This window comes from Pirellulales bacterium (assembly GCA_035533075.1).
In the GTDB taxonomy this organism is placed as follows: domain Bacteria; phylum Planctomycetota; class Planctomycetia; order Pirellulales; family JAICIG01; genus DASSFG01.
Window position 1 is genome coordinate 1 of sequence record DATLUO010000174.1, and the last position, 57671, is coordinate 57671.

Genomic DNA, 57671 nt, shown 5'->3' on the forward strand with positions numbered 1-57671 from the left:
CGCGAACGGCGCCGGCAATTACACGATCGTCGAGACCGACAACTCCACGACCACGGTCACGGGCACGGAAAACACTATCACCGGCGATTCTTCGACGACGACCACCTCCAACGACCTGACCAGCGTGACGGAGAACAGCGAACAGCCGCGACGGCTTTTGCATTTTGGTACACAACGAAAGCGCGGAGGATCCACGTTACAAGCCGGGTGCCGAGCCAGCGCCGCCGCAAATCTATGGCCCGCCCGCGCCCGGAGGCGGAGGCGCGTCCCCCGCCGACGAAGCGTTTCGACTTCAACAAGAGCAAGAGCAGGCGCAGCAGAAGGAGCTCGACCAACAGAAAGCCGCGGTTCTGGGGGAGCTCGATCAAATGTGGGGGATCATGGTGCGATCCTATACGGGCCCGTTCGATCCCGCCCTCGATTATGCCGCTCAGCACCTTGACGTGGGCCGAATGCTGGAGCTTGAGAAGCAACTACCTAACCTTTTGAGCGACGAGGAACTGAAAGCCTACAACGAGAAGAAGGCGGGCTATATCGATGCGCTGAAGCGCGAAGCGGCATCTCGCCAGGCGACGAATAACGGCACGCAACTTGGCGTACCGGCCACGCCGTATCAAGGGACGTTCTGGGAGAACACCTTTAGGCCCGGCGGCTACATGGAGCAGGTCCTTCCGGCATTTGCGGGAGCGGGCGGCGCGGCGCCGCGCGGGCTGGAACCGATGGTGCCTCCGACGGTGAACCCCGGGCCGCGATTGTCAACGCCGAAACCGCCGAGGGGCGGCGCCGGCCCGGGCCCAACGGCCAAGGGCGCACCAGCGCGCCCCAGTTGGCGGGAGTCTGAGGTCGACGCAGGCAAGGGTCTGAATAAAGACTACAAACCTCAAAAATCATTCAAGGACGGGGAAGAGGTGCCCTACGGCACGAAAGGTAGCTCCCGGCCTGAGTACTTTAAACCTGGAGCGAGTTTGGAAGTAAAGAATTATGATGTAACGACCGCCCAGGGGAGGCGAAACGTCGCCAACAACGTGAGTGAACAGGCAATCGAGCGGAGTAAGAATTTGCCCGCCGGGACACGGCAAACTGTTCTTATCGACGTGCGGGGTCAGAAGGTCAGCAAGAAAACGCTGGATCAGCTTGCGGAGGATATAGTGGTAAAGTCTGGTGGCACGCTGACGCGCGGTGATATAAAGTTCAGAACGAGATAGGTGATAGAATGACGATCGCCATTCGATCCGCGGGAGAGATTAAGGAGCTTGGTGGAAGTGATTTCGTACATTCTTTTTTCTCTACCATCAGTTATCATTTAGAGCCCGATGGGTGGGGGACAAGATATCCAGTTCTCATGAACGCACTATATCAGGGACAACTCAGCGCTGAGGATGCCGGCGCAGCCCTAGAAGAGCTTGCGGACGTTCAAATGCGTCTCAATCAGTTCCCTCCCTCGGACGTCGTCTGGGATATAGACGACTTAGCCGCTACCCCCCCTTGGGGAAGAAATATCAGCAGCGACATTACTAGCTTAGGTAACTACTTCGTCACAAGTTCTGGATCCGACCTTATAGACGTGCTTAGAGAGTCGATCAGCCGACTAAGGTCTAGCGGTGGTATCGCGAGGCTAGAATCCTTTTGATAGATGAGAAAAGGGGCCGCAGCTGGATTCCATGAGGCGCCCACGGGGGCCAGTAGCGTCGGGACGAGCTCGCGGCGCATCGTGATCTTTGGCAACCTACATTCAGCCAACCAGCCGTTTGGGATTTGATCGGCTGCGTCGGCACCGGTCGCGAACAACGATCGGCGCCGACGCGCCGGTCGAGACCGACAAAAGCCGGAAGAGTAGCAACGAGATCACCGACAGCACCAGCGCCACCGAAACCAACCAGACCTTCACGGCCGTCAGCAGCGGCACCACGCTCGGCACCGACACGACGCAGCGGAGCGGCAACTCGGTGCTGGGCACGTATTCGCTGACCGAGACGAACTCGACCACGACGAGCACCGCGCAGACGGACACCAACCAGACCGACACCAGCAACAGCACCGCCAGCGAGTTCGACAGCGGCACGACCACGGAAATCGGCGACGAAATCTACGGCAGCCTGAACAGCGTCGAGACGGGCGCGGCGGCGGCGACGCTCGTCAGCATCGACTACAACCAGAGCCAGACGATCAGCATCTCGCAGATCGACGACGGCACGACCAGCACGACCGTGCTGGGCAACAGCATCAGCCAGGGCAGCAGCGGCACGAGCTACGACACGGACACCACCAGCGTGTTTCCGGGGGAAGAGAACCTGGGGAACCTGGTGGGTCCGCCCGTGTTGGCCGTCACGGCCACGGAAACCGACACTTCGACCGACAGCACCACCTTTTCGGCCAACGACGTCACGGGCTTGTCGTTTACCAGCACGCACGAGGTCGACACCGTCAATCGCCCCGAGACGATCTCGCACGTCTCGTCGGAGAGCAACGGCGGCAAGTATTCCTGGACCACGATCGACAGCTACGAGAGCACGAACGCGATCACCGGCGGCTTCAGCCTGAACGAAACGAGCAGCGGCTCGCTCTCCAACTACGAGACCGACACGAACTCCGGCCTGGCGAACAGCAACACCGAGACCGGCACGACCAGCGGTTACACGGCGGAGACCGGCAGCCAGATCTTGGGCAGCTTCACGCTCTCGGAGACCAGCGACACTACCACCACCGTCGTCGAAACCGACTCCGTCGGCGCGATCACGACCAGCGCCACGACCACGGCCTACGATTACACGAGCGCCAGCGCCGCCGGCAACGACGTGACGGGGGCCGAGAGCACGGCCGAGCAGGGCCTTTCCAGCGCCACGCTGGCCAAGACCGACAATTACGGCTCGGGCGACACCGACAACGTGACGATCGCCACCAACGGCTCCAGCTCGTCCATCGGCAGCGACAACACGATCACGGGCAGCTTCACGCTCTCCGATTCGAGCGACACGACGGTCACCACCGCCGACAGCGGCACGCGGGCCGGCAACAGTTACAGCGCCTATTCCAGCGATGTGACGACGGCCAGCGGAACGGAGATCGGCGATTCCATCACCGGCGCGGTGGCGACGGGCGAAACGACGACCGAGAGCGACAGCCTGACCGACGGCGGCACGAACAGCACCGGCAATTACACGATCGTCGAGACCGACAACTCGACGACCACGGTGACGGGCACGGAGAACACGATCACCGGCGACTCGTCCACGACGACCACCGCCAACGACCTGACCAGCGTGACGAAGACGAGCGAGCATCTGTCGGGCACGATGCTGCAGGTGTCGAGCGACGTGACCAGCCTCAGCAGCAGCGGCAACGAGACGGCCAACACGATCACGGGCGCCTACGTCAGCACGGCCTACGAGTTGGAGACGAGCTCGCTCACCGAGAGCGGCCTGAATTCCGGCGGCAGTTTTTCGCTCACCTCCACGACCCGTTCCTCGCCGACGATCACGGAGAGCGGCAACACGTTGTCGGGCGACTACACCTTCAGCGAGGCCCAGACGCAGGGCTACACCTTCAACGAGAGCGACGCCAGCGCCTCGGGCGGCACGACGACCAGTTTCCAGATCACCGAAACCGGCGGCAAGCACGACGTGCTGACGCAGACCGGCAGCCACGTGACGGGCGGGTACACCTTGGCCGACCCCGGCACCGACAGTTACACGATCGCCGAGACCGGCGGCACCAGCGGCGGTGGTGGTGGCGGCGGCAGCATGAGCGGCAGCGGCTCCAGCTCCAGTTCCTCTTCTTGGGGCCTGACGCTGACGGGCGTCGACAACTACACGACGACCGAATCGGGCAACGAGTTGAGCGGGGCGTTCAATCGAACGACCAGCGGCGGCGGCAGCGACACTTTGAGCGAGAGCGGTTTGGGCAGCTACAACCCGCACCCCACCACCGGCTACACGCTTTCGGAAAGCGGCAATTACCTTTCGGGCCAGCTTTCGCTGACCGAGACGGGCACCGACCGTTACTCGTTGATCGAGGCTTTCAACAACGCCTCGAACGCGGCGCTTGCCAACGGCAACGGCCCCGGCGACCTGGATTTTTCGCCCGTCGGCGCCCCGATCGTCGTGGGCGGGGTGTCTTACTGGGGCACCGGCCCCGCCGCCAACCTCGACGCCAACGCGGCCGACTCGGCCTTCAACGAGCTTGGGCTGCAATTGCTGCACGAATACTGCTGGGCGGGCGATCAGGCGACCATGGCGAACTTCGAGGACGATCGCCGAATCGACTCCTCGCGCCGGGGCCAGTCGGTTTTGACGGCCAGCGAGCACGATCCCGAAGGGCCGCGCTACTTGGGCGAGGTCGGGGAGTTCTTCGAAAACGGGCGGAAGCACGTCGTCAACCTCTACGTCGAAGGGCGGCTCTTCCGGCCCACGCCGAACCACGGGATTTACGTCCGCCAGCGCGGCTTTGTTCCGGCGGGCGAATTGAAACCGGGCGATCAACTGCTGACGAGCGACCACCGCTGGGTGAAGGTTTCGAACATCGTCGACAAAGGCGAGGTCGTCCCAGTGTTCAACCTGATGGTCCCCAACGGCCACACCTATTTCGTCGGCAGCAACAACCGCGACGGCTTTTGCATCCTCGTGCATAACCAGAGTGCGCCCGCGGTCCGCTCAGCGCCTGCCTATCGCCCTGCGCCCGCGCAGCCCCCTGCGCAACCAGGACGGCAAGCGCCACGGCCGGGGCAATCGCGCCCGGGCCAAGGTGCGTCACCCGGCGCCGGCACCGGCGCCGTACCGCCCGGCGGGGTGAACACGATTTCGGTTCCTCGGCGCGACATGCACAAGTACGAAGGCGCGCAACCGATGGGTTTTCCATCATGGGAAGCATGGCAAGAAGCCAGGAACGCATACGTTGCAGATCGCGCCAAATATGGCCAATCGCTCAACCACGAGCCGACTGGGGGTGAAGTGCTCGGATGGATGGCCGGTCAGATCCGCAACCGAACGAACTCTCAGGAGCGCCTTGACAAGGCGAAAGAGTTCGCGCGCGCCAGCGGCATGTCGGAGGCTCAGATCGATGACGTCCTCAGTGGGCCCCATGTTTCGGTGCCCGGACAAGAACCGGATCCGGTAAACGAATTGCTGAATGCGGCCAGGCGCAAGGCGGCGGAGCAGGAGGCGGCGAAGGCAAAATCCGGGGATCCGGGGGCCACGGCAGCAAAGAATCCCGCATTGGGCGGCGCTCCGTCGCGCGCGCAAATGCTTACCGCGGGAGGCAAGAAACCGCCCACGGGTGGAGGCAGCGCTGTGGCGACGGGAGGAATGGACCCAGGGGACGAAGGCGAGAATGCGCCGCGCCCGAACATCAAGACAAATCTTCCCGATCGTGTTACAAAGGAGCTTCCGGAAGGTGAGACGCGGACGCCGGAGGAGAATTCCAAAGCGCGGAACTTTTTTGAGCGTAACCGCGACGCCGCGAGGAAGTGGTGGTCGGACCGGAACGGCGGACGAGAGTGGCCTGAAGATTCGACGCACGACTCGCATCCTCGCGCCCTTAAGGATGGAGGCGACCCTCTTTTTGTTGAACCTGGTTATGGCGGTCCTAATAGCGATCATAGCATTCCGAGGCCCCCTGATGGCCAGACTGATGCGCAGCGTTGGGGTAAGCAGGGCGGTCGCCCGAGGAACGAATGAGGTGGAATATGTTCGAGTGGCTTGACGAGGAATTGCGGGCGGTTAGGACGCCCCACTTTCATGAGGTTGATGGTCCCGCGCCCCGTGAACTTCGGCGCGCAGTTAAGGAGTCGGACAGACCTTTGCCGCCATCCTATAAGGAATTTGTGATTCGGTTCGGAAACGCGCGCCTATACCGCTGTTCAAATTGGTATAAGATCGAGATTTATGCGTCACCTCGCGATGCAACAAGTGAAAGCGCGGAGACTTTGACGAATTTCGGTCGGATACCAGGCGCGTTGGCGTATTTCAAGGATGACTTGTTGGTTGAGGGCACCGAGTCCGCGGTATTCGAATGGCACGGTCCAGAATTTGGGTTTAGGCAAGCGGCTAATGGGTTTGAGCAGTGGTTGGAGAAAAAACACCGCGCCGCTCGACGATCGTTTTCAAAGAGCAAATGGCAATCAATCCTAGCAGGGCCGGCGCCATTTTCAAAAGAGGAAAAGGCAGTTGTTGAGGCGCGCAGGCATTTTCACTGGCGCGTCATCGGTATCGCTGAGAATGGCGACCTCCAATTCGAGGTGAAGAATCGCTCAAATATGGCATTGCCGTACCTCACGATTGGTATTCGGCGCAAGGGGGGAGAACCGTTTGGCGGTGTGAAGCTACCTGTGTCAGGAATTCAGCCCGGCTCAGGCGCGGTTGTGGAGGTTGACTGCTACAAGCAGTCGCATGCCCCAGAGGACGTCGAACCGTTCGAGAAGCCTGACCCGGAGCCGGCGCTACGTGACCTATATTGGGAATTCAAGCAAATGCCGCGCACGGAAAACAGCTCAGAGTGATTGTTTGAGGGGCGGGCGTTTGGCCGGGGGCAGCAAACGCGCACGGTCCAATTTGCGAATCTACAGAGGCAGCCATGAGGGGCCAGTAGCGTCGTGGGAGCGGAAAACGGGTCAAAACGATTTGTTTCGAGCGGGGCCAGTAGCGCCGCGAGGAGGCTCGCGCCGCGTCGTGTTCTTTGGCAATCCATTCATCAGCCAACCAGTCGTGAATTGACCGACCGGCTGCGTCGGCACCCGCCGCTCATCGCGGTCGGCACCGACGCGCCGGCCGGCCGTGCGCCTGCGTGTTTCGCGCTCCTTCGCATTCTTCGTGCTCTCGGAAAACGACAGCACCAGCGTGTCGTCGATCGAGAGCGACGTGAACCAGACCGACACCACCAGCGTGGCCAGCAACGGCAGCCAGTACATGACGGCCACCGAGACGGGCAACGAAATCACCGGCGACTACAGCCGCGGCGAACAAAACAGCGGCACGCTCACGCTGTTGACCAACGAGACCAACCAGACCCTGTCGGTCTCGGCCAGCGAGGTCGATGTCAGCAGCGACAACCCCTCGACGAGCGGCAACTCGCTGTACGGCGATTACACGCTCAGCGAGAACAGCGGCGACTATAGCTCGGCCAACGAGGTCGACAACAACAGCTTCGGCGGAGGAAGCGACGTCAGCAGCCAGACCGCGCTCGACCAGAGCAACTCCAGCACCAGCGAAGCCGGCAACGAAAACTGGGGCGCCTATAACCGCAGCGTGACCAGCAGCGAACAATCGACCACCTACCTGCTCGAAGGCAACCAGACCGACACCACCAACAGCACGGCTTCGCAGAGCTCCACCGACAACCAGACGCAAAGCGGCAACTCGATCGTGGGCGACTATACGCTCAACGAGTCGGGGACCGACGACGGCACGACCTATGGAACCGATACCAACCAGACCGACACCACCAACAGCACGGCTTTCGACGGCTCCAGCGATAGCCGGACGAAAACCGGCAACGAGATCTTGGGCAACTATACGCTCAGCGATCGCGGCACCGACGGCGGAACGACCCACGAACTCGACGTCAATCAGACCGATTCCACCAGCTCGGTCGATTACCCCTCGACCAGCACCACCAGTTACGAAACCGGCAACGAAATCACCGGCGCGGACGACACGAGTCAAAGCGCCTCCGGCACCGACAGCTCCAGCGGTACGGAAACCAACCAGAGCCTGACGATCGTCACCAGCGCGTCGGCCATTTCCAGCGACGACAGCCAGACGAGCTCCAACGACATCACCGGGAGTTACACGCTGGCCGATACGAGCCAAAGCACGACCACGACGTCGGAAACCGACACGAATATCGCCGACTTGCCCGGCACCGCCGCCCCGGTCGACACCACCACCAGCCTCGACGTCTCGAAGACCTCGACCACTTCCTACGAAACCGGCAACCAGATCGTGGCCAGCGCCTCGACCAGCGAAACCGACCAGAACACCGACAGCAGCACCAGCAGCGAGACCAACCAGAGCCAGACCGTCCATCAGACCATCACCTCGAGCGAGACCGACACGAGCCAGAAGAGCTCCAACGAGATCACCGGCAGTTACACGCTGGCCGATTCGGGCCAAAGCACGAGCACCACCTGGGAAACCGACAGCAACCAGACCGACACGACCAGCTCGTTCGACTTCTCGACCGCCTCCACCACTTCCCAGGAAACCGGCAACACGGTCAGCGGCTTCAGCTCCGCCAGCGAAACCGACAACACCACCGACAGCACGAGCAGCGCGGAGACGAACCAGACGCTGACCCGATTGACGAGCGCCACGACGATCGGCAGCGACAGCAGCCAACAATCGACGAACGACGTCACCGGCAGCTTCACGCTGAGCGATTCGAGCCAAAGCACGACCAGCAGTTGGGAAACCGACGCCAATCAGACCGACACGAGCAGCAGCTTCGAATTCTCGACCGCCTCCACCACTTCCCAGGAAACCGGCAATCAGGTCACCGGGTTCAACTCCAGCGGCGAGACCGACAACAGCACCGACAGCACGAGCGGCGGCGAGACCAACCAGACGCTGGCCACGCTGAGCAGCGCCACGTCGCAGGAAACCGACTCCAGCCAAGAAAGCAGCAACGACATTACGGGCAGTTTCACCTTGGCCGAGTCGAGCGACACTTCGACGACGACCTGGGAAAGCGGTGCGAATACGCCGCTGGTGGGCGGAGTGCCCGACCCGGCCCTGGCCGACGCCACGAGCAGCAGCGAGTCTGCCAGCGAATCCACCACCACCAGCCAAAGCGGCAACGAGATCACCGGGCAGTACGTGACCAGCACCTCCAACTACACCACCGACAGCACGAGCGGCGGCGAAACGGACCAGACCGACGCCGTCACCACCACCGCCACGGCCAGCCTCAGCGAAACCGATCAGCAAAGCGGCAACTCGCTGGTGGGCAGCTATACGCTGAGCGGTTCCAGCGGCGGCACCACCTACACGCGGGAAACGGAGAGCAACCAGTCGCTGTCGAGCACCAGCAACGACACCACGACCACCTCGAACGCAAAACGGGTCAGAACGATTTGTTCGGAGGGTGCCAGTAGCGTCGTGAGGGGCTCGCGGCGCACCGTGTTCTTTGACAATCCATTCATCAGCCAAGCAGTCGTGAATTGACCGATCGGCTGCGCCGGCGCCGGCCGCTCATCGCGGTCGGCGCCGACGCGCCGATGGCCCTTGGTGCGATTCGGGCCAGACCAACGGCTGGGTGAGCGCCGAAGACATCAAGTACATTGAAGACGTGCTGGCCAAGCAGAACAGCGTGGCACACGACGAGTCGATCAGCGGCGCCTTTTCGGGCAATTCGGCCGACGACACCACCGACGCCAGCGACTGGAGCTCGACCCGCCAGCACAAACAGGGCGAACGGGTCAAATCGGGAAGCGCGGTCAGCGACGGCGGAACCTATACGCTGCTGCGGTTGGCCGGCGACTCGGAATCGGAGACGATCGGCACGAACTTCAACAGCGGATACGGCGCCGGCACGCGCAGCCAGGCGGCCAGCGGGAACACCTTCGGCACGTATTTCGAGAACGGAACCTACAGCCTCACCAACGGCGTCTCGGCTTCTTCGGCCGCTTACTTCTCGGCGACGTTTTCCAACCGCCAGGAGAACGACAAGGAAATCGCCTCGGCGGCGAACGACCCAGCCACGAGCTGGACCTCGATCTTCAACGCCAGCCAGAGCACGAGCGACTGGCGAATCGGCTCGAAGAATGTCTCGGCCGGCGTCGTCACCAGCGGCGCGGAGGGCTTCCTGACGCTTCAAGGCACGTCGGCCACGCGGACCTTCGACGAGTCGGCCGACCAGTGGGCACCCAGCATGTCAGGCTCGGTGTGGAACGACTGGAGCAGCGTCGCCTGGTACCTGACCTTGATGACGATCGACCAAGTGGCCACGCCGCACGGCTCCCTGGTGAACTGGCCTGGCCCGCCGAACAACGTCGACCCCTCATCGACGGCCCAGGTGAGCGAAACCACCACGGCCAGCAGCACCGTCACCGGCGTCACGACGACCAGCAACGGCGCCGGCACCACGAACTCGAATTTCAGCACCACCAACACCTTCAACGACTCGGCCTATCTCAGCAGCCAGTCGCGCTCGATGAACTCCAGAAACTGCGGGCCCCGCTCGTCGGCCGCGGCGCGCGGGTGCGCGGCCTTCTGCCGCCAAAACTCCTGCTCGTTGGCCGCGACTCGTTGGCCGCCAAATGAAACGCTTCACGCGGCGTCGGCCGTCCGTTCGGACCGCGATCGACGATCACGAAGCTTCGCAGGTTGGTGACCAGCACGATGCCGTAGGTCTTAAGGTATCCGGCCACTTGCCGGCTGTCGGCGATGGCCATCACGTCGGGCTTCATTCCCTTGACCTCGATGGCGCCGCGTTCAAGCCGAACACGCCCAAAATCGAGGGCGCCACGTCGATTGGTGCTCGACCATCCTCAGGCGATCGTTGCTCCGGGTGCCGGCCCCGGCGTCTCCTCGGCCACGGAATAGGTCTCGCTGTCACGGCCCGTATAGGCCAGGATCAACTCGGCCAGAAAGCCGATGGAGATCAGTTGTCCGCCGAGCAACAACGACGCGACGGAATAAATCAGCGCGGGACGCTGGTGCAGCGGAAGCTGATCGTCGGCGGGCCACCATTGGCCCTTGATCCAATAGGCGGTCAGATAGGCCAGCCCGATGAGGCCCAAGGCGAAGAAGCCCAGCCCCAGCGCGCCCAGGGCATGCTGCGGCCGCTGGCCGAAACCGGTGAGGAACTTGACCGTCAGCAAATCGAGAAAGCCCCGCAGGAAGCGGCGCACGCCGTACTTGGAATGGCCGAACTTGCGCGGCCGGTGCTGTATGACCACCTCGCCCACGCGAAAGCCGCGGGCGTGCGCCAGCACCGGCACGAAGCGGTGCAACTCGCCGTACAGCCGCACCTCGCGAAACACCTCCCGGCGATAACACTTCATGCCGCAGTTGTGATCGTGCAAATGCACGCCCGTCAGGCTGCTGACCAGCCAGTTGAACACGCGCGAAGGAAACACCTTGTGCCAGGGATCGTGCCGGATTTTCTTCCAGCCGCTGACGACGTCCAGCGGCCGGTTCATCTCTTCCAGAAATCGTGGAATTTCGCGCGGGTCGTCCTGCAGATCGGCGTCGAGGGTCATGATCAGCTCGCCCCGCGCGGCGCGAAAGCCGGCACTCAGCGCCGCCGCCTTGCCGAAGTTGCGGCGAAATCGCACGCCATGCACGCGCGCGTCACGCGCCGCCAGGGCCGCGATGGTCGGCCAGGAGCCGTCGGTCGAACCGTCGTCGACAAACACCAGGTCGAGGTCGTAGCCGTGCTGGCGGGCCACCTCGTCCAGCTCGCGATAGAGGTTCTCCAGGCTTTCGGCTTCGTTGTAGACCGGAATGACCGCGGAGAGCATCGCAGGGCGACAAGTCGGGTGGGAGTCGGCGAAAGGACAGTGCTGATTGTGACTAGGCCGCCCGCGATCGTAAAGCGGTGATGCCAGGCGTCAGGCGTTCAGGGTTCAGGGTTCAGGGTTCAGGGATATTCGAATTGACCTTCGACTGTTGCCTGTTGCCTATTGCCTGTTGGTGGGCCGGCGCTCGCAAGCTCGCTGGTCCCACCCTACGGCCTTCCTGAACCCTGAACCCCGAACCCTGAACCCTACGGCCTTCCTGAACCCTGAACCCCGAACCCTGAACCCTGAACCCTTTCACGTCGGCGCTCGCAAGCTCGCTGGTCCCACCCTACGGCCGCTCGTGCGGCATAGCGGGCGTAGAGGCCCATCGAGAGAAAAAGACACAGGTTGCCGGCCATCTCGCAGCCCTCTTCCAGCATCACCTCGGCTTCGCCTTTGTTGGGAACGATCCATTCCAGCTCGGCCAGCACCGCCAACGCATAGAAGCCCGCGGTCGCCAGCAGGGCCAGCACCGCATCGGGCACGCGACGCATTTGCCAGACCAGCCCGCAGCCGACGAAGGACAGCACGAGTCCGTAGCCAATCACCCACCAGACCGTGCCATCGCCGTGCAGTCGATGCCCGGTGCCTTTCGACATCAGCTCCTTGAAGGCTTCGTGCAGGCTGGCGCACTCGTCGACGCTCATCACCAGCCAACAGGCGGCGGCTGCCAGCAGCGCGGTCGGGGCATCGGCGCCGGGCGTGCGGCGTCGTATTAACCAACCCGTCAGGGCGGCCAGCGAGGCCAGTTCGAGCGTGGCGCACGAGAACCAGACCGCCAGGCTCCCTTCGCCTTCGAGATCGAAGGCCGCCACGCGGCCATCGGTGGTCATCGACGCCACGGCCGGCATCCAATTGTGCAGCGATTCGAGTACACCGATGACCGCCAGTCCGGCGCAGGCAAGCAGCGCAAACGTGCGATGTCGTCGCGGCACAAGGTCGGTGAGGCGCAACTGTTGGTCCAAGGGCATGACTCCGAAAACGTGGCCGGGAATGATAACTTGGCACGCCGTTTGGCGTAAGAGAGGTTCGATCGGCCTTGTCGGTTCGCAACGAAACACGTAGGGTGGGACCAGCGAGCTTGCGAGCGCCGGCCCACCATCGCTAGGCGTCAGGCATCAGGCATCAGGTTGTTAGTCCTGACGCCTGAAACCTGACGCCTCAAATCGGTGGGCCTGCGCTCGCAAGCTCGCTGGTCCCACCCTACCTCGGTTGTCCAGTCGTTTCCAAAACGCCAGCGGGCCCACGCCCACGCCACAATTTCGTGCGATTAACACGCCGTTGTTTACTGACGCTCTCGGCGGGCGCCGGCCTGGGTGTTTCTGCCGTCGGGGTGCTGCACGCCGCCACCCGCGATACAGTCCGCCTGGGACTGATCGGCGCCGGCGGCCGCGGCCGGCAACTGGCCAACACCATTCGTTGGACCGAGCTTGCCCGGCGTTGCGGACAGATTGTGGCGGTGTGCGATGTCAACCGAGCACGGGCGGAGCGTGTGCGCGACGAATCGTGCCCGAAAGCCGCGATTTGCGACCATTATCAGGAACTGTTCGACCGCGGCGACGTGGAGGGCGTGATCATCGCCACGCCCGATCATTGGCACACGCCGCTGCTGCTGGCGGCGCTCGACGCGGGCCGAGCGGTCTATTGCGAAAAGCCGCTCACGCTGACGATCGCGGAGGGGCAGCTCCTCGTGGACCGCGTGCGCCGCACCGGCGGCATGGTACAGGTCGGCACTCAGCAGCGAAGCGACTGGCGTTTTCGCACGGCCTGCGAGCTGGTGCGCAATGGGCGGCTGGGGCAAATCAAGCGGGTCGAAGTGACCCTGCCGACCGGCTCGCTACCGGCCACGGCCAAGGGCGGGCCCTTTCCGAATTGCCCGGTGCCCGTCGGGATAAACTGGGATGTTTGGCTCGGCCAGGCGCCGTGGGCTGATTTCTGCAAGCAGCGTTATGACCCGTTTCGCTGGTGGTTCGAGTACAGCGGCGGGTTCATGACCGATTGGGGCGCACACCACCTTGATATCGTGCATCGGGCCTTGGGCGTCGAGCACGGCGGACCGGCAAAGATCGACGCCCGCGGGCGGCTGCCCCAGATTGCCAACGGCTATAACACGCCGCGCGAGTTCGCGGTCGACTATGCTTACCCCGGCGGCGTGGCCGTCCGCGTGAAGGTGAGCGAGGAGGAGAACGGAATTCTTTTCAAGGGCGACGAGGGGCGGATTTTCGTCAACCGCGGCCGGTTGGCCGGTAAGCCCGTGGAGCGGTTGCGACTCGATCCGCTGCCGGCCAGTGCCGTGCGGCTCGACAATGAAACCCGCTACTGGGGCACGGCAACCTATATCCACCTGCGTGAATTCCTGGACTGCATTCGCACGGGCAAGCAGCCCATTTCAGACGTCATCAGTCAACACCGCTCGGCGGCAGCCTGCCATCTGGCCAATATCTCGATGCGTCTGGGCCGCGCGTTGCAATGGGACAGCCGGCGCGAAGAGTTCTTAGGCGACGCCGAGGCCGATTCTTTGGTCAGTCGCGGGCAGCGTGCCGGGTATCGGTTTGGGTGAACCCTACATTGCTTACCGCCGGCACAACCGGTTGTTGGGCGTCGGGAAACCTGCTGTAGCCGTCACTTATGGCGTAAACAGCGGCGAAGCCGTTCAAGCGACGAACCCGGCGGCGACGATGCTCGTAAGGCAGCGCAGGGTGGTGTCCTAATAGTGTGTTGCTCGTGTGCAAAGAGACACTAACCCGAAGCGTCAGCGAGGCAGAATCACCGCATTTCCTCGCTTACGCTTCGGGTTAGTGTGGGCCAGCAACACACTATTTGGACACTACCCAGCGCAGGCTCGCCTTTCTTTAAGCAGCCTTGCGCGGTACAATCCCGGCCCTTGCCCCTGTCCAGGACCCACTCACGTGTCGAAAAACGGTCGCGTTTGGCTGGCTGTCCTGGCGCTGGGCGTGGCGGGCTGCGGCATCGGACAGGGGCAACTGGCCCGCCAGATTTTCCGGCCCGGCCCGTTCGAGTATCAAAAGCAGCAGGCCGTCCGTTTCGATCCCTATGCGGAGCAAGAGACGTTTTCTCACAACCGCGACGACACCATGCGTCCTCGCGATTATTCCCGACCCATTCCCGAACCGGCCCGTGGGCGGTGGCCCCAATGGGGCGCGCCGCGGTATGGATATTGATCGTGGCCGCGCCGTAGCGTAAGCGTGCTCGCTTGCGCGCATCTGGGTTGCTCGGTTTGGGCGGTGGCTGGGGCAGAGCTTGGCCGCTACCGCCGCGATCTTCAGAATGCGCTCTGCGGCCAAGCGATGCCCCGGTTTGACGCGTCGGGGCATCGCTTGGCCGCAGAGCGTATCCTCAAGCCGGGCCGGTTCTGGCCAAGCTCTGCCCCAGCCACCGTTGCTGCCTTCGGGGTCGATCCATCCATCGACGGCTGACGGAGCACTAGCTTGTTCAGCCGGGCCGGGTATGATTGGGCATGCCTCAACCTCGCCGCACCGGCGCACGCCGCTCCGTCGCGCGTGCTCGAAAACCCCATCACGCCGCAGCGCGTGCTGACGCCGCGCCCGCCGTCGGCGAGCGCTTACAGAAGGTCATGGCCGCGGCGGGAATTGGCAGCCGCCGTCACTGCGAAGAGCTGATTCTGGCCGGCCGCGTCGAAGTCGATGGCGAGGTGGTGCCAAAACTGGGCACGCGCGTCGATGCCGAGCGGCAAGAGGTCCGCGTCGATGGCACACCGTTGCGGTCCATGCGGCGGGTCTATTATCTGGTCAACAAGCCCGTGGGCGTGGTTTCGACCAATTTCGATCCGGCGGGCCGGACGCGCGTCATCGACCTGCTGCCGGCCACCAAGGAGCGGCTGTTCACCGTCGGCCGGCTCGACCGGTCGAGCGAGGGCCTGATGCTGGTGACCAACGACGGTGAACTGGCCAACCGCCTGACCCACCCCCGCTATGGCATCGAGAAGACCTATCATGCGTTGGTGGCCGGCACGCCGAGTGCCGAAGTGTTCGAGAGCCTGCGCCGCGGCGTCCATCTGGCCGAGGGCGTGGCCCGCGTGGTCGGCATCAAGGCCAAGCGTGAACTCAAGCAAAGCACGCTGTTGGAGATCGTTTTGGCCGAGGGCCGCAACCGCGAGATTCGCCGCATTCTGGCCAAGGTCGGCCACAAGGTCTTGCGGCTCAAACGCGTGGCCGTCGGTCCCTTGCGGCTGAAAGACATCGAGCCCGGCCAGTGGCGTCCCTTGCGCCGAGAGGAAATCGAATCGCTACGGGGCCGCGCCAAGAAAAACCGATGACCTGCGACGTCAGCCAGCCGCATCTCTTTTACGCCGACGGCGCCTGGTTCGGCGCCGTGGCAGTACAAGAAAATGTTCGGCTGGCGCGCGACACCTACCGGCTGCGCGCCGAGTGCCCGGAGGTCGCTCAGCGGGTGGTGCCCGGCCAGTTCGTCATGCTGCGGCTGGCCGGTTACGACGACCCGTTGCTGGGCCGGCCATTGGCCCTGTACGATACGGTGCTCGACGGCCGTGGCGAAGCGGTCGGCATCGACCTGGTCTATTTGCTGACGGGCAAACTCACCGCGAAGCTGGCGCGCGTTTTGCCCGGCCAAAAACTGGAACTCTGGGGACCGTTGGGCAACGGTTTTGCGCCGGCACCGGCGGATCATCTCATCATGGTGGCGGGCGGCATCGGTCAGACGCCGTTCGTGGCACTGGCCCGCGAGGCGCTGGGCCGCAAAGCGTATGGTATGCCGGCCCGCTCCGCTATTTCCGTTGGAAAAGTGACGCTCTGCTACGGCGCAAGAACCTGCGACTACCTGGCGGGCATCGACGATTTTCGCGATGCGGGCGCCGCCGTTCGCTTGAGCACTGACGACGGCACGGCGGGACATCACGGCTTGGTCACCGACCTGTTGGAGCAGTTGTTGGTGGAAGAGCGCGACGTGGCCCGATGCCGCGTGGTTTGCTGCGGGCCGGAGCCGATGATGGCGGCGGTGGCCGAAATGACGGCCCGCTTCGGCGTTCGTTGCCAGGTTTCACTGGAAACGCCGATGGCCTGCGGCATCGGTATCTGTTTCAGTTGCGTGGCCCGTGTGCGCGACGACGACGGTGGTTGGGACTATCGTCGCACCTGCGTCGAAGGCCCGGTGTTCGACGCCCAGAAGATTAGCTGGTAGCTCCGCCAAGACTAAACTCGCCTTCGTCGCCCGCGTAGGTCGCGAAGCAATTCGGCGTCTCCCACAGCCGGGCTTCGACGATCGGGAACCCGTGCTCGGCGGTAAAATCGTAAATCAGCTTGGCGATGTTCTCGGCCGTGGGGTTCGCATCCATCAAGAACATCGGCTCGCCCAGTTGTTCGAGCAGCTTGACCGCCGGGTCGTCGCGGTGCAGCAGCATGCGGTGATCGAGATTGTCGTCGATCCAGCCGCTTACCACCCGCTTGATGTCGCTGAAGTCGAGCACCATTCCGCGATGGTCGAGCCGTTCGGCCTCGATCACAATCACGGCCCGGCCGTTATGGCCGTGCAGATAGCGGCACTTCCCCTCGTAGTCGAGCAGCCGGTGGCCGTAGCAGAAATCGATTTGTCGCGTGACGCGGAACATACTCGCCTAACCGCCCAACACGTCGTTGAGCACATCTTCGCTGACGTAGATCGGCAAGGGCGGGTCGCAGGTCACCGCCACCGCGATCGCGTCCGACGGCCGGGCATCGATCTCGATCAGCTCGCCTTCGTGCTTGATCCGCAAGCGAGCGAAATAAGTGTGCTCTTTAAGCTCGCTGATCACGACGCTTTGAAACTCGCCGCCCAAGTTGTCGGCCACGCTCACCAACAGGTCGTGCGTCAGCGGGCGCGGCGACATGAACCCCTTCACACGGCGGTCGATGCTCGTCGCCTCGAAAATGCCGATCAAAATCGGAAACGAACGATCGCCATCGACCTCTTTGAGATAAATGACTTGCTGATCGTTGATCTCGCTGATGATGATCCGCGACAACTCCATCTGCACGGGCATGATGCCGACCTTGCACGGTGTTTTCGTTCGTTGGTAAAGCCTGATTATAGGTTGCCGCGTCCGCCAGCGGCTAGTGGCAGGGAGCGTAGGGTGGGACCAGCGAGCTTGCGAGCGCCGGCCCACCGATTTGAGGCGTCAGGTTTCAGGCGTCAGGACAAAGAACCTGATGCCTGACGCCTGATGCCTGACGATGGTGGGCCGGCGCTCGCAAGCTCGCTGGTCCCACCCTACGGGCCAAACTGCAATTCGAGCAGCAATCGCTTGACGTCCGTCATGGCCACGGCGTCGCGCTCGATGACTCGGTTGGACGAAATGAATACCGGGGCTTCCGCGGTCTCGCGGCCCGCACTGGGCAGCCGCCCGTGACTTCCTTTGACGACACCGGCGTCGAGACCGATCACGTCCATGTAATAGCGAAAGCCGAGGGCCTTGCGGGCCAGCCGCCGGGCCACTCGCAGCTTCGGAAAACGAAGCTTGGGATCAACGACGAGCTCGGCCGGATCGTAGCCGGGCTTGCGATGAATGTCGACCGTGCGGGCATAGTCGGGCGCGAGCGCGTCATCCAGCCAGAAATAATAGGTACACCACGCGCCCGGCGCCGCCACCGCCAGCAGCTCGCCGCTACGCGGGTGATCGGTCCCGAACTCGGCCTGCTGCCGGCGGTCGAGAACCTGCTCGATGCCCTCGGTCCGCCGCAGCAGATCGGCGACGTGGTTCACGTCACGCTGCTCGCGGACGTAGACGTGGGCCACCTGGTGATCGGCCACGGCGAATGCCCGTGAGGCGCCGCAATCGAGCGTCTCCCAACCCAGCGACTCGCGCCGCACTTCGACGAAGCCGTGCTCCCGCAGCACGCGGTTGATGTGGACCGGCCGATCGACCGCCGCGATCGCATATTCGGAAAGCACGACGACGTCCGCCCCGTGGTTGCGGGCGGCGTCGATCAGCTTGCCGGCCTCGGCATCGACCGCACGCAGGTCGTCGGCGATGCGCGGATCGTTCGGCCCCAGCCGCTGCAAGTTGTAATCGAGGTGCGGCAGGTAGACGAGCGTGAGCGTGGGTTGATAATCGGCCATGACGGCCAGCGAGGCATCGGCAATCCAGCGCGTGCTGCGAAGATCGGCGCCCGGCCCCCAGAAGTGAAACAGCGGAAACGTGCCCAGCCGTTCTTGCAATCGGTCGCGCAGTTCGGGCGGCTGGCTGTAACAGTCGGGCAGCTTGCGGCCGTCGGCCGGATAGCCGGGCCGCGGCGTCACCGACCACTCCACATCGGCATACATGTTGAACCACCAGAACATTTGGGCGGTGGTGTAGGCCGCATCACGTCGCCGGCCGGCCTGATAGATGCGCTCGCCCGCCACGAGATGGTTCGATTGCCGCCAGAACAGCACTTCGGCCAGGTCGCGAAAGTACCAGCCGTTGCCCACGATGCCATGTTCGCGCGGCAAGAGGCCCGTGAGCATCGTGGCCTGTGCCGAGCACGTGACCGCCGGCAGCACGGCACCCATCGGCCGCGCGAAGCCCTCTTGAGCCAGTCGCGAGATGTGCGGCGTATCCGGGCCGAGATGGTCGTGGCTGAGTCCGACGACATCGATGACGACAAGGGGTTTGGTCATTCCGGTCGCGGTCAGGCCCGTTCATTACGCTTTCACAACGAACTATCCTACCTTCCCACCGGCGCGCTGGCGAGCGCCGGCCCGCCCGACCATCCGCCCCAGTTGGTTGACATTCGGCGCTGGCGGGCCTAACGTGTGAGAACCGTTTCCGGACGGGGCGACGGCGCACGGCCCACTGCCAGAAAAGCTCTGGAGTCTACCCGATGGAACGTCCGGCCAACGGTCATTTCCGTTCCTTCAACGACGCGGCGAAACTCGTCGTGGGAGAGAAGTCGTGAGTCGCATTGGGTTGGCTCGAATGGTGATCGCGTCGCCGGCCGCGACGTGGCCGCTGGCGATCGTCATCCAGCCGCGATCGGCTTCCGCCACCGAACCAACGTCCCCGCAGGCCGATGCCGAAGCAGTCGGCACGTCGGCGACTCCGATCACGTTGGCCCAGTTTCAACAGGCGGCGCAGATCGCCAAACTCGCCGCCGAGCATGGCATGCACGAGTTGAGCCAGCGCGCCATGCGCGAATCCCTGGCCAAGCGCCAGGCCGAAGCAAAGCTGGTCGGCGCGGAACAGTTCGAGAATGAGCAACACGAAGAGGAGAAAAAGCAATGAAACGCGGGATGGAACGTTGTGCGGACTGTTTGCCAGGTTCGGCCGCTTCCACTTTGGCGACGAATTCTTGCGGAGTCACGCGAGAGGCCCCATGATGGCGAACGGCCGGACGATGGCGATGGGGCGATTGTAACCGGGCCGGACGCCGCCTTCCAGCAGCGCCCAGGCGCATAAAAAAACCGCCAGCAGGAAGAAGCCCCGTGAGCTCAAGCCCTCGCTCGTGAATGCTTCGCGCTGCTGACGGTCGGCGAATAAGCACAAGCCTCCGTGCCGTTCGCCCGTCCTTGGATGTTCTTTCCATCGGTCGAGAAACGGCGTGCCGTGCAGTACAGCTATGCGGCGGATGCCGAATTGCCCTAGAATGCATAGCTTGCCGTGAAAGGGCGGCGATCGCGGTATAATAGGATGGTTGTGCGGGCAGGTTGAAGGGTTCAGGGATTCAGGATTCAGAAAGATGCGAGTGTGGGTCGTCGCCGCTGCCGTCCTTTACGCCCTCCCGCACGCTGTGGCACAGGATAGCAGCCCGCCAAACTGGCTTGTCGGCCCCGAGTTGCTCCGCCAGCGGCAGCAGCCGGTGACCATCACTTGGGACGGCGTGGCCATGCGCGACGGCCTGGCCGATCTTTCCAAGGCCGAGCAAGTCGCCATGCTGCTCGATCGCCGCATTGACCCGGGCCGGCCGATCGATCTGTCGGCCATGCGCGAGCCGCTCGACAAACTGCTCGTCCAAATCGCGCGGCAGGCCGAGGCCGAAGTGATCTGGCTGGGGCCGCTGGCGTATGTCGGACCGCATGATGCAACCGCCCGGTTGCGGACGCTCTCGGCGTTGCGGGCGGCGGATGTGCTGGCGTTGCCGAAGGAAAAGCGAACTATCTTTCAACGCCAGGCACCCATGTCTTGGGCCATGCTTGCCGAACCGCGCAAGCTGGTGGCCGACCTGGCGGCCGAAGCCGGCGTGGCCATCGGGCCCTTGGAACGGATCGACCACGACCTGTGGCCGGCCGCCGACCTGCCGCCCTTAAGCTGGACCGATCGGCTCACGCTGCTGGCCAACGAGTTTGACCTGACATTCGAGTTTGCCGGCGACAGGCAAGTGCGTCTCACGCCCGTTCGAAGCCCGGTTGTCATCGAACGCGTTTACGCCTCTGGAAGTGGAGCGGAACGAGCCGCCGCGCGCTGGCGGAAGCTCGCGCCGCAGGCGCAGGTCGAAGTCGATTCCGGTAAAATCGTCGTTCGCGGGCGCCTGGAAGATCACGAACTCCTGGTGGCGAAAAAGCCGCCGCCCTCGTCGGCGCCTGCTGCCGGAGTCGAAGTCTACACCATGAAGATCGAAAGGCAGCCGTTGTCCGCAATTCTCGACAAGCTGCGGCAGCAATTGTCGATCGACATCCGCGCCGACGACGACGCGCTAGAGAAGGCAAAACTCAGCATCGACCGCCCGGTTTCGTTCAAGGTCGAGCGGGCCAGTCTGGATGAACTGCTCCGGGCCGCTTTGCATGCCGCCGATCTCGACTTCGTGCGCAAGGGCAAGGCCTACCTCGTCGTGCCGATCAGCCCGGCTGGACCCGCAAAGTCGGATCGCTAGGCCGTTTTCGCGGCCGGCCACGGTCGACGCGCACCACGTTCGCGGGCAAGCTCTGGTTGAGATCGCCCACGATCTCGCGGGGGTGCTTTACCAGCGTGCAGCCGTTGGGCATCTCCTGGCCGCTGCCCATCAGTACATCTGCGCCCAAAAGCGCGCCGTGCCCCAGGCAACCGCCCAGCAAGCGGGAGCCGCAACTCACCGTGCGACCCTCGAAGTTGACGCTGATGTTGCCGCGGAGATTGATGTCGAAGATGCCGCTGGCCGGACACATCGCCGCGCCCCGTCCCAACACGGAGAGTTGAGTGAAGTAGGCCCCGATGTGCCCTTCTTCGCCCACGACGCAAGATCGCACGGTCACGTTGGCGTTGACGGTCGCCTTTTCGCCCAGCGTCGACAGTTCGACGAGCGCTCCCGGACCGATCTCCACGCGGTCGCCCAACACCGCGCCGCGCACCACGGCATTCGGGCCGATCCGCACGCCGCGGCCCAGCACCGACCACTCGACATGCGCGGTCGGGTGTACTTTGCAGCCCGGCCCGGCAAGGTAGGTCTTGCCACGCAGCCGGCTGGGCCAGAGGCTGCCTGCCCGCCACACGATGCGCATGGGCAGCGTTGCCGTTCGATACTTGGCCTTCTTGGCCGATTGCAGCACGAAGCTGGGAATGCCCAGGATGTTCGCCGACAACAGCGACGACCAATGCTGCACCGGGCATAGGGCCACGGTCGACATGGGCAGGGAATAGCTCCCCGAGGCGTCGAAATGCCGGTTCACTCGCCAGCGCCGCACGGTGACGTAGTGTGGAATGCGGATCAATTCGGTCTGGTCGCCGGCCGGGGTGGCGGTGTCCCAATCGCTCAGGAAGTACAGATCGTAGGCGTGTACGCTTGTGCCATCGGGTTGTTGCACGGTGCGGCCTTGAAAGCTGGGGACGAACCGCTGGGTGAGCGGCGAGACCGGCAACGCGGCGGCAAAGTTCCCGCGGCATTTCTGGCCTTCTCGCCTGGCGACCTCATTTCGACGCCGGGCGACGGCCAGGAACCGTTGTGCGGCGTGATAGGTGAAATACACATCGTCGTAGACCAGCAGGCATGGTTGCCGGCGGGCCTGCCCAAGGTCGTCGATCGTCTCCACCTGGCAACCCAGGTCTTCCAGAATGCTCTGCTGATGATCGCGCAGCCGGCGATTGTGGACCGGCATCTCGCCGACGGGATCATCGAAGGGACTCACCCGCCGACCGGTCTCCAGGATATAGGCTTGCATGCTTTGCCGCCGGTGAATGGGACCCCCGAATTCTGGCGCGGCCGCCGTGGTGGGGTTATGCCGCGTCAGTTATCGGCAAAAGAGAAGCGAAGCTTGAATCGTTTTTCGCCGGCAAATGGAGGACCGCCGACGTGGCCCGGCACGGCAGACTGGCAAAGCGCGGCAAGCTGCATGCGTACACATCTCGCGCGTCCGCCGCGTAGCGGCGAGATAGTTTAGCCGTGGGGCGCAAAGCCCACGGTACCGATGCGGTAGATGAGGCAAGCCGCGTAAGCGGCGACAGAGGCATCGCACCACGCGTTCTGTCGCCGCTACGCGGCTGCGCGGATCGTTGGCGTGCCTCTTCCGTGGGCTCGCGCTAAACTCTACCGTCCCTACGGGACTGGGAAACGCAATGGCCGCGACGCGGCGTCGGACTTGTGTAGAACAACGAGGGTTGCCAGCCTCGGCTATCGAATGCCGCACCTTCGGTGCTGGATCGGGGCGGTGACCCTACTTGTTGCCCAGCCGGTTGGTGACGGCTGCGAGGTGCTCGCGAAGGAACTCCGCCAGCTCGTCGGCGGAGACTTCTTCCGTCAAGCGGAACTTGAGCTTCACAACATCTTTATCCGGCCGGTCGGTCACCAATTCGCGATCGGCGCCCAGGGAGGCCATGCGGCCCAGGGCAAAACGGTTCTTGGGACCGGTCAACACCAGGTCGAGGGCCGCGGGTTTCTTGGTGTGGATCGTGGCCCACGGCTCGCCGGGGCCGTTGATAAACAGGTGGACCACCTGCTGGTTGTTCCACAGGAATTGGCCTTCGGGAGCCGTCTCCGCCAACAGCTCGCAAAGCTCTTCCAGCACTTCCGTTTCCCACGAAACCTTCTTGCCGGGCGGAAAACCCTTCCGCGACAAGTGCCATTTGCGGCCCAGCACTTTCCAGGGCATCACGTCTTCCGGCTGCTGCTGCACGCGCTCGGTGAATGCCCGAAAACCCTCGACGGCCCGCTCCAAAAACTGCCAGAAGGCCGGCCGGTCGATCTCTTCATACGCATGCACGGCCAACTGCACCTCTTGCCACGGGCCGCGAAGCTGCTTGCACTTCACGCGCGGCTCGCTGCCATAGACCGGCAGGTGGTGCATTTCGTTGAGCGGTTTCAGATCGAGCTGGCTTACCAGGTCTTCGCGCTGAAAGGTGCGCTTGGCCACGCGGAACTTCAGCTTGAGCAGCCACTCTTCGCCGGTGATGGCGTGCAGGAACCAGCCGTCGGTCTTGCGCGAAGCACAAATCTCGACGATCGTGCGGGCGTTCCAATTCGTGGGACTGAACTCGCCCAGCTCATGAATGCGATCGACCACCGCGGCCAGAATCTTGCCTTCCCAACGGCAGGGCAGCCCGCTACGGCCGACACGATCCTGCGTGTGCCACCGGCGGCCGTCCCGCTCCCACGGCATCTGGGCTTCTTTGCCGACCTCGGTGATATCGAGGTCTTCCGGCCGCTTTTCTTCACGGGCGGCGAAGTCGTGGGGCCTGCGCTCGACGTGCGGCCCCGCGGCCAGCACGGGCGCCAGCATCTCGCCGGTGTACGAGCGATAGAGGTGGCTGGGGCAGAGCCTGGCCTGAGAAGACGCTGCGATTATTTCCGCGTTAGGGCCAGGCGATGCCCCGGTGGGCGCACTCCGGGGCATCGCCTGGCCGCGACGTCTCTTGGCTCCGCCAGGCGATAACTGGCCAGGCTCTGCCCCAGCCACCGCTTTTTTGGTCCGCTTTGCGTGGGCGACGATATCCTCGGGCGTGCCCGCCGCGACGATGTGCCCGCCGCCGTCGCCGGCTTCCGGTCCCAGGTCGATCACCCAGTCGGCCGTCTTGATCACGTCGAGATTGTGCTCGATGACGACCACCGTGTTGCCCAAGTCGACGAGCCGATTGAGCACGTCCAAAAGCTTGGCCAGATCGTCGAAGTGCAGTCCGGTCGTCGGCTCGTCGAGCAAGTAAAGCGTCTGCCCAGTGTCGGGCCGCGACAGCTCGGCGGCCAGCTTCACGCGCTGGGCCTCGCCGCCGGAAAGCGTCGGCGCCGCTTGGCCCAGACGGATGTAATCGAGTCCCACGTCGCAGAGCGTTTCCAGCACGTGACGGACCTTGGGAATGTTCTCGAAGAGCCTGGCTGCCCGGCCGCAGGGCATGTCGAGCACGTCGGCGATGCTCTCGCCCTTGTAGCGGACGGCGAGCGTCTCCTGGTTGTAGCGGCGGCCGCGGCATTCGTCGCACTCGACCCACACGTCGGGCAAAAAGTGCATCTCGATGCGAAGTTGGCCGTTCCCTTCGCACTTTTCGCAGCGGCCGCCGGGCACGTTGAAGCTGAACCGCCGTGGCGTGTAGCCGCGCAGCTTCGCGTCGGGCAACTGCGAGTACAGCCCGCGGATCAGCTCGAACACACCGGTGTAGGTCGCCGGGTTCGAGGTGGGCGTGTTGCCCAGCGGCTGCTGATCGACGCGGATCACCTTGTTGATCAACTCGACACCGCGGATGGAATCGTGCGGCGCGGGAAAAGTCCGGGCCCGGTGCAGCTTGCGGGCCAGCGAGGCGTAGAGCACGTCCTCCACGAGCGAGCTTTTGCCGCTGCCGCTGACGCCGGTGATGGCCGTGAGCGTGCCCAGCGGAATCCGGGCGTCGACGCCGCGCAAGTTGTTGTGCCGCGCGCCGATCACCTCGAGCCAACCTCCGCCGGGCGGTTCCGGGAACTCCAAGACCGTCTGCACCGCTTCATTCGACAGCGGCACACCCCGCCGCGCCACCGCCTTGGCCACGCGCGCGAATGACTCCGATTTTGCATATTCACCGTTCGTCGCGGCGTTCTTCTTCGCTTTCCCTCTCTCCTTCTCCCCTTCTCTCCCTCGCTCCTTCTCTCCCTCTCCGCCACGGAGTGTCGGAGCTACGGCCATCCGTCGATTCACGGGTACGCCGATCGCCTTCGCGCCCGACAAATATGGTCCCGTGACCGATCCCTTCTGTTTGGCCACCTCGGCCGGTGTGCCACGGGCGACAATCTCGCCGCCGTGTTCGCCGGCGCCCGGTCCGAAATCGAGAAGCTGATCGGCGCTCTCCACCACTTCGCGGTCGTGCTCGACCATCAGCAGCGTGTTGCCGAGGTTGCGAAGTCTCATCAGGGCCTTCAGTAGCCGGCGATTGTCGCGCGGGTGCAGCCCGATAGTCGGCTCGTCGAGCACATAGAGCACGCCGGTCAGGCCGCTGCCCACTTGGCTGCCCAGCCGGATGCGCTGGGCTTCGCCGCCGGAGAGCGTCGGCGCGCCACGGTGCAGCGTCAGGTATTCCAGCCCAACGTCGACCAGAAACTGCAAGCGGTTCGTCACCTCGCGCAGCAGTTCGCCGGCGATCTTTCGCTCGGAACCGGTGAGCTTGAGGCCCGACGTCTGCTTGAGCAGGTCGCCCAGAGGCGTGCGGCAAACTTCGTCCATCGTCTGCCCGCGAAAACGCACGGCGGCGGCGGCGTCGCGCAGGCGGCTGCCGCCGCACGTGGAGCACTCCACCTGGTCGACCAAGTGGTCGAGCCGGCTGCGCAACAGGGGCGACAGGCGCGACGCTTCTTCGAGTGCCGGATAGACGCCCTTGTATTGGAAGCGGTAGAGCGGCTGGCCGGTCTTGCGTTTGCCTTCGACTGCCTCGCTTGCGCTTCGGGTTGGTGTCGGATAGACGGGTATCCAATCTTCGCCCGTGCCGTGCAGCACGAGGCGGCGATGCCGTGCGTTGAGCTGGTCGAACGGCACGTCGATCGGCACGCCCGTATGCGCCGCAAACGCTTCCACCAGCGGCCGGAAATACGGATTCTCCGGCTCCGGCCAGACGGCCACCGCCCCTTGCGCCAGGCTCAACTTCGGGCCGCGCAAGAGCGAGGCCGTGTTCGCTCCGGTCTGCGTGCCCAGTCCTTCGCACGACGGGCACCAGCCCAGCGAGCTGTTGAACGAAAAATGGTGCGGTGTGAGCGGCTCGAAGCTGCGGCCGCACTTGTCGCAGGCGAAGTGCTGGCTGTGGATTTCGGTGGGCCAGTTCTCTTCGGCCACGTCGTCGACCGGATAGGCGACGTGCAGCACGCCGCGGCCCAGGCTGAGCGCGCTTTCGATGCTGTCGGCGATGCGGGAGCGGTTGTTCGTCCGCACGACGTTGCGGTCGATCACCACCTCGATCAGGTGTTTGCGGCGGCGGTCGATCTTGGGCGGATCGTCGACGGAATGCGTCACGCGATCGATGCGCATCCGCTGCCAGCCGGCCTCGCGCAGTTCTTGCCACAGCGTTTCGTAGTTGTCGCCGACCTGAATCTCCAGCGGCGCCATGAGCAACAGCTTGGTTCCCTCGGGATTGGCCATGACCTTGTCGATCACCTCGTCGGCCGACTGCGTGCCGATCGGCACGTCGCAATCGGGGCAGTGGGCTTTGCCCAGCCGAGCGAAGAGAATCCGCAGATAGTCGTAAATCTCCGTCACGGTGCCGACGGTCGAGCGGGGAGTGTGCCCCAGGTGCTTCTGCTCGATGGCGATGGCCGGCGAAAGTCCCTCGATATGCTCGACCTGCGGCTTTTGCATCTGGCCCACAAACTGCCGCGCGTAGGAGCTGAGACTTTCGACATAGCGCCGCTGCCCTTCGGCGTAGATGGTGTCCATCGCCAGCGAACTTTTGCCCGAACCGCTTTGCCCGCAGCAGACGGTGATCTGATCGCGCGGAATTTCCACGTCGATCGACTTGAGGTTGTGCTGCCGCGCACCCCTGACTCGGATTGCAGTGCTGTAGCCGAATTCGTGAGAATTCGGGCTTCTGCCACGCTTCTCCCGAACTCTCACGCGTTCGGCTACGTCGCCGTTCAAGTGCCGTGCCAGCGCCCGTCCCGTGTGCGACTCCGCGGCCTGCATCACCTCCTCCGGCGTGCCGGCGGCGACAATCCGGCCGCCCTCGTCGCCGCCTTCGGGACCGAGGTCGATCAGCCAATCGGCCGTCTTGATCACGTCCAGATTGTGCTCGACCACCAGCACCGTGTTGCCGGCGTCGACGAAGTCGTGCAGCACCTTGAGCAGCATGCGGATGTCGGCAAAGTGCAGGCCGGTCGTCGGCTCATCCAAGAGATAGAGCGTTTTGCCGGTGCTCTTTTTCACCAGTTCGCGGGCCAGCTTGATGCGTTGGGCCTCGCCACCCGAAAGCGTCGGCGAGGGCTGGCCCAGCTTGAGATAATCGAGTCCCACGTCGTGCAGCGTTTGCAGTTTGTGCCGCACCTTGGGAATGTTTTGGAAGTGATCGAGCGCTTGTTGGACGTCCATCTCTAATACGTCGGCGATCGACTTGCCCTTGAACTTCACTTGCAGCGTTTCGCGGTTGAAACGGTGCCCTTCGCACACCGGACACGTGACCCAGACGTCGGCCAGAAAGTCCATTTCCAGCCGGTTCGAGCCGTTCCCTTGGCACGCTTCGCAGCGGCCGCCTTCGACGTTGAAGCTGAACCGCCCCTCCTGATAGCCGCGGGTCTTCGACTCGGTAAGCTGGGTATACAGCTTGCGAATATCGTCGAACACCTTGATGTACGTCGCCGGATTCGACCGCGGCGTGCGGCCGATGGGCGATTGGTCGATGGCGATCAGCTTGTCGAGATGCTGCAGGCCCTCGATCCGCTCGTGCCGGCCCGGCTCGCCGTCGCCCTTGTTCAAGTCGCGGTGCAGGGCCTCGACCAGAATGCCGTTGACCAGCGAGCTCTTGCCCGAACCGCTCACGCCGGTCACGCACACAAACGTGCCCAGTGGAATCTCGGCGTCGATATTCTTGAGGTTGTTCTGAGCGGCGCCGATCACCTTGAGCCACTTGTCGTTGGTCGGGCGGCGGCGAGCGGGCACGGCAATCTGCAAGTCGCCGGCGAGGTATTGCCCGGTCAGGCTCCGCTTTTCGCCGCAGATTTGAGCGACGGAACCGGCCGCGACCACTTCACCGCCGCGCACGCCGGGGCCGGGGCCGAAGTCGATGATGTGGTCGGCGGCCCGCATGGTGTCTTCGTCGTGCTCGACGACGACCACCGTGTTGCCCAGGTCGCGGAGCCGCGTGAGCGTGTCGAGCAGGCGATCGTTGTCGCGGGGGTGCAGGCCGATCGACGGCTCGTCGAGAATATACAGCACGCCGACCAGTCCGCAGCCGATTTGCCCGGCCAGCCGGATGCGCTGCGACTCGCCACCGGAGAGCGTGGGCGCGGTGCGGTCGAGCGTCAGGTAGTTGAGGCCCACATTGGTCAAGAAGCCGAGCCGGCCGCGGATCTCCTTGAGCACTTCGGCGGCGATGATCTGCCGCGTGGCGTCGAGTTCGAGTTCGCCAAAGAAATCGACGGCGTCGGACACGGCCAGCGAGCAGACCTCCGGAAGCGACTTGGCCTGGCCGTTGAAGCGGGGATGCCGCGAGGCGAGCGTCACGGCGCGGGCCTGTTCGTTCAGCCGGGCGCCGCCGCACTGGCTGCAGCCGATCACCCGCATGTATTTTTCCAACTGGCGTCGCTGCATGCCGCTCTTGCTGTTGCGATATCGCGAGACCAGTTCGGGGATGATGCCGTCGAACTTGCCGCCGTATTTGTGAACGCCGCCCCCGTGCTTCCACGTGTAGGTAATGTGCAGGTCGCCCGTGCCCCAGAGCAGCAGCCGCACCAGCGCCGGGTCGAGCTTGTTCCAGGGCGTTTCCAGCAGCACGCCCGGATCGAGGCCGTGGTTTCGCTCGATGGTTTCGGCGACGCCCTCGTAGAGATGCCGCTTCCATCGGCCGAGGTCGTCCCAAGGACCGATCAGTTCCACCGCACCTTCTTTGATCGAAAGGCGGCCGTCGGGAATCAGCAGCTCGGCGTCGAAGCTATAGACTTCGCCGAGTCCGTCGCACGACAGGCACATGCCCTGCGGACTGTTGAAGCTGAAGAGCTGCGGGCTGGGCGGCTCGAAGCTGATGCCGCATTCGGTGCAGGCATAGTCGGCCGAGAAGTGCAGATCGTCGGCCGGTCGGCCGCGACGCCGCTTTATAGGCGCGGCGGGTTCGTCGTCTTCTTCGGAGGATGGCCTTCCTAGGCCGTCACCCCGACGCGACGGGCTAGGAAGCCCATCCTCCGATTGCGGATCGCCCGGCAGCGCGTTCTCTACGGACGAACCACGTCCCACGGCCGCGATCAACGTACCCTTGCCGATCTTCAGCGCCAGCTCGACCGCTTCGGCCAATCGCGGCCGCAACGTCGGCCCAGCCACCAGCCGGTCGACGACCACCTCGATGTTGTGCCGCATCTGGCGATCGAGCTTGAGGTCGTCGCTCAGCGAGACGACGGTGCCATCGACGCGTGCCCGCACGAAGCCTTGCTTGAGCAGGTCGACAAATAGGTCGCGATACTCGCCTTTCTGGGCCTTGATGATCGGCGCCAGAATCAGAAACTTGCTGCCGGCCGGCAGTGTGCCGATGCGGTCGATAATCTGGTCGCGTGTCTGGGCGGTAATCACGCGGCCGCACTTCGGGCAATGTCCCTGGCCGGTGCGGGCGTAGAGCACGCGCAGGTAGTCATAAATCTCGGTGATGGTGCCGACGGTCGATCGCGGGTTCTGGCCGCTGGTCTTTTGCGAGATGGAAATCGACGGGCTTAGCCCCGAAATGAGATCCACGTCCGGCTTCGGCATTTGCCCCAGGAACTGCCGGGCAAAGCTGGAGAGACTTTCGACGTAACGCCTTTGCCCTTCGGCATAAAGGGTATCGAAGGCCAGCGAGCTTTTGCCGGATCCGCTGACGCCCGTGAAGCAGATCAGCCGGTTTCGCGGCAGCGTGAGGCTGACGTCGCGGAGGTTATGTTCGCGGGCGCCTTTGATGACGATATCGGCAGCGGGCATCAGGAAAGCCGGACGTGAGAAATCCGTTTCGAGTTTGCGGTGGGTCGGACCTTGGATTTTAGAGCAGAACGACCGAGGCAGGAAGGGGAGGCGGTTGGGTTTTCGGTCTCAGCCGGGCAGTCGATGCGATCTTGCTTGGGCCTGAACCCGAATGCGTTCCTTTCGGGGGACAGATGCGTCACGTTTGACGCATTTGGCGTCGTCAAGTCATTACGGCAGTAACGCCAGTTGGATCTTGATGGCTTCGCTCACGGCCTGCAGGTCGGCGCGCGACAGCCGGCCGACTCGATTCCGCAGGCGGGTCTTCGCAGCCGTTGTCAGTTGGTCTGCCATAGCCTTTTGCTTTTTGCCGCGCACCGTGACAATAGCCTCGCTGGGATACAGTTGCGACACGCTCGTCGTGAGCGGCACCACCTGCACGCGGTTGAGGTGCTTGTTGGAGGCATCGTTGCTGACGATCACGGCCGGCCTTTCCTTGCGAGCTTCGCCGCCGACCGCGCCACCGAAGTTGACCCACCAAACATCACCGCGTCTCATCGCCGACGTCTCCGATGAGGCCTTCCACCCATTCCGCCGCTTCGTCTTCCCGGACCTCATCGCGGGCCATTTGACGGTACGCCGCGTTCAGGTCGGCCCCGATCACGTGCGGCCGCACCAGCGACTCGATAAAACCGCTTATCCGTCGCCGCCCGACGACGGTATATAGACCTCGATAGACGCGCTCATCAAGCGTGATCGTCAGCTTTTTTTGCATCGCTCCTCCCTCTCGCTGGAACCCGTATACGTGTTAGTATACGTGTTATGCGACCAGAAACAAGCGATGCACAGCAAACGTTTGACGCGACCGGCCGCCGCCGTTAAATTAGCGCACTACTGGGGCTCCCTGGGAGAACCGAACATGGCACGGAAGAAAATCGCCCGCCGTGGCAAGCATGCGCCGGCAGGCAAGGTCGCCTCAAATACCATCTACCAGTTCAAGATCACCTTGATCGGCTCGAAGCCTCCAATCTGGCGGCGGATCGAAGTCGAAGACGGCCCGCTCGACAATCTGCACGGGCACATCCAAAGGGCCATGGGCTGGACCAATTCGCATTTGCACCAGTTCGACATCGGGGGCGAGCAGTACGGCGAGCCGGAACTTCTCGACGACGGCTTCGGCGGTTCCGAGTGCCACGACTCGCTCGAAACCACGATCGGCGAGATCGTGCCCAAGAACGGGAAGCCGTTCCGCTTCAAATATGAATACGACTTCGGCGACGGCTGGGAGCACGAGATTCTGTTCGAGGGCTGTTGCGATCGTGAGGCGAACGCGCGGTATCCGCGGTGCGTCGAAGGCAAGCGTGCCTGCCCGCCGGAGGACGTCGGCGGCCTGTGGGGCTATCAAGACTTCCTGGAGGCGTTGGCCGATCCGAAAAGCCCGCAACGTGCGGAGATGCTCGAATGGGTCGGCGGCGAGTTCGATCCCGAAGCCTTCGATCCCGCCGCAGCGACGAAGGCCATGCAGAGGGCCACGCCGAACTGACGCGAGATGGAGTTAGAGCGGCGCATCGGCCGAATTCACGGCAGCAGATCGCGCAACACGAACTCGACGCCGCGGAAGCGTGGGCTGGTGAAACGGTTTCGCAGACCGTGGGGGCGCATGACGCTGTATCGCCCGGAGCGCGGTTTGGTATACACGACAAGCCGCTTGGCCTTGAGATCCACGATCCACAACTCGCGAATGCCCGCCCTGGCGTAGAGCGGCGCCTTGACCTGAGTATCGTAAGCCAGCGAGCTGTCGGCCACCTCGATCAGCACCTGCACCTGCCGCGGCAGAGGATGGGCGTCGACATAATCATCGTCTCGCGGAACCAGCAGGGCCACATCTGGGTTGAGCTCTGACCAGTCGGGAATGACGACGGGGCATTGGACGCTCAACTGTGTCCGACCCGCCAGCAAGTTGCCGAGCACCCGGTCGAGCCTGCGCACGCAGGCCGCGTGAGGACTGCCGATCGGGCTCATGGCGACGATTTCTCCTTCGATCAATTCAAGGCGATCGTCCTCGCGCAGGATGCCGGTCTCGACCATTTGGTCGTATTCGGCGACGCTGAAAAGACGGCGTGAAGGTTGGATCGACATGGCTCTTCTGACTCCGCAACGAACACGCAAGGGATCCGCTCCACAGAATTGTCAACGCTCAATCTTGCAGTCGGGAAAACGCCGCCGGATTTCCTCGCTGCCAGCGACCGTCACACGCGTCGAGGTTAGGCCGAGGATCGTCAATGCAGGAAACGACTGCAACAATAAAAGTGACCACACGCAATGAGAAATGCGGGAAGTGATGGTACATACACGCGCTCCTGTAATGCGAGAATGAACGGGTTCCGAGCGGCGCGAACGCCGACTCGCGCATTCGCCTCAGTCTATCAGTCCCACCGATTGGCGGCAAAGAGCACCGATCGTCGGGGCCTGTCCGAATGCCCGGCAGCAGCCGCGACGCCTACGCCGCGATGTCGGCTTCGGAATCGCAACGCCGTCTTTCTGGGAGTTGAGCCATGAAAAGCCTAATAGGCTGTCTCTTGTTTGCGCGTCTGTCGTGGGTGGCCGCCTTCGAAGCGGAGGACGGCTGGGCGCGCTTCGACACGGCAGGCTGGGGGCCTGAAAGCGGGCCTGGAACGAAGTTTTGAACGGTGGTTTCGGGCCGCGGTGCGACGGCGCTACCCCGATTTAGCCGAATCTATTAAGCTGCTACCATGCAGACCGCACAGCCGACGAACTTCGCCGATCGCCTCATCGCCGCGGTGCGCGGCAAGCGCAACCCGGTGGTGGTGGGGCTCGATCCGCGGCGGGAGCAGCTTCCGCCGTCGTTGACGACCGGCATCGCCCTGGGCGATCGCGCGGCGCTGGCACGGGCGTACTTCCGCTTTTGTGCCGACGTGGTCGATGTCGTGGCGCCGCTCGTGCCCGCCGTCAAGCCGCAAGCGGCGTTCTTCGAGCAGCTTGGCCCCGACGGCATGGCGGCGCTGGGCGAAGTGGTCCACCACGCGCGGCAGAAAGGGCTGCTCGTCATTCTCGACGGCAAGCGAAACGACATCGGCAGCACGGCCACGGCCTACGCCGATGCCTACCTCGGTGAATCGAGCGCCTGGCAGGCCGATGCCCTGACCGTCAGCCCTTATCTGGGGGCCGACAGCCTGCAGCCCTTCGTCGATGTGGCGGCCGCGCGCGGGGCCGGGCTGTTCGTGCTGGTGAAGACCTCGAATTCCGGCGGCGGACAGTTTCAAGACCTCGTCGCCGACGGGAAATCGCTTTACGGGCACGTGGCCGAGTTCGTCGAGCAGCTCGCCGGCAGCACGGCCGGCGAGCACGGTTACGGGGCGGTGGGCGCGGTGGTCGGTGCGACGTATCCGGAACAGCTCAACGAACTGCGCTCGGCGATGCCCAGCGCCTGGCTGCTCGTGCCCGGCTACGGCAGCCAGGGAGCGACGGCGCGCGACGTGGCCGGCGGCTTCGGCGAGGATGGGCTGGGCGCGGTGGTCAACAACTCGCGCGGCATCCTGTTCGCGTATTCCCGCCGCGGCTACGACGAGCGGTTCGGACCCGCGCGCTGGCAAGAAGCGGTGGCCGCCGCCACGCAGGAGATGATCGACGAGCTGCGCAGCGAAACGAACGCGGGAAGACTTTAGTTGCTCGGACCACTTTACGCCCACTCCTCCGGCAGCCAGGGATATTCCTTCGTCACCCGCTCATGAGACTCCGCCCAGCTTTTCACCTGCTCGACGAGGGCCTCGACGGATTTCTGGAACTGCTCGCGCTGTTCGGGCATGATCGTTACCAAATCGGTTCTCGCGGATTTCAGGGATTACTCGCTCAACAGCGCGTCCAGGCCGCCGGCCGACGACTTGGCGCCCTTGCCGTCGGAACCGTGGCCATCCTTGCCGCTCTCCAAAAGCGGGAAGGCCTTGGTCAGCACTCGCTCCTTCTCGCGGGCCAGATCGACCAGGGCCTCGGGCTTGATCCGCACTTCCGAGTCCTGGTAGGTCTTGAAGCCCGTGCCCGCCGGCACCAGGTGACCGAGAATCACGTTCTCCTTCAGGCCGACCAGCGTATCCACCTTGCCGGCCAGGGCCGCCTCGGTGAGCACCTTGGTCGTCTCCTGGAAGCTGGCGGCCGAAATGAAGCTGGCACTTTGCACCGATGCCTTGGTGATGCCCAAAAGCTGCGTGCTGGCGGTGGCCGGCTTGGGCCGCGTGCCCTTGGCCGCCTCGCCGCCCAATGCCTCGATCTGCGCGTTCACCTGCTCCAAGGTGTCCTTGGGCACGATGGCTCCCACGGCGAAGTCGCTGTCGCCCTTTTCCGTGATCCGCAAGCAGCCCGACAGACGCTGGTTGACCGCGCGGAACTCGAACTTGTCCATCACGCTGCCCGGCAACAGGCCGGTGTCGCCGACGCTTTCAATCCGCACCTTGCGGAGCATCTGGGCCACGATGATCTCGATGTGCTTGTCGTCGATTTCGACGCGCTGGCTGCGATAGACGTTCTGGATTTCGCGCACCAGATAGTGCTGCACGGCCTCTTCACCCGAAATCCGCAAGATGTCGTGCGGAACCAACGGCCCGTCGACCAGCGCCTCGCCGGCGCGCACGAAGTCGCTGGCGTGAACGCGCAGGTGCTTGCCGTGCGAAACCAGGTGCTCGCGCTCGATGCCGCTTTCGCTGCGGACGATGATCGTCCGTTTGCCGCGGCGCTTCTCGCCCAACAACTCGACGCTGCCGTCGATCTCGGCGATCACGGCCGGGTCTTTCGGTTTGCGGGCCTCGAAGATTTCCGTCACCCGCGGCAGACCGCCGGTGATGTCCTGCGTGCCTGACACCTCGCGGGGCGTCTTGGCCAACAAGGTGCCGGCCCCCACCTGGTCGCCCTCGTTGACCTCGATGTGGGCCTTTTCGGGCAAATAATAGAAGTCGAGAATCTTGCCGCCGGCGTCTTCCAAGATGACCTGCGGGTGCAGATCGCCCTTGTGCTCCATGACCATGCGGCGAATGTGCCCGCTGGGATCCTTCTCCATGCGGAGCGTTTCGCCCTCGATCACGTCCTCGTAGCGGACCTTGCCGCCCACCTCGGCCAGAATCGGGATGCTGTGCGGGTCCCATTGGCACAGCACGGCGCCGGCCTGCACCTCCTGATTCTCTTCGACCTTGAGCACGGCACCGGCCGGGATCTCATACTTCTCCAACTCACGGCCCTTGGGATCGCTCAAGGCGATTTCGCCGTTGCGCGCCAGCACGATCTGCTGCCCTTCTTCGTTGCGCACGAGCTTGAGCCGTGCGAACTTGGCGATGCCCGCCTTCTTGGCGCGAATCTCGCTTTCTTCCACGGCACGAGCTGCGGTGCCACCGATGTGGAAGGTGCGCATCGTCAACTGCGTGCCCGGCTCGCCGATGCTTTGGGCCGCGATGATGCCCACGGCCATCCCTTCCTCGACCAGCGAGCCCGTCGAAAGGTCCATGCCGTAGCACAGCCTGCAAATGCCCAGCGAAGCGTCGCAGGTCATCGGGCTGCGGACCTGGATTTTTTCCAGGCCCATCTCTTCGACCCGGCGGGCGATCTCGACGGTGATCAGCTCGTTTTCTTTGACGACCACTTCGTCGGTGATCGGGTTGACGATGTTGGCCCGGCTGACGCGGCCGCGGATCGAGTCGGCCAGCCGCACCTCGACCTTCTCGCCGCGGTAGATCACGCCCTTGGTGATGCCCTGCGTGGTGCCGCAGTCCTGCTGGGTGATGACCACGTTCTGGGCCACGTCGGCCAGCTTGCGGGTGAGGTAGCCGGAGTCGGCCGTCTTCAAGGCGGTGTCGGCCAGACCCTTGCGGGCACCGTGCGTGGAGCTGAAATACTCCAGCACGGTCAGGCCCTCGCGGAAGTTGGCCTTGATGGGCGTCTCGATGATCTTGCCCGAAGGCTTGGCCATCAGGCCGCGCATGCCGGCCAATTGTCGAATCTGCTCGACGCCGCCGCGGGCGCCGGAGTTGGCCATGAGATAAATGGGATTCACGTAGCCCGGCTTGCGATGGTCGTTTTCCAGCTCGGCCATCATTTCGGTGGTGATCCGCTCGCGTGCGTGCGTCCAGGCGTCGAGCACCTGGTTGTAGCGCTCGACTTCGGTAATCACGCCGCGCTGATAGAGCTTCTGGAACTTGAGCACCGTCTTTTCGGCGTCGCCGATGATCTTCGATTTCATGGGCGGCGTGATCAAGTCGTCGGTGGCGAACGACAGGCCGCTGCGCGTGCTCTCGCGGAAGCCCGTGCGGTTCATCGAGTCGAGCAGATCGATCGTGGCGCGGCGGCCAAGGATGGCGTAGCAGTCGGAGATGACTTTGGCCAGCTCGCTGCTCTTCATGGGGATGTTGTAGAAAGGCATCCCTTCGGGCAAGGCGTCGTTGAACAACACGCGGCCCACGGTCGTTTCGATCATGCGCCCCGCCTTGATCTCGCCCTCGCCCTTGAGCCGGCGGTTCTTGGCCAGGCGGATCTTGATGTGGGCGTGGGTGTCGATCTTGCCCAGCGAGTAAGCCAGGTGGACCTCGGCCGACGAGCTGAACACCATGCCGTCGCCCTTGCGCTCAGGCACGCTCATGGTCATGTAGTAGCAACCCATCACCACGTCCTGCGAGGGGCTGATGATCGGCGCGCCGTTGGCCGGGCTGAAGATGTTGTTCGTCGACATCATCAGCGTATGGGCCTCGACCTGGGCCTCGATCGAAAGCGGCAGGTGTACGGCCATCTGGTCGCCGTCGAAGTCGGCGTTGAAGCCTTTGCAGACCAGCGGATGGAGCTTGATGGCGTTGCCTTCCACCAGGGTCGGCTCGAAGGCCTGAATGCCCATGCGGTGCAAGGTGGGAGCGCGATTCAAGAGCACCGGGTGATTGCGGATCACCTCTTCCAGAATGTCCCACACCTCGTCGTCTTTGCGCTCCAGCATCTTCTTGGCGCTCTTGATCGTGTCGGCGTGGCCCAGCTCCTTCAGCCGCCGGATGATGAACGGCTGATAGAGTTCCAGCGCGATCTTCTTGGGCAGGCCGCACTGGTGCAGGCGCAGGGCGGGGCCGACCACGATCACGCTGCGGGCAGAGTAATCGACGCGCTTGCCGAGCAGGTTCTCGCGGAAGCGGCCCTGCTTGCCCTTGATCATGTCGGTGAGCGACTTCAGCGGCCGGTTGCTGCTGCCCAGCACGGGCCGCTTGCAGCGGTTGTTGTCGAACAGGGCGTCGACCGACTGCTGCAACATCCGCTTCTCGTTGCGGATGATGACTTCCGGCGCATTGAGATCGACCAGCTTCTTGAGCCGGTTGTTGCGGTTGATGATGCGGCGATAGAGGTCGTTCAGGTCGCTGGTGGCAAAGTTGCCCGAATCGAGCAGCACCAGCGGACGCAGGTCGGGCGGGATGACCGGGATGCAGTCGAGCACCATCCATTCGGGCTTGTTGTCGCTGTCGCGGATCGCCTCGACGATTTTCAGCCGGTTGATCAGGTCTTTCTGCTTCTGCTTGGAGCCGGTCTCGGCAAGGTTGACGCGCAGTGTTTGCGAAAGGGTGACCAGGTCGAGATTGGCCAGCAGCTTGCGGACGGCCTCGGCGCCCATGTCGGCGTCGAAGCTTCCCTCGCCGTAGTCGTCGCGGGCCTTGCGAAATTCTTCTTCGGTGAGAAGCTGGTGCCGCTTGAGCGGAGTGTCTTTGGGGTCGATGACGGCGTAGTCCTGGAAGTAAATCACCTTCTCCAGGCTGGTGGTCTTCATGTCGAGCAGGTTGCCCAACCGGCTGGGCATGGCCTTGAAGAACCAGATATGGACGACCGGCGCGGCCAGCTCGATGTGGCCCATGCGCTTGCGGCGCACGCGGCTGTGCGTGACCTTGACGCCGCAACGGTCGCAGATCATGCCCTTGTATTTCATGCCGCGGTACTTTCCGCAGGAACATTCCCAGTCCTTTTCGGGTCCGAAAATGCGCTCGCAGAACAGACCGTCCTTTTCCGGGCGGTAGGTGCGGTAGTTGATGGTCTCGGGCTTCTTGACCTCGCCGAACGACCAGCTACGAATGTCGTGCGGCCGGGCCAGGCTGATTTTGACCGAGGCGTAATCGTTAATCCGATCGTAAGAGCTTTCGGCGTTACCTGTGCTCATTGTTTTCGCTCCTTATCGGGTGGGGTTGTTGTACGCGGGTTGAGTTATTGCGGGACCGGGCTCGATGACGAATGACAGAATGACGAAATGACGGGACATTCGTCCTTGGACATTCGTCATTTGACATTTCATACCCGTCGTTTCTCTAATTGCATGTTCAGGGCCAGGCCGCGAATCTCGTTGGTGAGCACGTCGAAGCTGGCGGGCGTGCCGGCCTCGAGCGTGTTCTCGCCCTTGACCATCGACTCGTAAATCTTGGTGCGTCCCTCCACGTCGTCACTCTTGACGGTCAGCAACTCCTGCAAGATGTACGCCGCGCCGTAGGCTTCCAAAGCCCAGACTTCCATCTCGCCGAACCGCTGGCCGCCGAAGCGGGCCTTGCCGCCCAACGGCTGCTGCGTGATCAGCGAGTACGGCCCGGTCGATCGGGCGTGAACCTTGTCGTCGACCAGGTGGTGGAGTTTGAGCATGTAGATGTAGCCTACCGTGGTCTCCTGTTCGAGCGGCACGCCGGTGCGGCCGTCGAAAAGTTGGGCCTTGCCGTGCCGGGGCAAGTCGGCCTCGTCCAGGCATTTCTGGATGATCTCTTCGGTGGCCCCGTCGAACACCGGCGTGATGGCCTGGAAGCCGAGTTTGGCGCCGGCCCAGCCGAGATGCGTCTCCAGAATCTGACCCACGTTCATGCGGCTCGGCACGCCCAATGGATTGAGCATGATCTGCAGCGGAGTGCCGTCGGCCAGGAAGGGCATGTCCTCCTGCGGCAGGATTTTGGCGATCACGCCTTTGTTGCCGTGGCGGCCGGCCATCTTGTCGCCCACCGAAATCACCCGCTTGGCGGCGATGTAGACCTTCACCATCTGCAACACGCCGCTGCGCAGCTCGTCGCCGCGCTTCATCGAGTTGAGATGGCGGTCGCGCTCGTCGATGGCGACTTCGACCGACGGCCAGCCGTTCTTCCAGGCTTTCTCGACGTCGGCCTTGCGCTGCGGACTGCGGATGTCGAGCGACTCGATCTTGAACCGCTGGGCCTGCTCGGCCACATACTTGTGCTCCTGATCGCGGACCAAGGCGTTGCCGTCTTCGTCGGTCATCGGACGCTGCAAAATCCCTTCGATCTGCTCGACCAATGCGCCAAAAGCCTGCGCGATCTTAGCGTTGCCTTGCGCTTCGGCCTCCTTGAGCTGCTTCTCGAACTGCTTGCGCTCGTCTTCCGAAAGGCTCAGCCTCCGCGAGAACTTCTGCGTGTTGATCACGATGCCCTCCACGCCGGAAGGGACTTCGAGCGAATCGTTCTTCACGTCTTCGCCCGCCCGACCGAAGATGGCGTGCAGCAGCTTTTCTTCGGGCGTCAACTCGGTCTTCGATTTGGGCGAGACCTTGCCCACCAGCACGTCGCCCGGCCGCACGAAGGTGCCGACGCGGATGATGCCGCTTTCGTCGAGGTTGCGCAGGGCCTTTTCGCTGACGTTGGGAATGTCGCGCGTGAACTCCTCGCGGCCCAGCTTCGTCTCGCGAATCTCGATGTCGAACTCTTCGATGTGGATCGAAGTGTACACGTCGTTCTTCACCAACTCTTCGCTGATGATGATGGCGTCCTCGAAGTTGAAACCGTCCCAGGCCATGAAGCCGACGAGCACGTTGCGGCCCAGCGCCAACTCGCCCTTGTAGGTGGCGGCGCCGTCGGCGATCACCTCGCCCTTCTCCACCTTCTGGCCGGGACTGACGATCGGCCGCTGGTTCTGACAGGTCCGCTCGTTGAGGCCCACGTACTTGCGCAGCTCATAGGTCTCGTCGCCGACGACGATCTTGGTGGCATCGACGTAGTTGACCGTGCCCTTCTTTTTGGCGCGGATCAGCATGCCGGAATTCTGGGCCACGTCGCGCTCCATGCCGGTGGCCACGATCGGCGGCTCGGTGACCAACAGCGGCACGGCCTGTCGCTGCATGTTGGAGCCCATCAAGGCGCGGTTGGCGTCGTCGTGCTCCAAGAAGGGAATCAAACCGGCCGACACGCCCACCATCTGGGCCGGGGCCACGTCGGTGTATTGAATCTTGTCGGCCGGCACCATCTCGAAGTCGGCACGGTAGCGGGCGATGATGTTGTCGCCCACCAGCTTGTGGTGCTCGACCGGGGTGTCGGCCGGCGCCAAGAAGGCCTCGTTTTCCTGGTCGGCCCGCAGCCAGACGACTTCGTCGGCCACCTTGCCTTTGATGCACTTGCGATAGGGCGTAATCAGGAACCCGTATTCGTCGACCCCGGCGTAGATCGCCAGGCTTGAAATCAGGCCGATGTTCGTACCTTCCGGCGTCTCGATGGGACAGATTCGCCCGTAGTGCGAGATGTGTACGTCGCGCACTTCGAAGCCCGCCCGTTTGCGGTTCAGGCCGCCGGGGCCGAGCGCCGACAGCCGCCGCTCGTGCGTGAGCATCGAGAGCGGGTTCGTCTGATCGACCACCTGCGACAGCTCGCCGCGGCCGAAGAAATACTCGATGGCCGCCGACACGCTCTTGGGATTGATCAGACTGCGGGGCGTCATGTCTTCGACGTCCTTGAGGCTCATCCGCTCCTGCACGGTGCGGCGGAGCTTCAAGAAGCCCTTCCGCAGCTCGTCGGCGGCCAGCTCGTCGATGGTCCGCAAGCGGCGGTTGCCCAAGTGGTCGATGTCGTCGATTTCAGCCGTAGGATCGTCGCCGCGCAGCCTCAGCAAATACTTGATGGCCGCGATCAGGTCGTCGGGCCGCAACGTCATTTCGCCTTCGGGAATCTCCAGACCGAGCTTGCGATTGATGCGGAAGCGGCCCACGCGGCCCAGGCGGTAGCGGTTAGTGTCGTAGAACTTTTCGTGGAACAGCGCCTTGGCCTTTTCCAACTGCGGCGGGTTGCCGGGCCGCAGACGCTGATAGATTTTCAGCAGCGCCTCTTCGTGACTGGCCGTGCTGTCTTCGCGCAGGCTGTTGAAGATGAGCTGATCTTTCTGGTCGGGCATGACTTCCACCGATGTCAGGCCCGACGTGCAGATCACCTCGGCGGCGTTCTTGGTGATCTTCTGGCCCGACTCCAGGATGACCTCGCCGGCGCGGTCGCTTTCGGCCGGGTAGACCACGTCCGTCACGGCCAGCTTGCCTTCGATCTTGCCGACGCTGCGGCCGTCGACGACCTTCTCCACGGTTGTCTCGAAGAAACAGCGGATCAAATCGGAGTTCTGGCTGTACCTGGCGTCCATGGCCCGCAGCAGCGTCAGCGCCGAGAACTTGCCGCTCTGGTCGATGCGCACCGTCAGCACTTCTTTTTTGCTGACGTTGAGCTCGATCCAGCTTCCGCGCTCGGGGATGATGCGGCAACTGTGCAGCCGCCGCTCCATGCCTTCCATTTCGCTGACGAAATCGACGCCGGGGCTGCGGTGCAACTGGCTGACCACGACCCGCTCGGCGCCGTTGATGATGAACTCGCCGCCGCCGAGCATGATCGGCATGTCGCCCAGGTAGACCTCTTCGTCGATGGGCTGCTCCTTGGTGAGCCGCAGCCAGACCTTGAAGGGCCGGCCGTAGGTCAACCGGAGCTGCCGGCACTCGTCGGGCGTGTAACGCGGCTTGCCCAGATCATAACGCAGGTACTGCAGTTGCAGCGTCTTGTCGTAGCTTTCGATGGGGTAGATTTCGCGTAGCACGCCCTCAATGCCCTGGTCTTTGCGTTTATCGGGCGGGGTGTCGAGTTGCAGAAACGCATCGTAGCTGCGCGTCTGAATCTCGGTCAGGTCGGGAATGCTCTGGTGTTTTCGCTCCGAGCCGAAACGAATCACTTTACTGGGGTTGAGGCGACGTTCTGCCGATGTGGCCATAAGGAATGAAGATCCTAACGGGTAAGAGACGTAGGCCGGAAATCTGGGTCGATTGGCGCGCGCTGGCCCGCACGGCCGATGTTCAGTCCGCTATCAAAGCGCAAGATGGCGGTCAAACCACTTCCAACGATGCCGAGCGGTTCGCTACGCCGCGCGGCACTCCACTGCGGAACAAGCACTTCTGTGCCGGCCCCTGCGGGACAAGGCGCCGCCCGGCCCACAACCACGCGCCAGCGATACGCGCGGTTTTCGGTCTCTGGCGGTCGCCACAAGTTTGCACGCGAACTACTTGATGGAAACCGTGGCGCCGGCTTCCTCCAGCTCCTTCTTCAACTTTTCGGCGTCTTCCTTGGAGATGCCTTCCTTGATCTTGCTGGGCACGGCCTCGACCAGGTCCTTGGCCTCTTTCAGGCCCAGGCCGGTCGCGGCACGCACCACCTTGATGACGCCGATTTTCTTGTCGCCAAAGGCTTCCAGCACGACGTCGAACTCGGTCTTCTCGACCACCTCCGGGGCCGCGGCCCCGCCCGCGCCGCCCTGCACCATCATCACCCCGCCGCCGGCCATGGCCTTGATGTCGTAGGTCTTTTCCAGGTAGTCACTCAGCTCTTTGGCCTGCTTAAGCGTGAGCTCAGCGATCTTCTCACCGAGTTCTTTGGTTGTAGTGGAATATTCCATCGTAGCTGCTTCGGACATTGATCGTTCCTTTCTCGGTTGGGTCGTTGTGGATGTTTTGGTTTGGTGGCTGGGTTCCTGGTCTCATGTTCTATTGTGCGGCTGCTTCTGGGGCAGATCCCTCTTCTTGCTCCTCTCCCTTTTGCTTGATCTGGCTGGCCAACGCGGCGCCGGGGCCGGTGAACTGGGCAGCCAACGTGGCCCCCGGACTGAGAATCTGACCGACCAGAATGCTGAGTTGTTCCTGCCGGCTCGGCCACTTGCTCACCGCCGCCACCTGATCGGCGGTCAGCCGGCTGCCGTCCATCACGCCGCCACGGGCGGCGAACGGTTCGTACTGTTTGTCGCCGCTGAGGGCGGTGACCTGCTTGGCCAGCGACACGATGTCTTCGGCGCCCCACACGACGGCCAGCGAGCCTTCCATTTGCTCGAAGGCCGCGGCCAAGGGCGTGCCTTCGGTCGCCCGGCGAGCGAGGCTGTTCTTGATGACCAGCAATTGAATGTTCTTCTCGCGCAACGTCTTGCGCAGCCGCGAGTTCTTGTTGGCGTCGAGTCCCGCCACGCTGACCAGCAGGGCGTTTTCGACGCCGTCCAGCCGGCGCTTGAGATCGTCGCTAATCAGGTTCTTGACAAATTTACTCATTGGAAGGATTCAGGGTTCAGGGTTCAGGGTTCAGGACATTGGTCACCGACCAACTTGCCACTGACCGCTTCTTCTATATCTATGCGGCGATTCGGATACCGGGACTCATCGTGGCGCTAATGGCGACCGTCCTGACAAAGTGCCCCTTCACCGTGTGCGGCTTCATGCCGTGAATGTGGTTGATGAAGGCCTGGATGTTCTCCGCCAGCTTGGCCGCGTCAAAACTCAACTTGCCGACCGCCGCATGCACGACGCCGCCCGAATCGTTGCGGAACTCCACTTTGCCGGCCTTGTATTCTTTGACCGTCTTGGCGACTTCGGGCGTGACTGTGCCGGCACGCGGCGAAGGCATCAGACCTCGCGGACCCAGCACGCGGCCCAAGGGCCCGACCAGGCCCATCATGTCGGGCGCGGCGATACATACGTCGAACTCGGTCCAGCCGTCTTTGATCTTCTTGGCTAGATCGTCGGAGCCCACTTCGTCGGCACCCGCCGCCTTGGCCTGGTCGGCCAGATCGCCCTTGGCGAAGACCACCACGCGCAGCGACTTGCCGATGCCGTGCGGCAGCACGATCGAGCCGCGCACCAACTGGTCGGCCTGCTTGGCGTCGATGCCCAGCCGCATGGCGATCTCGACTGACTGATCGAACTTGGTGGTGTTGAACTGCTTGAGCAGGCTGACCGCCTTGTCGAGCGGCAAGGGCGCGCTCGTGCCCGGCGCTTTGGCGGCCAGGGCTTTGAATCGTTTGGATTGATGAGGCATCTTTGAGTTTTTGAATCTTGGATTTTGGATTCGATTTCAGTTTTGGCGCATCTGCGATCCAAAATCCAAAATCACTCCACGGTAATTCCCATGCTGCGGGCCGTCCCCTCGATCATGCGGCGTGCGTGGGCCACGTCGCGCGCGTTGAGATCGGCCATCTTCTGCTTGACAATTTCTTCAATCTGCGCCCCCGTGACCTTGCCGACCTTCTCCTTGTTCGGCACGCCCGACCCCTTGGCGATGCTGGCCGCTTGCTTCAACAACGCCGCGGCCGGCGGACTCTTGGTGACGAAATCGAAACTGCGGTCGTTGTAGACGCTCACCACGACCGGGATCGGCATGCCGCCCGCTTCGCGCGTCCGTTCGTTGAATTGCTGGACAAACTGACCCAGGTTCACGCCGAAACGGCCCAGCGCCGTGCCCACGGGCGGCGCCGGCGTCGCCTGGCCGCCAGGCACCTGAAACTTGACTTGTGTTACGAGTTGCTTTGCCATGTTTTTGAGGCGTCAGGCGTCAGGCATTAGGCGTCAGGCGCCTAACGCCTAATACCGAACGCCTAACGCCTTGAACATTAAAGTTTTTCCACTTGCCAGTATTCCAGCTCGACCGGCGTCGAGCGGCCGAAAATGTTGATCATGATCGTTACGCGTCCGTTCGCCTTGTCGATGTTGTCGACGTCGCCCTCGAAGTTCTCGAACGTCCCTTCTTTGATCCGCACCCGGTCGCCCTGGCTGTAGGGAATCACGGTGCGAATCTCTTCCTCCGCTTTATCTTCCTGCTTGGCGACGATCTTGTTCACTTCGTGCGGCAGCATGGGGGTCGGCTTGCCGCCCGATCCCGTGAAGTCGCCGATGCCGGGCGTTTCGCGCACCAGGAACCACGTGTCGTCGTTCAATTCCATGTGGACGACGATGTAACCGGGGTAGATCTTCCGCTTGACGACCCGCTTTTTGCCGCCTTTGAATTCCGAGACCTTCTCCGTGGGAACGATAATCTCGTCAAAGTAATCGCCCAATCCTTCGATGGCGATGCGGCGTTTCAGCGCGTCGGCGATGGAGTCCTCGCGGTTGCTCTGCACCTTGAGAATGTACCAGTCTTTCTTGATCGGTTGTTTTTCCAGCGACCCGACTTCGAGCGGAGCACGCAGCGCGCGGGCTTTGGCCGGCTTGCTCCTGGACGCGGCGCGTTTTGCCGCCGGCCGATCCTCTTCCTGCGGCCCCTCTTCCTGCGACAGAGCCGGCTGTTCGGACGCGTCGGGGCCCGCGGCGACCGCCTCAGTCGCCTCTGGGCTTGCCGCCCCTGCCTGCGACGGCGCATCAGGCGCGTCGACCGGGCGCGCGGCTTCAGCGGCCGGCCCGCCCGTCTCCGGTTCCGCGTGCTCGAGCGGACCCTCGTCGGGCCCGGTCAATAAATCGTCGAGTTCATCCGTCACAACCGCACTCCCCGTCACCGGCAGCCTATCCTCGCAATACCCCGAGCTTGGTCAGGAGCATTTGCCACAACAAATCGTAAAAGTAAAGCGTCGCGGCCAGGCCGAACATGGTGATGATCACCACCACCGAGCTGCGAAACAGCTCGCCCTTCGACGGCCACGAAACCTTATTCATCTCGGCTTCGACCGCGATGAGAAAGTCGGCAAAGCGCGGCATGTTGACCGCGCGATACGACATCCACCAGCCCACGACGAGCACCGCACCCGCCGCGCCGAATTGCGCGGTGACCGAGCGGTCCATCAAGAACTGCTGCAAACTCCAGGCGCCCAGTGCCACCACGGCCGCCAGTACGGCAAACGTCACCTGCCGCGCAATGCGCCCCTGGCTCCGCTTATAGATGCCGACGCTGAACAACTCGCGCCACATCGGATGGATTGCCGTATTGCCTTCTCTCACGTGCTTACTCGCCGATCTTGGTTCATCGTTCCCTCGATTTCACTGCGCGCCTTACACTGTGCCTTGAGGAAATGGCAGGGGCGGCGGGAATCGAACTCGCAACCTCTGGTTTTGGAGACCAGCGCTCTGCCAGTTGAGCTACGCCCCTATTATTTCCTCGTAGCATAAGCGTCCTCGCTTGTCCCCGCCCTTGCCTGGACGGCCTAGGAAGGCCATCCTCCTTACTTACTCAAGGATCTTGGTCACCACGCCCGAACCGACCGTCTTACCACCCTCGCGGATGGCGAAACGCACGCCGTCGTCCATGGCGATCGGGCTGATGAGCTCGATCGAGAGCTTGGCGTTGTCGCCGGGCATGCACATTTCGACGTCGCCCGTCAGGTTGGCCGTGCCGGTCACGTCGGTCGTGCGGAAGTAGAACTGCGGACGGTAGCCGCTGAAGAACGGCGTGTGCCGTCCGCCTTCTTCCTTGGACAGCACGTACACTTCGGCCTCGAACTTGGTGTGCGGCGTGATCGAGCCGGGCTTGGCCAGCACCTGGCCGCGCTCGATGTCGTCGCGCTTCAGACCGCGGAGCAAGCAGCCGACGTTGTCGCCCGCTTGTCCCGAATCGAGCGTCTTGTTGAACATTTCGACGCCGGTGACCGTGGTCTTGGCGGGTTTCTTGGAGAGGCCGACAATTTCAATTTCTTCGCCGACCTTGACCATGCCGCGCTCGATACGGCCCGTGGCCACCGTGCCGCGGCCTTCGATCGAGAACACGTCTTCCACCGCCATCAAGAACGGCTTGTCGACCTCGCGCACCGGCTCGGGAATGTAGCTGTCGATGGCGTCGAGCAATTCCTGGATGCACTTGGTTTTTTCCGGATCCTTGGGGTTGTCGTAGGCCAGGCGACTGGCGCCGCGAATGATCGGAATCTCGTCGCCGGGAAAGCCGTAGTGCGTGAGCAGCTCGCGCAGCTCCAACTCGACCAGCTCCAGCAACTCGGGGTCGTCGACCAGGTCGACCTTGTTGAGAAAGACCACCAACGCCGGCACGCCCACCTGGCGGGCCAACAGAATGTGCTCGCGGGTCTGGGGCATCGGGCCGTCGGCGGCCGACACGACCAGGATCGCCCCGTCCATTTGGGCGGCGCCGGTGATCATGTTCTTGATGAAGTCGGCGTGGCCTGGGCAGTCGATGTGGGCGTAGTGACGCTTGTCGCTCTCGTATTCGACGTGGCTGACGGCGATGGTCACCGTCTTGGTCTCGTCGCGCACCGTGCCGCCCTTGGCGATATCGGCGTAGGACTTGAAGCTCGCCAGGCCCTTGGCCGCCTGGACCGCCAGGATGGCGCCTGTGAGCGTGGTCTTGCCGTGGTCGATGTGACCGATCGTGCCGACGTTGACGTGGGGTTTTTTCCGTTCGAAAGTTGCCTTGGCCATTCTGTCTCCCTGCGTTAAAGCAAGCGTTGAAAACTGTGATCAAAGAGAGCTGCTGACGGGAGTCGGACCCGTGACCTCGTCCTTACCAAGGACGCGCTCTACCGACTGAGCTACAGCAGCCTTGGCGATTTTGGATTTTGGATTCCAGGCAGTCGTTCATTCGAACAATCCAAAATCGAAAATCCAAAATTGCCCCCGCCGCCATCCATCTTTTTCTTCCTTTCTTATCCGAAGCGGGTGAAGGGAATCGAACCCTCGTCTTTAGCTTGGAAGGCTATTGCTCTACCATTGAGCTACACCCGCAAATGGGGGGTACAGGATTCGAACCTGTGAAGGCAGTGCCATCAGATTTACAGTCTGACCCCTTTGACCGCTCGGGAAACCCCCCGCCGCTCGACCGCGATGAGCTAGCGGAGGGACTTGAACCCACAACCTGCTGATTACAAATCAGCTGCTCTGCCGATTGAGCTACGCTAGCCTGCGTTCAGCCGCTACGAAAACCTCTAAATATAGCAAGCGGAAAAGATCCTGCAAGACGGTCGGGCCAAAAAAATCGCGCGTTTGGCACGCCTTTGCGAAAACAGCGGGTGTCGGGGGGGGCACTCCTTGTCGAAAAGATCCCCTGTCTGGGGCGCCATAAAAAGGTCTTGGGTCGTCGGCTTTGGGTCTTCGCATGCACGGCAAAGCCCCAAAATCTAAGACCCAAGATCCATTCCAACGGTTCGCGCAGGCAACCTGTGGCGCCCGCGCCTCAATTTCGGTCTTCCTGGGCCGAACCCGTCCAGGCTCTCTTTTTATAATGGTTCCTTTGCGCTCGTCAAGCCGTTCGAATCGGGTCTTTGGATTGCACCAGTCCACGGGCGAGTTGACTCCGCAATTCGTTGCCCTTGGCCATCTTCGGTGGAAGATGGCCGACTGCAAAGCGTGGCAGCCTTCCGATTTGCATAGCAGCTTTCGAAAAAACGCGGGAAGAACGCGGCAGCCTGCGGAAACCGTTGGCAGCCTTCACAGCTCCCCATACCCTCCGCCGCCGGGTGTTTCGATCGTCAATACGTCGCCGGGCATGGCCGTGAACTGTACTTGGCTCCCTAAATCCTCGATCGTCCCGTCGGCGCGCTGGAGCGAGTTGCGGCCAACCGCTCCCGGCTCGCCGCCGAAAAGGCCGTAAGGCGGGTAGGGGCCGCGGCGCTGAGATACGATCGAAACTTCCAGCGGCCGCAAAAACTCCAGCTTCCGCACGATGCCGTCTCCGCCGCGCTTTCGGCCCGCGCCGCCCGACCCGCGACGAATGGAGAATTCGCGCGCGCGCACGGGATAGCGGTGCTCGATCACTTCCGGATCGGTGAGCCGCGTGTTGGTCATGTGCGTGTGAACCGCGTCGGCGCCGTCGGCATCGGCCGTAGCGCCGGCACCGCCGCAGATCGTTTCGTAATAGCCGAACGTCGCGTCGCCGAAGACGACGTTGTTCATTGTTCCCTGGCTAGCCGCGGCCAGTTGCAAGGCGCCGAGCAATACGTCGACCACCCGCTGCGAGGTCTCGACGTTGCCGCCCACCACGGCAGCGGACGTTTCCGGCGACGGACCTTCGGGCGGATTCAGCAAACACTCCGGAACGACGATCTCGACCGGCGCCAGCACGCCCTGGTTGAGCGGAATCTCCTCGCCGATCATGGCCCGCAGACAGTACATCACGGCCGCGGTCACGATCGCCCGGTTCGCATTCAGGTTGCCCGGCAATACGGCACCGGTGCCCGTGAAGTCGATGGTCGCCGCGTCGCCCCGGACGGTGATCTTGGCGACGATGGGCGAACCGTCGTCGAGATGGTCGACGAATTGATATTCGCCGTCGCCCAGCCGGGCCAAGGCCGAACGCATCTTTCGCTCGGACGCGGCCTGAATGTGCCCCATGTAGGCCAGCACAACGGGCAGACGGTATCGTTGGACCAACCGCCGCAGATCGCCTGAGCCGCGATGATTGGCCGCGACCTGGGCCTCGATGTCGGCCAGGTTATCGGCCACGTTCCGCGTCGGATAGGCCCCTGAAAGCAGGAGGGATTTCAGGTTGTCCAACCGCGATTGGCCGCGCTCGACCAGCTTCATGCCGCGGATGAGCACACCTTCTTCGGCCAGGTTTCGCGAAAAGGGCGGAAGCGAGCCGGGCCGGATGCCGCCGATCTCCGCGTGATGGGCGCGGCTGGCCGTGAAGAACACCAGCCGCCCGGAGTCGCCGTCCGTGGTGAAGACGGGCGTCACGACCGTCACGTCGGGCAGGTGCGAGCCGCCGCGATACGGGTTGTTCGTCACGAACACATCGCCCGACTGCATGCCGGGGAAGTCGTCGAGCAGCCGCTTGATCGTCTCGCTCATGGCCCCCAGGTGAACCGGAATGTGCGGCGCGTTGACCACCAGGTCGCCGGCAGCAGTGAAAATGGCGCAACTGAAGTCGAGCCGCTCCTTCACATTGACGCTGCTGGCCGTGTTTCGCAGCGTAATGCCCATCTGCTCGGCAATGCCGGCGAACTGGTTGTTGAACACTTCGAGCATCACCGGGTCGGCCTCGGTCGAAACTTGCGTACGTGCCTGGCCGGCCTGGTCGGTCAGCAGCAACTCGCCGCCCGCCAGAATCTCTCCCTGCCAGCCGGGATCGATCACCGTGGTCGACGACGACTCGTGAATAATCGCCGGCCCGCCCATCACGTCGCCCGGCCGCAGCGTCGCGCGATCGTAGACGGCGGTGGCGTGTTCGACGGTGTCGAACCAGGCGCCGGTCGCGGCTTCACTGATTGCGCGACGGAAAGCGGCCGAGGCCGGCGCTGCCGGTTCTTCCGGCGAGCGTCCCACGACTTCCACGCGGGCGGCCACAATTTCCAGCGGCCGCTGCGGCCGGCGGTAGCCATAGAGTCGCTCATGTTCGGTCGCGTAGGCTTCGGCGTAGTCGCCGTCGGACGGCTCCGCGATCGTCAGATAAGCGTCCAACCCGCGGTACCGCAGATCGAGCGACCGGCGGACTTCGATCCGCGCTGGATCGACGCCTTCGGCGAACAACTCGCCTCGCGCCTCGTCGGCCATTCGCTGAAATTGCCCAGCCAACTCGGCGACGGCGGTCTCGGAATAGGGTTGATACACGCCGCTGGCCCGGTGCCGCGAAACGTCGGCCTGTCCGATGCCGTACGCGCTGAGCAGCCCGGCGTCGGGATGCAAGAGAATCTGCCGCATGCCCAGCTCTCTGGCCACGGTGCAAGCGTGCTGACCGGCCGCGCCTCCAAAGGCGACGAGCACGTAATCGCGAGGGTCGTAACCCTTGGCAACCGAGATCGACTGAATGGCCTTGACCATGTTCGAGTTCGCCACTCGCAGAAAGCCGTCGCACAGTTCGATGGGCGAATAACGCCTGCCCGTGGCGGCAGCGACGGTTTCGATCAACGCCGCCAGCCGGCCTTCGACCGCGCGACGATCGAGTGGAAAGGGAAAGTGTCGCGGCAGAATCTTGCCCAGATAGAAGTTGAGGTCGGTGACGGCCAGCGGGCCGCCGCGGCCATAGCAGGCCGGACCCGGCTCGGCGCCGGCGCTATCGGGGCCGACCACCAGCTTCACGCCGTCGAAGGAGCAGATCGATCCGCCGCCCGCCGCCACCGTCTCGATCGACAGCATCGGCGCCACCACGCGCACGCCGGCTTTCTCGGTTTCGTACTCCAGCTCGAAGCGGCCGTCGAAGCGCGCCACGTCGGTGCTGGTGCCACCCATGTCGAAACCGATGGCCCGCTCGAAGCCCGCCTGCCGCGCCGCACGGGCAAAACCGACCACGCCTCCGGCCGGGCCCGACAAAATGCTGTCTTTGCCCAGGAACCGCTCGGCGCTTACCAGGCCGCCGGCCGAGGTCATGATCCGCAGCTCGCTCGCGCCGAGCGCCTCGCGCAGTCGCTCGACGTAGCCCCGCAACACGGGGTTGAGGTAGGCATCGACCACGGTCGTATCGCCGCGCGACACGATCTTGATCAGCGGCGCGACGCGGCTGCTGACGCTGATCTCGTCGAAGCCGATTTCGGCGGCGGTCCTTGCGACGATCTCCTCATGCGCCGTGTGCTTGAAGGCGTGCAGCAGACAGATGGCCAACGACTCGATGCCACGTGCTTTAAGCTCGGTAAGCTGCTCTCGCACTTGCTGTTCATCGGGAGCTTGCAACACTTCGCCTTTGGCGGTCACGCGCTCGCCGATCTCCACCACGTGCGCAAACAAGGGGACCGGTTTCTTGATGGCCAGCTCGAACAGTTTCGGCCGGTTCTGATAGCCGATGTGCAGGACGTCGCCGAAGCCGCGCGTGGTGACCAGTGCCGTATTCGCGCCGCGGCGGGTGATCAGCGCGTTCGTTCCCCGCGTCGTGCCCAAACGGACGCGCACGGCCGGTATCATTGAATCGGCCGGCAGCCGCATGAGGTAGCGAATTGCCAGGACCGGCGCCTCGCAGTCGCTCGCCAGCTCATAGGGCTGACCCGCCGCGGGCACTTCGTTCAGGGGCATGTCGAGCGAGAACGTGCCCGTGTTGGCGTCGAAGGAATGCACGTGTCGTTCGGCGAGCGTCTTTCCGTCGACGGACAGCAGACGCAACGTGAATCCATTCCAAAAACCGTCCGGGTCGTCGGTCCGCGCGGGATCGACGATGACCGCTTGGCTCGAATTCGCGGCCGCCGCCCCTTTCGTCACGCCGGAGCTGAGCAGCTTATGCCGCCTGAGCGGTCCGTCGGGCAGCCGGGCAAAGCAATCCGTAAACGTGCCACCCACATCGATCCAGAATTCCCACGGGTTTTGCGACATGCGGCAAGTCTATCGCATCGTTGTTGATGAATGAATGGGCCAATCACTGAAGCGCATTGCCGCCCATTGGTCGGCAAAGAACCGGCGCGGCGGTTTTGTAGACGCCCCACCGCCTTCAATCCGGGTGGTTTGGTGCCGTGGCGGTAAATTCTCCATGCGGCACACTCGTTGCTCCCGCGCTTATGCTACTGCGATCGAAGTTTGTGCTGTGCCGCGGCGGTCACTCTGCGTCGGCCTTATCCGGACCAAAAAGGGAGAAACGAACATGTTCTTACCTCGCTCAATCCTCTTTGTTTTAAGCCTGGGATGTTTGCAATTTGCGAGTTGGCCCGCCGGAGCCCAGTATTACGGCCCGCCGGGCGGCAGCTTCCAGCGCCGCCAGCCAACGGTCGCACGTCGTCCGCTCGACAGGCCGGGCGCACTGCGACGCAATGAGATGCCGGTGCGGAATACCGATTCGATGATCAATGAAGTCGTCACGCCGATTCCTCTCACCGAAAACCGGCTGGAAGCCGCCCAAGAAGGCGTCGACCGCCAGATTCGGGACCTGATTGAAGACCTCCGCCCGCAGATGCGGCAACTCTTCCCGGACAAGCTCGAAGCGTTGTCGGGCACGGCGGGGTGGAACCCGGCCTGCCGCACCGCGCTCACCAAAGCCCTCCGCTCCGGCGATCCCGAACAGATTTATGAAGTCTGGCTCGAAGCCGAGCCGAACAACGCCGCCGGCGCGGAGCGCATCGCGCGGGAAGCCGAATTACAACGGGCGTTCAAGCATCTGGAGCAGAGCGGTGAAGAAGGGGATGCCACCACCGCGCAAATCGAAGACCTGCGCGACGCGCTCGACAAGCTGGCCGTTTCGGAGGAGAAAGCCGGCGAGCTGGCTGGCGCGCTCGACGAGCTGAACACCTGGGTGCAGATTCAGGAGACTCTCGACGAAGCGGAACCCGATATCGGCGCCGCGACCGTCCTGCCCAAGGGCCGGGTGAAACTGATTAAGAACCCCAATCTCTCGGTCGGTACCGCGGTGGTGCTGAACGACTCGACGGTCATGGTGGGGAGTCGCGGTCATGGCGGTGTCGAAATCGCGCGCGGCAACGCGGCCGAGGCGCTGGGTCTGCCGGTGGTCAACGACGATCCGCTGCCTGACGCCGAAGGCGCGCCCCAACGCAGCGGCACCTTGATCATGAACCCGCGCAAGTACGGCGAGACGATCCGCTATGTGCTCAACGGCGAGGAATACATTATGCGGCCGGGCACCTCTCAGCGGCTGCCGACCGGATGGCCCTGGCGAATCGAGTACGATCGCGGGGCCAACGCAGGCGTCGCCGAGTATTCGCTGAGCGACGGCACCTATGTGTGGACGCCGACCGAGCATGGCTGGCAGCTTTTCAAGCAACGCTATGACGTGACCATCGACAACACGCGCAACCCCAAAGACTTCCACTTTGTGGTCAACGACGAGCCGATGATGGTGCGTGCCCGGCATACCCGGACCGTCCGCAATGCGTATCCGATCGTGATCGAATACGATCGCGGCAACGGCAGCCACATGGCGAGCAAAGCCATCAACTTCAGCGGAAACGTCGAAGTGGGGATCAACGCCGAAGACAATCTTTCGGACATGTTCCCCGAGCAAAGGAACGCCAAGCGAGCGGAGGAACCGGATCTGTTCCGATAGGCCCGCGATCTTATCGCAAAACTCCGTGTGGCCCCGCGTGCCGGCGCAATGCCGCACGCGGGGTTTTTTTTGCGACGTCTGGTGGCTGCGATCGGCAGGGCCGTTTGCAGAGCCGGAATGCGTGTTTTACGATACGGATTCCTCCAAACCACTAGAGAGACCGATGAAACGACACGCCCCTCGTTGCTTTCTGGCCGTCTGCCTGCTCGTTGGCACCGGCCTGCACGCCCTCGCGGCCGACCAATGGGTCGCCTACAGGAGCAAAGACGGCCCCGGCAAAGGAAAGAAAATCGTCCTGGTTTCCGGCGACGAAGAGTATCGCTCGGAGGAAGCGTTGCCCATGCTGGCCAAAATCCTCAGCCAGCGGCACGGCTTCGACTGTACGGTCCACTTCGCCGTCGATCCGCAGACCGGCATCATCAACTCCAACAACCAGAACAACATTCCGGGCCTGGAGCAGCTCGACGACGCCGACCTGATGATCATCGCCACACGGTTCCGCGAGCTGCCCGACGATCAGATGAAACACATCGTCGATTTCATCAACGCCGGCAAACCGGTGATCGGCCTGCGCACCGCCACCCACGCCTTCAGCTACTCGAAGAAGAAAGACAGCCCCTACCTCGATTGGAGCTTTTCCAGCTCGAAGTGGCCGGGCGGGTTCGGGCGACAGATTCTGGGCGACACCTGGATCAGCCATCACGGCCACCACGGCAAAGAGGCCACGCGAGGTATCATCAACGAGCGGCAGAAGGACGCTGTGGTGCTGCGCGGCGTGAGCGACGTGTTCGGCCAGACCGATGTCTACGGCGTCAAGAACCTCACGCCCGATGCCCAGGTCTTGCTCTATGGTCAGGTGGTGGCGGGCATGAAGCCGAGCGACCCGCCCGTCGAAGGCGAAAAGAACAACCCCATGATGCCGCTGGCCTGGCTCAAGGCGTACACCGCCCCGTCGGGCAAAGCGGGCCAGGCGTTCTGCACGACGATGGGCGCCTCGATCGACTTTACCAGCGAGGGGCTGCGGCGGCTGATTGTCAACGCGGCGTATGATCTCACCGGGCTGGGCGACAAGATTCCGGAGAAGAATGACGTCGAGATCGTCGGCACGTTCGAGCCGTCTTTTTTTGGCTTCAAGAACACGGAATACTGGCAGCAGAAGGCCCTCAAGCCGGCCGATTTTGCCTTGGAAGCCGACGGCGGTGATCGGGCATCCGCGGCCGCCGGCCTCGATCTTAAGAAGGGCGACCATATTTCGATCATCGGCAACACGCTGGCCGAGCGGATGCAGCACGATGGATGGATGGAGACGCTCGTTCATGCCCGGTTCCCGGAACATCGGCTCACGTTCCGCAACCTGGCTTTTTCGGCCGACGAACTGACCATTCGCCAGCGATCGGAAGGGTTCGGCAGCCCCGATGAATGGCTCACCAAGACCAAGGCCGACGTGGTGTTCGCCTTCTTCGGGTTCAACGAATCGTTCGCCGGCAAGCAGGGCCTGGAGAAGTTCAAGCAAGACCTGGACGGCTTCGTCAAGCACACGCTGGGGCAAAAGTACAACGGCCAGAGCGCGCCGAAGCTGGTGCTCTTTTCTCCCATCGCCCATGAAGACCTGCACGATCCAAACTTGCCCGACGGCAGCGAGAACAACGCTCGGCTGAAGATTTACACGCGGGCGATGGCCGAAGTGGCCAAGGCCAATGGCGTGGCGTTCGTCGATCTGTTTCAGCCGACGTTGGAAATCTACCGGGAGGCTGACGCCTCCCGCTCGCCGGCCTCGGCGAGCGGCACGCGTAAACGTGCCGGTAGGTCCCTTACCATGAACGGCATCCACCTGACGGAAGATGGCAACGCCGAACTGGCCGACGTGATCGTACAGGCGCTCTTTCCAGACCAGAAGCCGCAACTGAGCGATGAAGCGCTCACCAAGCTCCGCGAGGCCGTCAACGGCAAGAACTTCTATTGGTTCCATCGCTACCGCACGACCGACGGCTATTCGAGCTACGGCGGCCGATCGTATCTGAAATTCGTCAACGGCCAGACGAACCGCGAAGTGATGATGCGCGAATTGGAAGTGCTCGACGCGATGACCGAGAACCGCGATAAGCGCGTCTGGGAGATGGCACAAGGACGTGATCTCAAAGTCGACGACGGCAACACGCCACCCTTCATTCCGGTGGTCACGAACAAGCCCGGCCCCGGTCCCAACGGCGAGCACGTCTTTCTCGGCGGTGAAGAAGCCATCGGCAAGATGACGATCGGCAAGGGACTGAAGGTCAATCTGTTCGCCAGCGAGGAGACGTTTCCTGAAGTCATCAATCCCGTGCAGATGGCCTTCGACACCCACGGCCGGCTGTGGGTCGCCGCCTGGCCGAACTACCCGCACTGGAAGCCCAAGGAGGAGATGAACGACAAGCTGCTGATCCTGGAAGACACCGACGGCGACGGCAAGGCCGATAAATGCAAGACATTCGCCGATCATTTGCACAACCCGACCGGCTTCGAGTTCTGGGGCGGCGGTGTGTTGGTGGCGATGGCCCCCGACCTGCTGTTTCTCAAAGACACCGACGGCGACGACCGGGCCGACGTGCGCTTGCGCGTGTTGCACGGACTCGACTCGGCCGACACGCACCACACGGCCAACAGCTTCGTGCTCGATCCGGGCGGAGGTCTCTACTTCCAGGAAGGCGTGTTCCATCGTACGCAGGTCGAAACGCCCTATGGCCCGCAGCGCAACACCGACGCCTGCGTTTGGCGGTTCGAGCCGCGCACGTTCAAGTTCGAGCGGTACGTGCCCTACGGCTTTGCCAATCCGCACGGCCACGTGTTCGATCGCTGGGGCCAGGACATCGTTCACGACGGCACCGGCGCCCAGCCCTATCACGGGGCGATTTTTTCGGGCTACGTCGAGTTCCCGCAAAAGCACCCGCATGCGCCGCAAGTATATAACCAGCGGACGCGGCCCTGCCCGGCCACCGAGATCCTGTCGAGCCGCCACTTTCCCGACGAGATGCAAGACAACCTGCTGGTGGGCAACGTGATCGGCTTTCAGGGCATCTTGCGCTACCGGCTTGAAAACAAGGGATCGAGCATCGCCGGCACCGAGTTGGAACCGTTTTTGTCGTCGAGCGACCCGAACTTTCGCCCGTCGGATTTTGAAATCGGCGCGGACGGCGCGCTCTATTTCACCGACTGGCAGAATCCGATCATCGGCCATATGCAGCACAACTTGCGGGATCCCAGCCGCGACCGCAAGCACGGCCGCGTCTATCGCGTGACCTACGAGGGCCGCAAGCTCAGCCCCTCGCCCAAGATCGCGGGCGAGCCGGTCGAAAAGTTGCTCG

38 protein-coding genes and 5 tRNA genes (1 of these 43 running past the window's edge) are annotated in these 57671 nt (G+C 63.2%); 16 read left to right on the forward strand and 27 right to left on the reverse strand.

The window, feature by feature from the left end; genetic code table 11:
* Positions 1-164: 164 nt before the first annotated feature.
* The 5 genes from VNH11_21430 (at position 165) to VNH11_21450 (ending at position 10323) form a co-directional block, all read left to right on the forward strand.
* Positions 165-1205, forward strand: a complete 1041-nt coding sequence (locus tag VNH11_21430; protein ID HVA48943.1) for a hypothetical protein — start codon at positions 165-167, stop codon at positions 1203-1205.
* A 513-nt stretch (positions 1206-1718) separates the two neighbouring features.
* On the forward strand, positions 1719-5672 hold the full coding sequence (locus VNH11_21435) for a Hint domain-containing protein (GenBank protein ID HVA48944.1): 3954 nt from the start codon (positions 1719-1721) through the stop codon (positions 5670-5672).
* A gap of 8 nt (positions 5673-5680) precedes the next feature.
* Positions 5681-6493: a hypothetical protein gene (locus VNH11_21440; protein ID HVA48945.1), complete on the forward strand. Its 813-nt coding sequence runs from the start codon at positions 5681-5683 to the stop codon at positions 6491-6493.
* Between the two features lie 310 nt (positions 6494-6803).
* On the forward strand, positions 6804-9155 hold the full coding sequence (locus VNH11_21445) for a hypothetical protein (GenBank protein ID HVA48946.1): 2352 nt from the start codon (positions 6804-6806) through the stop codon (positions 9153-9155).
* Between the two features lie 91 nt (positions 9156-9246).
* Positions 9247-10323: a hypothetical protein gene (locus VNH11_21450; GenBank protein ID HVA48947.1), complete on the forward strand. Its 1077-nt coding sequence runs from the start codon at positions 9247-9249 to the stop codon at positions 10321-10323.
* Positions 10324-10480: 157 nt separating this feature from the next.
* Here the strand turns inward: VNH11_21450 and VNH11_21455 are convergent, their stop codons facing one another.
* Together VNH11_21455 and VNH11_21460 are read right to left on the reverse strand one after the other, a co-directional pair.
* Complete coding sequence (locus tag VNH11_21455) at positions 10481-11455, reverse strand: glycosyltransferase family 2 protein (protein ID HVA48948.1); 975 nt, start codon at positions 11453-11455, stop codon at positions 10481-10483.
* A 245-nt stretch (positions 11456-11700) separates the two neighbouring features.
* Positions 11701-12459 (reverse strand): hypothetical protein, encoded by a 759-nt coding sequence (locus VNH11_21460; GenBank protein ID HVA48949.1) that lies wholly within the window; start codon positions 12457-12459, stop codon positions 11701-11703.
* A 299-nt stretch (positions 12460-12758) separates the two neighbouring features.
* Here VNH11_21460 and VNH11_21465 point away from each other — a divergent pair, with 299 nt between their 5' ends.
* From VNH11_21465 to VNH11_21480, 4 genes are all read left to right on the forward strand, one after another.
* Positions 12759-14054, forward strand: coding sequence for a Gfo/Idh/MocA family oxidoreductase (locus VNH11_21465; protein ID HVA48950.1), 1296 nt, complete (start codon positions 12759-12761; stop codon positions 14052-14054).
* 349 nt (positions 14055-14403) lie between these two features.
* Complete coding sequence (locus VNH11_21470; GenBank protein ID HVA48951.1) at positions 14404-14676, forward strand: hypothetical protein; 273 nt, start codon at positions 14404-14406, stop codon at positions 14674-14676.
* 296 nt (positions 14677-14972) lie between these two features.
* Complete coding sequence (locus VNH11_21475; protein HVA48952.1) at positions 14973-15791, forward strand: pseudouridine synthase; 819 nt, start codon at positions 14973-14975, stop codon at positions 15789-15791.
* Positions 15788-16672: a dihydroorotate dehydrogenase electron transfer subunit gene (locus tag VNH11_21480; protein ID HVA48953.1), complete on the forward strand. Its 885-nt coding sequence runs from the start codon at positions 15788-15790 to the stop codon at positions 16670-16672. Before VNH11_21475 ends, VNH11_21480 begins: the two co-directional genes overlap by 4 nt.
* Here the strand turns inward: VNH11_21480 and VNH11_21485 are convergent.
* From VNH11_21485 to VNH11_21495, 3 genes are all read right to left on the reverse strand, one after another.
* Positions 16662-17099, reverse strand: a complete 438-nt coding sequence (locus tag VNH11_21485) for a 6-carboxytetrahydropterin synthase (protein ID HVA48954.1) — start codon at positions 17097-17099, stop codon at positions 16662-16664. The genes VNH11_21480 and VNH11_21485 overlap by 11 nt on opposite strands.
* 6 nt (positions 17100-17105) lie before the next feature.
* Positions 17106-17510, reverse strand: a complete 405-nt coding sequence (locus VNH11_21490) for a bifunctional nuclease family protein (GenBank protein ID HVA48955.1) — start codon at positions 17508-17510, stop codon at positions 17106-17108.
* Between the two features lie 227 nt (positions 17511-17737).
* Positions 17738-19126 carry an alkaline phosphatase family protein gene (locus tag VNH11_21495; GenBank protein ID HVA48956.1) on the reverse strand — a complete coding sequence of 463 codons (1389 nt, stop codon included), beginning with the start codon at positions 19124-19126 and terminating at the stop codon, positions 17738-17740.
* 274 nt (positions 19127-19400) lie between these two features.
* Here VNH11_21495 and VNH11_21500 point away from each other — a divergent pair, with 274 nt between their 5' ends.
* Positions 19401-19730 carry a hypothetical protein gene (locus tag VNH11_21500; GenBank protein ID HVA48957.1) on the forward strand — a complete coding sequence of 110 codons (330 nt, stop codon included), beginning with the start codon at positions 19401-19403 and terminating at the stop codon, positions 19728-19730.
* Between the two features lie 75 nt (positions 19731-19805).
* Here the strand turns inward: VNH11_21500 and VNH11_21505 are convergent, their stop codons facing one another.
* Positions 19806-19940 (reverse strand): hypothetical protein, encoded by a 135-nt coding sequence (locus tag VNH11_21505; GenBank protein ID HVA48958.1) that lies wholly within the window; start codon positions 19938-19940, stop codon positions 19806-19808.
* Positions 19941-20184: 244 nt separating this feature from the next.
* Between VNH11_21505 and VNH11_21510 the strand changes: the two genes are divergently transcribed.
* Positions 20185-21315 (forward strand): hypothetical protein, encoded by a 1131-nt coding sequence (locus tag VNH11_21510; GenBank protein HVA48959.1) that lies wholly within the window; start codon positions 20185-20187, stop codon positions 21313-21315.
* Here the strand turns inward: VNH11_21510 and VNH11_21515 are convergent.
* The 4 genes from VNH11_21515 to VNH11_21530 all read right to left on the reverse strand — a co-directional run bounded on the left by VNH11_21515 (position 21281) and on the right by VNH11_21530 (position 31202).
* Positions 21281-22576, reverse strand: coding sequence for a hypothetical protein (locus VNH11_21515; protein HVA48960.1), 1296 nt, complete (start codon positions 22574-22576; stop codon positions 21281-21283). The two genes, VNH11_21510 and VNH11_21515, sit on opposite strands and share 35 nt — an antisense overlap.
* 492 nt (positions 22577-23068) lie before the next feature.
* The gene (gene uvrA, locus VNH11_21520; GenBank protein ID HVA48961.1) at positions 23069-30448 is read right to left on the reverse strand and encodes an excinuclease ABC subunit UvrA; all 7380 of its coding nucleotides are present in this window, start codon (positions 30446-30448) and stop codon (positions 23069-23071) included.
* A 210-nt stretch (positions 30449-30658) separates the two neighbouring features.
* Positions 30659-31045, reverse strand: coding sequence for a type II toxin-antitoxin system PemK/MazF family toxin (locus tag VNH11_21525; GenBank protein ID HVA48962.1), 387 nt, complete (start codon positions 31043-31045; stop codon positions 30659-30661).
* Positions 30972-31202 (reverse strand): hypothetical protein, encoded by a 231-nt coding sequence (locus VNH11_21530; protein ID HVA48963.1) that lies wholly within the window; start codon positions 31200-31202, stop codon positions 30972-30974. The genes VNH11_21525 and VNH11_21530 overlap by 74 nt, the downstream gene beginning before the upstream one ends.
* Positions 31203-31346: 144 nt before the next feature.
* Between VNH11_21530 and VNH11_21535 the strand changes: the two genes are divergently transcribed.
* Entirely contained in the window at positions 31347-31970 is a 624-nt protein-coding gene (locus VNH11_21535; GenBank protein ID HVA48964.1) for a plasmid pRiA4b ORF-3 family protein, read from the forward strand.
* Between the two features lie 35 nt (positions 31971-32005).
* Here the strand turns inward: VNH11_21535 and VNH11_21540 are convergent, their stop codons facing one another.
* The gene (locus VNH11_21540) at positions 32006-32566 is read right to left on the reverse strand and encodes a Uma2 family endonuclease (GenBank protein ID HVA48965.1); all 561 of its coding nucleotides are present in this window, start codon (positions 32564-32566) and stop codon (positions 32006-32008) included.
* 416 nt (positions 32567-32982) lie between these two features.
* On the opposite strand from VNH11_21540, the gene VNH11_21545 reads away from it, so the two are divergent.
* Both VNH11_21545 and pyrF read left to right on the forward strand, forming a co-directional pair.
* Complete coding sequence (locus VNH11_21545) at positions 32983-33114, forward strand: hypothetical protein (GenBank protein HVA48966.1); 132 nt, start codon at positions 32983-32985, stop codon at positions 33112-33114.
* Positions 33115-33180: 66 nt separating this feature from the next.
* Positions 33181-34113: an orotidine-5'-phosphate decarboxylase gene (gene pyrF / locus VNH11_21550; protein HVA48967.1), complete on the forward strand. Its 933-nt coding sequence runs from the start codon at positions 33181-33183 to the stop codon at positions 34111-34113.
* Positions 34114-34127: 14 nt separating this feature from the next.
* Here pyrF and VNH11_21555 read toward each other — a convergent pair whose 3' ends face one another.
* The 16 genes from VNH11_21555 to VNH11_21630 form a co-directional block, all read right to left on the reverse strand.
* Complete coding sequence (locus tag VNH11_21555) at positions 34128-34265, reverse strand: hypothetical protein (protein HVA48968.1); 138 nt, start codon at positions 34263-34265, stop codon at positions 34128-34130.
* A gap of 24 nt (positions 34266-34289) precedes the next feature.
* A complete protein-coding gene (rpoC, locus tag VNH11_21560) occupies positions 34290-38606 on the reverse strand; it encodes a DNA-directed RNA polymerase subunit beta' (GenBank protein ID HVA48969.1) in 4317 nt (1438 codons plus the stop codon).
* Positions 38607-38734: 128 nt separating this feature from the next.
* Entirely contained in the window at positions 38735-42445 is a 3711-nt protein-coding gene (gene rpoB / locus VNH11_21565; protein ID HVA48970.1) for a DNA-directed RNA polymerase subunit beta, read from the reverse strand.
* Between the two features lie 285 nt (positions 42446-42730).
* Entirely contained in the window at positions 42731-43123 is a 393-nt protein-coding gene (gene rplL, locus VNH11_21570; protein ID HVA48971.1) for a 50S ribosomal protein L7/L12, read from the reverse strand.
* A gap of 88 nt (positions 43124-43211) precedes the next feature.
* Complete coding sequence (gene rplJ, locus VNH11_21575; protein HVA48972.1) at positions 43212-43763, reverse strand: 50S ribosomal protein L10; 552 nt, start codon at positions 43761-43763, stop codon at positions 43212-43214.
* Positions 43764-43842: 79 nt separating this feature from the next.
* On the reverse strand, positions 43843-44526 hold the full coding sequence (gene rplA, locus VNH11_21580; protein HVA48973.1) for a 50S ribosomal protein L1: 684 nt from the start codon (positions 44524-44526) through the stop codon (positions 43843-43845).
* Between the two features lie 71 nt (positions 44527-44597).
* Positions 44598-45020, reverse strand: a complete 423-nt coding sequence (rplK, locus tag VNH11_21585; GenBank protein ID HVA48974.1) for a 50S ribosomal protein L11 — start codon at positions 45018-45020, stop codon at positions 44598-44600.
* 77 nt (positions 45021-45097) lie between these two features.
* Positions 45098-45958: a transcription termination/antitermination protein NusG gene (nusG, locus tag VNH11_21590; protein HVA48975.1), complete on the reverse strand. Its 861-nt coding sequence runs from the start codon at positions 45956-45958 to the stop codon at positions 45098-45100.
* A gap of 25 nt (positions 45959-45983) precedes the next feature.
* Positions 45984-46415, reverse strand: a complete 432-nt coding sequence (gene secE, locus VNH11_21595) for a preprotein translocase subunit SecE (protein ID HVA48976.1) — start codon at positions 46413-46415, stop codon at positions 45984-45986.
* A gap of 72 nt (positions 46416-46487) precedes the next feature.
* A tRNA-Trp gene (locus VNH11_21600) sits at positions 46488-46563 on the reverse strand.
* 77 nt (positions 46564-46640) lie between these two features.
* The gene (gene tuf / locus VNH11_21605) at positions 46641-47840 is read right to left on the reverse strand and encodes an elongation factor Tu (protein ID HVA48977.1); all 1200 of its coding nucleotides are present in this window, start codon (positions 47838-47840) and stop codon (positions 46641-46643) included.
* 47 nt (positions 47841-47887) lie between these two features.
* Positions 47888-47960, reverse strand: a tRNA-Thr gene (locus tag VNH11_21610).
* A 112-nt stretch (positions 47961-48072) separates the two neighbouring features.
* Positions 48073-48143, reverse strand: a tRNA-Gly gene (locus VNH11_21615).
* A 3-nt stretch (positions 48144-48146) separates the two neighbouring features.
* Positions 48147-48228, reverse strand: a tRNA-Tyr gene (locus tag VNH11_21620).
* 17 nt (positions 48229-48245) lie between these two features.
* Positions 48246-48318 (reverse strand) — tRNA-Thr (locus tag VNH11_21625).
* 527 nt (positions 48319-48845) lie between these two features.
* Positions 48846-52652 (reverse strand): hydantoinase B/oxoprolinase family protein, encoded by a 3807-nt coding sequence (locus VNH11_21630; GenBank protein HVA48978.1) that lies wholly within the window; start codon positions 52650-52652, stop codon positions 48846-48848.
* Positions 52653-52917: 265 nt separating this feature from the next.
* On the opposite strand from VNH11_21630, the gene VNH11_21635 reads away from it, so the two are divergent.
* Together VNH11_21635 and VNH11_21640 are read left to right on the forward strand one after the other, a co-directional pair.
* Positions 52918-54330 carry a hypothetical protein gene (locus VNH11_21635; protein HVA48979.1) on the forward strand — a complete coding sequence of 471 codons (1413 nt, stop codon included), beginning with the start codon at positions 52918-52920 and terminating at the stop codon, positions 54328-54330.
* Between the two features lie 163 nt (positions 54331-54493).
* Positions 54494-57671 carry the 5' portion of a PVC-type heme-binding CxxCH protein gene (locus VNH11_21640; GenBank protein ID HVA48980.1) on the forward strand. The gene runs 2819 nt beyond the window's last position, so only the first 3178 of its 5997 coding nucleotides appear in the window; the start codon lies at positions 54494-54496; its stop codon lies beyond the right edge, outside the window.

Excerpts from the sequence above, each read along its gene's own strand:
- VNH11_21630 (HVA48978.1), bottom strand. The coding sequence starts at position 52,652 with ATGTCGCAAAACCCGTGGGAATTCTGGATCGATGTGGGTGGCACGTTT.
- VNH11_21515 (HVA48960.1), bottom strand. The coding sequence starts at position 22,576 with ATGCAAGCCTATATCCTGGAGACCGGTCGGCGGGTGAGTCCCTTCGAT.
- rplK (HVA48974.1), bottom strand. The coding sequence starts at position 45,020 with ATGGCAAAGCAACTCGTAACACAAGTCAAGTTTCAGGTGCCTGGCGGC.
- rpoB (HVA48970.1), bottom strand. The coding sequence starts at position 42,445 with ATGGCCACATCGGCAGAACGTCGCCTCAACCCCAGTAAAGTGATTCGT.
- pyrF (HVA48967.1), top strand. The coding sequence starts at position 33,181 with ATGCAGACCGCACAGCCGACGAACTTCGCCGATCGCCTCATCGCCGCG.
- rplJ (HVA48972.1), bottom strand. The coding sequence starts at position 43,763 with ATGAGTAAATTTGTCAAGAACCTGATTAGCGACGATCTCAAGCGCCGG.
- VNH11_21635 (HVA48979.1), top strand. The coding sequence starts at position 52,918 with ATGTTCTTACCTCGCTCAATCCTCTTTGTTTTAAGCCTGGGATGTTTG.
- rplL (HVA48971.1), bottom strand. The coding sequence starts at position 43,123 with ATGGAATATTCCACTACAACCAAAGAACTCGGTGAGAAGATCGCTGAG.
- VNH11_21490 (HVA48955.1), bottom strand. The coding sequence starts at position 17,510 with ATGCCCGTGCAGATGGAGTTGTCGCGGATCATCATCAGCGAGATCAAC.
- VNH11_21525 (HVA48962.1), bottom strand. The coding sequence starts at position 31,045 with ATGAGGTCCGGGAAGACGAAGCGGCGGAATGGGTGGAAGGCCTCATCG.
- VNH11_21455 (HVA48948.1), bottom strand. The coding sequence starts at position 11,455 with ATGCTCTCCGCGGTCATTCCGGTCTACAACGAAGCCGAAAGCCTGGAG.
- VNH11_21545 (HVA48966.1), top strand. The coding sequence starts at position 32,983 with ATGAAAAGCCTAATAGGCTGTCTCTTGTTTGCGCGTCTGTCGTGGGTG.
- VNH11_21510 (HVA48959.1), top strand. The coding sequence starts at position 20,185 with ATGCGAGTGTGGGTCGTCGCCGCTGCCGTCCTTTACGCCCTCCCGCAC.
- VNH11_21475 (HVA48952.1), top strand. The coding sequence starts at position 14,973 with ATGCCTCAACCTCGCCGCACCGGCGCACGCCGCTCCGTCGCGCGTGCT.
- VNH11_21540 (HVA48965.1), bottom strand. The coding sequence starts at position 32,566 with ATGTCGATCCAACCTTCACGCCGTCTTTTCAGCGTCGCCGAATACGAC.
- VNH11_21535 (HVA48964.1), top strand. The coding sequence starts at position 31,347 with ATGGCACGGAAGAAAATCGCCCGCCGTGGCAAGCATGCGCCGGCAGGC.
- VNH11_21440 (HVA48945.1), top strand. The coding sequence starts at position 5,681 with ATGTTCGAGTGGCTTGACGAGGAATTGCGGGCGGTTAGGACGCCCCAC.
- VNH11_21485 (HVA48954.1), bottom strand. The coding sequence starts at position 17,099 with ATGTTCCGCGTCACGCGACAAATCGATTTCTGCTACGGCCACCGGCTG.
- tuf (HVA48977.1), bottom strand. The coding sequence starts at position 47,840 with ATGGCCAAGGCAACTTTCGAACGGAAAAAACCCCACGTCAACGTCGGC.
- VNH11_21495 (HVA48956.1), bottom strand. The coding sequence starts at position 19,126 with ATGACCAAACCCCTTGTCGTCATCGATGTCGTCGGACTCAGCCACGAC.
- rplA (HVA48973.1), bottom strand. The coding sequence starts at position 44,526 with ATGCCTCATCAATCCAAACGATTCAAAGCCCTGGCCGCCAAAGCGCCG.
- rpoC (HVA48969.1), bottom strand. The coding sequence starts at position 38,606 with ATGAGCACAGGTAACGCCGAAAGCTCTTACGATCGGATTAACGATTAC.
- VNH11_21480 (HVA48953.1), top strand. The coding sequence starts at position 15,788 with ATGACCTGCGACGTCAGCCAGCCGCATCTCTTTTACGCCGACGGCGCC.
- uvrA (HVA48961.1), bottom strand. The coding sequence starts at position 30,448 with ATGCCCGCTGCCGATATCGTCATCAAAGGCGCCCGCGAACATAACCTC.
- VNH11_21530 (HVA48963.1), bottom strand. The coding sequence starts at position 31,202 with ATGCAAAAAAAGCTGACGATCACGCTTGATGAGCGCGTCTATCGAGGT.